At 70.3% G+C, this 55,610-nt stretch carries 65 protein-coding genes and 1 pseudogene (1 of these 66 only partly in view); 56 read left to right on the forward strand and 10 right to left on the reverse strand.

Translation table 11 applies throughout. The annotated features are described in order from the left end of the window. The first annotated feature begins 248 nt into the window (after positions 1-248). From rpsJ to map, 23 genes are all read left to right on the forward strand, one after another. Entirely contained in the window at positions 249-557 is a 309-nt protein-coding gene (gene rpsJ, locus BJK06_RS09395; protein WP_022903286.1) for a 30S ribosomal protein S10, read from the forward strand. 13 nt (positions 558-570) lie between these two features. Next, entirely contained in the window at positions 571-1,224 is a 654-nt protein-coding gene (gene rplC / locus BJK06_RS09400) for a 50S ribosomal protein L3 (RefSeq protein ID WP_070417684.1), read from the forward strand. 2 nt (positions 1,225-1,226) lie between these two features. After that, a complete protein-coding gene (gene rplD, locus BJK06_RS09405) occupies positions 1,227-1,886 on the forward strand; it encodes a 50S ribosomal protein L4 (protein WP_070417685.1) in 660 nt (219 codons plus the stop codon). Then, on the forward strand, positions 1,883-2,182 hold the full coding sequence (gene rplW, locus BJK06_RS09410) for a 50S ribosomal protein L23 (RefSeq protein WP_022903283.1): 300 nt from the start codon (positions 1,883-1,885) through the stop codon (positions 2,180-2,182). The genes rplD and rplW overlap by 4 nt, the downstream gene beginning before the upstream one ends. Before the next feature lie 18 nt (positions 2,183-2,200). Beyond that, a complete protein-coding gene (gene rplB / locus BJK06_RS09415; protein ID WP_070417686.1) occupies positions 2,201-3,040 on the forward strand; it encodes a 50S ribosomal protein L2 in 840 nt (279 codons plus the stop codon). An 11-nt stretch (positions 3,041-3,051) separates the two neighbouring features. Then, positions 3,052-3,333: a 30S ribosomal protein S19 gene (gene rpsS / locus BJK06_RS09420; RefSeq protein WP_022906343.1), complete on the forward strand. Its 282-nt coding sequence runs from the start codon at positions 3,052-3,054 to the stop codon at positions 3,331-3,333. Positions 3,334-3,358: 25 nt separating this feature from the next. Then, positions 3,359-3,751 (forward strand): 50S ribosomal protein L22, encoded by a 393-nt coding sequence (gene rplV, locus BJK06_RS09425; RefSeq protein ID WP_022906344.1) that lies wholly within the window; start codon positions 3,359-3,361, stop codon positions 3,749-3,751. Beyond that, positions 3,751-4,548 carry a 30S ribosomal protein S3 gene (rpsC, locus tag BJK06_RS09430; protein ID WP_022906345.1) on the forward strand — a complete coding sequence of 266 codons (798 nt, stop codon included), beginning with the start codon at positions 3,751-3,753 and terminating at the stop codon, positions 4,546-4,548. The genes rplV and rpsC overlap by 1 nt, the downstream gene beginning before the upstream one ends. A 2-nt stretch (positions 4,549-4,550) precedes the next feature. Then, positions 4,551-4,970, forward strand: a complete 420-nt coding sequence (rplP, locus tag BJK06_RS09435) for a 50S ribosomal protein L16 (RefSeq protein ID WP_022906346.1) — start codon at positions 4,551-4,553, stop codon at positions 4,968-4,970. Then, positions 4,970-5,290 carry a 50S ribosomal protein L29 gene (gene rpmC / locus BJK06_RS09440; protein ID WP_022906347.1) on the forward strand — a complete coding sequence of 107 codons (321 nt, stop codon included), beginning with the start codon at positions 4,970-4,972 and terminating at the stop codon, positions 5,288-5,290. Before rplP ends, rpmC begins: the two co-directional genes overlap by 1 nt. Then, positions 5,290-5,574, forward strand: a complete 285-nt coding sequence (gene rpsQ / locus BJK06_RS09445; RefSeq protein WP_022906348.1) for a 30S ribosomal protein S17 — start codon at positions 5,290-5,292, stop codon at positions 5,572-5,574. Before rpmC ends, rpsQ begins: the two co-directional genes overlap by 1 nt. A 31-nt stretch (positions 5,575-5,605) precedes the next feature. After that, positions 5,606-5,974: a 50S ribosomal protein L14 gene (gene rplN / locus BJK06_RS09450; RefSeq protein ID WP_017885523.1), complete on the forward strand. Its 369-nt coding sequence runs from the start codon at positions 5,606-5,608 to the stop codon at positions 5,972-5,974. Between the two features lie 3 nt (positions 5,975-5,977). Beyond that, positions 5,978-6,337, forward strand: coding sequence for a 50S ribosomal protein L24 (gene rplX, locus BJK06_RS09455; protein ID WP_022906349.1), 360 nt, complete (start codon positions 5,978-5,980; stop codon positions 6,335-6,337). Beyond that, a complete protein-coding gene (rplE, locus tag BJK06_RS09460; RefSeq protein ID WP_022906350.1) occupies positions 6,337-6,927 on the forward strand; it encodes a 50S ribosomal protein L5 in 591 nt (196 codons plus the stop codon). The genes rplX and rplE overlap by 1 nt, the downstream gene beginning before the upstream one ends. 153 nt (positions 6,928-7,080) lie before the next feature. Next, the gene (gene rpsH, locus BJK06_RS09465; RefSeq protein ID WP_022906351.1) at positions 7,081-7,479 is read left to right on the forward strand and encodes a 30S ribosomal protein S8; all 399 of its coding nucleotides are present in this window, start codon (positions 7,081-7,083) and stop codon (positions 7,477-7,479) included. Between the two features lie 6 nt (positions 7,480-7,485). Next, positions 7,486-8,022 (forward strand): 50S ribosomal protein L6, encoded by a 537-nt coding sequence (gene rplF / locus BJK06_RS09470; protein ID WP_031261772.1) that lies wholly within the window; start codon positions 7,486-7,488, stop codon positions 8,020-8,022. 2 nt (positions 8,023-8,024) lie between these two features. Beyond that, a complete protein-coding gene (gene rplR, locus BJK06_RS09475; RefSeq protein ID WP_031261773.1) occupies positions 8,025-8,399 on the forward strand; it encodes a 50S ribosomal protein L18 in 375 nt (124 codons plus the stop codon). After that, positions 8,396-9,196: a 30S ribosomal protein S5 gene (rpsE, locus tag BJK06_RS09480; protein ID WP_070417687.1), complete on the forward strand. Its 801-nt coding sequence runs from the start codon at positions 8,396-8,398 to the stop codon at positions 9,194-9,196. Before rplR ends, rpsE begins: the two co-directional genes overlap by 4 nt. Further along, the gene (rpmD, locus tag BJK06_RS09485; protein ID WP_022906355.1) at positions 9,196-9,381 is read left to right on the forward strand and encodes a 50S ribosomal protein L30; all 186 of its coding nucleotides are present in this window, start codon (positions 9,196-9,198) and stop codon (positions 9,379-9,381) included. The genes rpsE and rpmD overlap by 1 nt, the downstream gene beginning before the upstream one ends. Next, positions 9,378-9,842 carry a 50S ribosomal protein L15 gene (gene rplO / locus BJK06_RS09490; protein ID WP_022906356.1) on the forward strand — a complete coding sequence of 155 codons (465 nt, stop codon included), beginning with the start codon at positions 9,378-9,380 and terminating at the stop codon, positions 9,840-9,842. Before rpmD ends, rplO begins: the two co-directional genes overlap by 4 nt. 146 nt (positions 9,843-9,988) lie before the next feature. After that, positions 9,989-11,311, forward strand: a complete 1,323-nt coding sequence (secY, locus tag BJK06_RS09495) for a preprotein translocase subunit SecY (protein WP_070417688.1) — start codon at positions 9,989-9,991, stop codon at positions 11,309-11,311. Then, positions 11,308-11,898, forward strand: coding sequence for an adenylate kinase (locus BJK06_RS09500; RefSeq protein ID WP_070417689.1), 591 nt, complete (start codon positions 11,308-11,310; stop codon positions 11,896-11,898). The genes secY and BJK06_RS09500 overlap by 4 nt, the downstream gene beginning before the upstream one ends. 61 nt (positions 11,899-11,959) lie before the next feature. Next, positions 11,960-12,739, forward strand: a complete 780-nt coding sequence (gene map, locus BJK06_RS09505) for a type I methionyl aminopeptidase (protein WP_070419353.1) — start codon at positions 11,960-11,962, stop codon at positions 12,737-12,739. Positions 12,740-12,981: 242 nt separating this feature from the next. Here the strand turns inward: map and BJK06_RS09510 are convergent, their stop codons facing one another. After that, positions 12,982-14,298 (reverse strand): LCP family protein, encoded by a 1,317-nt coding sequence (locus BJK06_RS09510; protein ID WP_070417690.1) that lies wholly within the window; start codon positions 14,296-14,298, stop codon positions 12,982-12,984. A 289-nt stretch (positions 14,299-14,587) separates the two neighbouring features. Here BJK06_RS09510 and infA point away from each other — a divergent pair, with 289 nt between their 5' ends. The 8 genes from infA to BJK06_RS09545 all read left to right on the forward strand — a co-directional run bounded on the left by infA (position 14,588) and on the right by BJK06_RS09545 (position 22,342). Further along, positions 14,588-14,809, forward strand: coding sequence for a translation initiation factor IF-1 (infA, locus tag BJK06_RS09515; protein WP_017885509.1), 222 nt, complete (start codon positions 14,588-14,590; stop codon positions 14,807-14,809). Between the two features lie 70 nt (positions 14,810-14,879). Further along, positions 14,880-14,996 carry a 50S ribosomal protein L36 gene (gene rpmJ / locus BJK06_RS18245; protein ID WP_022903266.1) on the forward strand — a complete coding sequence of 39 codons (117 nt, stop codon included), beginning with the start codon at positions 14,880-14,882 and terminating at the stop codon, positions 14,994-14,996. Positions 14,997-15,158: 162 nt separating this feature from the next. Then, complete coding sequence (rpsM, locus tag BJK06_RS09520) at positions 15,159-15,533, forward strand: 30S ribosomal protein S13 (RefSeq protein WP_058728274.1); 375 nt, start codon at positions 15,159-15,161, stop codon at positions 15,531-15,533. A 9-nt stretch (positions 15,534-15,542) separates the two neighbouring features. Then, positions 15,543-15,941, forward strand: coding sequence for a 30S ribosomal protein S11 (rpsK, locus tag BJK06_RS09525; protein WP_017885507.1), 399 nt, complete (start codon positions 15,543-15,545; stop codon positions 15,939-15,941). A gap of 208 nt (positions 15,942-16,149) precedes the next feature. Beyond that, positions 16,150-17,145, forward strand: coding sequence for a DNA-directed RNA polymerase subunit alpha (locus BJK06_RS09530; protein WP_022906362.1), 996 nt, complete (start codon positions 16,150-16,152; stop codon positions 17,143-17,145). 66 nt (positions 17,146-17,211) lie between these two features. After that, the gene (gene rplQ / locus BJK06_RS09535) at positions 17,212-17,778 is read left to right on the forward strand and encodes a 50S ribosomal protein L17 (RefSeq protein ID WP_070417691.1); all 567 of its coding nucleotides are present in this window, start codon (positions 17,212-17,214) and stop codon (positions 17,776-17,778) included. Positions 17,779-17,985: 207 nt separating this feature from the next. Next, complete coding sequence (locus tag BJK06_RS09540; RefSeq protein WP_070417692.1) at positions 17,986-19,104, forward strand: aromatic acid exporter family protein; 1,119 nt, start codon at positions 17,986-17,988, stop codon at positions 19,102-19,104. 28 nt (positions 19,105-19,132) lie between these two features. Continuing rightward, positions 19,133-22,342 carry a BTAD domain-containing putative transcriptional regulator gene (locus tag BJK06_RS09545; RefSeq protein ID WP_070417693.1) on the forward strand — a complete coding sequence of 1,070 codons (3,210 nt, stop codon included), beginning with the start codon at positions 19,133-19,135 and terminating at the stop codon, positions 22,340-22,342. Here BJK06_RS09545 and BJK06_RS09550 read toward each other — a convergent pair. After that, complete coding sequence (locus BJK06_RS09550) at positions 22,324-23,154, reverse strand: ABC transporter permease (protein WP_070417694.1); 831 nt, start codon at positions 23,152-23,154, stop codon at positions 22,324-22,326. The genes BJK06_RS09545 and BJK06_RS09550 overlap by 19 nt on opposite strands. Continuing rightward, a complete protein-coding gene (locus BJK06_RS09555) occupies positions 23,151-24,134 on the reverse strand; it encodes an ATP-binding cassette domain-containing protein (protein WP_070417695.1) in 984 nt (327 codons plus the stop codon). Before BJK06_RS09555 ends, BJK06_RS09550 begins: the two co-directional genes overlap by 4 nt. Positions 24,135-24,295: 161 nt before the next feature. On the opposite strand from BJK06_RS09555, the gene BJK06_RS09560 reads away from it, so the two are divergent. From BJK06_RS09560 to glmM, 6 genes are all read left to right on the forward strand, one after another. Next, a complete protein-coding gene (locus tag BJK06_RS09560) occupies positions 24,296-25,213 on the forward strand; it encodes a tRNA pseudouridine(38-40) synthase TruA (RefSeq protein ID WP_258027610.1) in 918 nt (305 codons plus the stop codon). Further along, positions 25,210-25,956 carry an MBL fold metallo-hydrolase gene (locus BJK06_RS09565; RefSeq protein WP_070417696.1) on the forward strand — a complete coding sequence of 249 codons (747 nt, stop codon included), beginning with the start codon at positions 25,210-25,212 and terminating at the stop codon, positions 25,954-25,956. Before BJK06_RS09560 ends, BJK06_RS09565 begins: the two co-directional genes overlap by 4 nt. Positions 25,957-26,062: 106 nt before the next feature. After that, on the forward strand, positions 26,063-28,759 hold the full coding sequence (locus BJK06_RS09570) for an ExeM/NucH family extracellular endonuclease (RefSeq protein WP_070417697.1): 2,697 nt from the start codon (positions 26,063-26,065) through the stop codon (positions 28,757-28,759). 236 nt (positions 28,760-28,995) lie between these two features. After that, a complete protein-coding gene (rplM, locus tag BJK06_RS09575; RefSeq protein ID WP_022906970.1) occupies positions 28,996-29,442 on the forward strand; it encodes a 50S ribosomal protein L13 in 447 nt (148 codons plus the stop codon). Between the two features lie 38 nt (positions 29,443-29,480). Then, on the forward strand, positions 29,481-29,966 hold the full coding sequence (gene rpsI, locus BJK06_RS09580) for a 30S ribosomal protein S9 (RefSeq protein WP_022906971.1): 486 nt from the start codon (positions 29,481-29,483) through the stop codon (positions 29,964-29,966). A 22-nt stretch (positions 29,967-29,988) separates the two neighbouring features. Beyond that, positions 29,989-31,362, forward strand: coding sequence for a phosphoglucosamine mutase (glmM, locus tag BJK06_RS09585; protein WP_070417698.1), 1,374 nt, complete (start codon positions 29,989-29,991; stop codon positions 31,360-31,362). Between the two features lie 257 nt (positions 31,363-31,619). On the opposite strand, the gene coaA is transcribed toward glmM, so the two are convergent. Together coaA and BJK06_RS09595 are read right to left on the reverse strand one after the other, a co-directional pair. Then, positions 31,620-32,564, reverse strand: coding sequence for a type I pantothenate kinase (gene coaA, locus BJK06_RS09590; RefSeq protein WP_070417699.1), 945 nt, complete (start codon positions 32,562-32,564; stop codon positions 31,620-31,622). Between the two features lie 102 nt (positions 32,565-32,666). Continuing rightward, positions 32,667-33,152 carry a glutathione peroxidase gene (locus tag BJK06_RS09595; RefSeq protein WP_070417700.1) on the reverse strand — a complete coding sequence of 162 codons (486 nt, stop codon included), beginning with the start codon at positions 33,150-33,152 and terminating at the stop codon, positions 32,667-32,669. A 70-nt stretch (positions 33,153-33,222) separates the two neighbouring features. Here BJK06_RS09595 and glmS point away from each other — a divergent pair, with 70 nt between their 5' ends. The 10 genes from glmS (at position 33,223) to BJK06_RS09645 (ending at position 42,010) form a co-directional block, all read left to right on the forward strand. Further along, entirely contained in the window at positions 33,223-35,070 is a 1,848-nt protein-coding gene (glmS, locus tag BJK06_RS09600) for a glutamine--fructose-6-phosphate transaminase (isomerizing) (protein ID WP_070417701.1), read from the forward strand. A 7-nt stretch (positions 35,071-35,077) separates the two neighbouring features. Further along, positions 35,078-35,458: a holo-ACP synthase gene (locus tag BJK06_RS09605; protein WP_070417702.1), complete on the forward strand. Its 381-nt coding sequence runs from the start codon at positions 35,078-35,080 to the stop codon at positions 35,456-35,458. Beyond that, entirely contained in the window at positions 35,455-36,558 is a 1,104-nt protein-coding gene (gene alr, locus BJK06_RS09610) for an alanine racemase (RefSeq protein WP_258027611.1), read from the forward strand. The genes BJK06_RS09605 and alr (BJK06_RS09610) overlap by 4 nt, the downstream gene beginning before the upstream one ends. Continuing rightward, entirely contained in the window at positions 36,555-37,715 is a 1,161-nt protein-coding gene (gene alr / locus BJK06_RS09615) for an alanine racemase (RefSeq protein WP_070417704.1), read from the forward strand. Before alr (BJK06_RS09610) ends, alr (BJK06_RS09615) begins: the two co-directional genes overlap by 4 nt. Continuing rightward, positions 37,712-38,236, forward strand: coding sequence for a tRNA (adenosine(37)-N6)-threonylcarbamoyltransferase complex ATPase subunit type 1 TsaE (tsaE, locus tag BJK06_RS09620; protein ID WP_374930681.1), 525 nt, complete (start codon positions 37,712-37,714; stop codon positions 38,234-38,236). Before alr (BJK06_RS09615) ends, tsaE begins: the two co-directional genes overlap by 4 nt. Before the next feature lie 44 nt (positions 38,237-38,280). Continuing rightward, positions 38,281-38,880, forward strand: coding sequence for an NAD(P)H-dependent oxidoreductase (locus tag BJK06_RS09625; protein WP_070417705.1), 600 nt, complete (start codon positions 38,281-38,283; stop codon positions 38,878-38,880). Between the two features lie 67 nt (positions 38,881-38,947). Beyond that, positions 38,948-39,574 carry a tRNA (adenosine(37)-N6)-threonylcarbamoyltransferase complex dimerization subunit type 1 TsaB gene (gene tsaB / locus BJK06_RS09630; RefSeq protein WP_070419356.1) on the forward strand — a complete coding sequence of 209 codons (627 nt, stop codon included), beginning with the start codon at positions 38,948-38,950 and terminating at the stop codon, positions 39,572-39,574. Next, the gene (gene rimI, locus BJK06_RS09635) at positions 39,571-40,122 is read left to right on the forward strand and encodes a ribosomal protein S18-alanine N-acetyltransferase (RefSeq protein WP_070417706.1); all 552 of its coding nucleotides are present in this window, start codon (positions 39,571-39,573) and stop codon (positions 40,120-40,122) included. The genes tsaB and rimI overlap by 4 nt, the downstream gene beginning before the upstream one ends. Next, positions 40,115-41,164, forward strand: a complete 1,050-nt coding sequence (gene tsaD / locus BJK06_RS09640; RefSeq protein WP_070417707.1) for a tRNA (adenosine(37)-N6)-threonylcarbamoyltransferase complex transferase subunit TsaD — start codon at positions 40,115-40,117, stop codon at positions 41,162-41,164. Before rimI ends, tsaD begins: the two co-directional genes overlap by 8 nt. Before the next feature lie 123 nt (positions 41,165-41,287). Further along, positions 41,288-42,010: a DUF4190 domain-containing protein gene (locus BJK06_RS09645; protein ID WP_181015086.1), complete on the forward strand. Its 723-nt coding sequence runs from the start codon at positions 41,288-41,290 to the stop codon at positions 42,008-42,010. A gap of 125 nt (positions 42,011-42,135) precedes the next feature. On the opposite strand, the gene BJK06_RS09650 is transcribed toward BJK06_RS09645, so the two are convergent. Further along, the gene (locus BJK06_RS09650) at positions 42,136-43,338 is read right to left on the reverse strand and encodes an SAM-dependent methyltransferase (RefSeq protein ID WP_070417708.1); all 1,203 of its coding nucleotides are present in this window, start codon (positions 43,336-43,338) and stop codon (positions 42,136-42,138) included. Positions 43,339-43,501: 163 nt separating this feature from the next. On the opposite strand from BJK06_RS09650, the gene groES reads away from it, so the two are divergent. Beyond that, positions 43,502-43,798 carry a co-chaperone GroES gene (gene groES, locus BJK06_RS09655; RefSeq protein WP_017885484.1) on the forward strand — a complete coding sequence of 99 codons (297 nt, stop codon included), beginning with the start codon at positions 43,502-43,504 and terminating at the stop codon, positions 43,796-43,798. Positions 43,799-43,930: 132 nt separating this feature from the next. Further along, positions 43,931-44,893, forward strand: a complete 963-nt coding sequence (gene rarD, locus BJK06_RS09660) for an EamA family transporter RarD (protein ID WP_070417709.1) — start codon at positions 43,931-43,933, stop codon at positions 44,891-44,893. Between the two features lie 232 nt (positions 44,894-45,125). Here rarD and BJK06_RS19120 read toward each other — a convergent pair whose 3' ends face one another. The 4 genes and pseudogenes from BJK06_RS19120 to guaB form a co-directional block, all read right to left on the reverse strand. Next, a complete protein-coding gene (locus BJK06_RS19120) occupies positions 45,126-45,917 on the reverse strand; it encodes an ABC transporter substrate-binding protein (RefSeq protein WP_308447475.1) in 792 nt (263 codons plus the stop codon). A gap of 128 nt (positions 45,918-46,045) precedes the next feature. After that, positions 46,046-46,459, reverse strand: a pseudogene (locus tag BJK06_RS19125) (ABC transporter substrate-binding protein); the annotation flags it as partial. 233 nt (positions 46,460-46,692) lie between these two features. Beyond that, complete coding sequence (locus BJK06_RS09670) at positions 46,693-47,076, reverse strand: VOC family protein (protein WP_070417710.1); 384 nt, start codon at positions 47,074-47,076, stop codon at positions 46,693-46,695. Between the two features lie 78 nt (positions 47,077-47,154). Beyond that, a complete protein-coding gene (guaB, locus tag BJK06_RS09675; RefSeq protein WP_070417711.1) occupies positions 47,155-48,657 on the reverse strand; it encodes an IMP dehydrogenase in 1,503 nt (500 codons plus the stop codon). A gap of 355 nt (positions 48,658-49,012) precedes the next feature. Here guaB and BJK06_RS09680 point away from each other — a divergent pair, with 355 nt between their 5' ends. The 7 genes from BJK06_RS09680 to BJK06_RS09705 all read left to right on the forward strand — a co-directional run. Further along, entirely contained in the window at positions 49,013-50,365 is a 1,353-nt protein-coding gene (locus BJK06_RS09680; protein ID WP_070417712.1) for a branched-chain amino acid ABC transporter permease, read from the forward strand. An 11-nt stretch (positions 50,366-50,376) separates the two neighbouring features. Then, positions 50,377-51,363, forward strand: a complete 987-nt coding sequence (locus BJK06_RS09685; RefSeq protein ID WP_070417713.1) for a branched-chain amino acid ABC transporter permease — start codon at positions 50,377-50,379, stop codon at positions 51,361-51,363. Continuing rightward, positions 51,356-52,243 (forward strand): ABC transporter ATP-binding protein, encoded by an 888-nt coding sequence (locus BJK06_RS09690; RefSeq protein WP_070417714.1) that lies wholly within the window; start codon positions 51,356-51,358, stop codon positions 52,241-52,243. Before BJK06_RS09685 ends, BJK06_RS09690 begins: the two co-directional genes overlap by 8 nt. Further along, complete coding sequence (locus BJK06_RS09695; protein WP_070417715.1) at positions 52,240-53,061, forward strand: ABC transporter ATP-binding protein; 822 nt, start codon at positions 52,240-52,242, stop codon at positions 53,059-53,061. The genes BJK06_RS09690 and BJK06_RS09695 overlap by 4 nt, the downstream gene beginning before the upstream one ends. A gap of 203 nt (positions 53,062-53,264) precedes the next feature. Next, the gene (locus tag BJK06_RS18595) at positions 53,265-53,450 is read left to right on the forward strand and encodes a hypothetical protein (RefSeq protein ID WP_139199221.1); all 186 of its coding nucleotides are present in this window, start codon (positions 53,265-53,267) and stop codon (positions 53,448-53,450) included. Between the two features lie 66 nt (positions 53,451-53,516). Then, entirely contained in the window at positions 53,517-54,638 is a 1,122-nt protein-coding gene (locus BJK06_RS09700) for a GuaB3 family IMP dehydrogenase-related protein (protein WP_070417716.1), read from the forward strand. 60 nt (positions 54,639-54,698) lie between these two features. Then, positions 54,699-55,610, forward strand: partial view of a glycerol-3-phosphate dehydrogenase/oxidase gene (locus tag BJK06_RS09705; protein WP_070417717.1) — the start only. The gene runs 978 nt beyond the window's last position; only the first 912 of its 1,890 coding nucleotides appear in the window; the start codon lies at positions 54,699-54,701; its stop codon lies off the right edge, out of view.

Raw genomic sequence — 55,610 nt, forward strand, 5'->3', positions numbered from 1 at the left:
CAGGCAGCAGAACACGATCGACTCCCCACCAAGCGTGACGGGCACTGCTGTGCCCAGAGCGTGCGGGAGACGACATGCCCACGCTGAACGGCCCAGGTCGCTCCGCGCGGTTGACACGAGAACAGCGGTCATCCCCAGCGGATGCGGCCGGTTGGTTCACAGAAAACAGCCAAGCCCTGCAGGAATGCACGGTGGCGGCGGCGTCAGGCGGCCCGAGGGTGCGCGGCGCAGAGAGGACAAAGAGACACATGGCGGGACAGAAGATCCGCATCCGGCTCAAGTCGTACGACCACGAGGTCATCGACACGTCGGCCCGGAAGATCGTCGACACGGTGACCCGTGCCGGTGCGACCGTGGTCGGCCCGGTGCCGCTCCCCACCGAGAAGAACGTGGTCACCGTGATCCGTTCTCCCCACAAGTACAAGGACTCGCGCGAGCACTTCGAGAAGCGCACGCACAAGCGGGTCATCGACATCGTCGACCCGACGCCGAAGGCCGTCGACTCGCTCATGCGACTCGACCTCCCGGCCGACGTCAACATCGAGATCAAGCTGTAAGGGGGCTGGACTGATGGCGAACTCAACCAAGACCGTCAAGGGCCTCCTCGGCAAGAAGCTCGGGATGACCCAGGTGTGGGACGAGAACAACAAGTTCATCCCCGTCACCGTGATCGAGGTCGGCCCGAACGTGGTCACCCAGATCCGCAACGTCGAGCGCGACGGCTACGAGGCGATCCAGATCGCCGCCGGCGCCATCGACCCGCGCAAGGTCAACAAGCCGGCCGCCGGCCACTTCGAGGCAGCCGGGGTCACCCCGCGCCGCACCCTCACGGAGATCCGCACCAACGACTCCGCTGAGTACACGCTCGGCCAGGAGCTCACCGTCGACACGTTCGAGGCGGGCCAGAAGGTCGACGTCGTCGGCACCTCCAAGGGCAAGGGCTTCGCCGGTGTCATGAAGCGCCACGGCTTCGCCGGTGTGTCCGCTTCGCACGGTGCCCACCGCAACCACCGCAAGCCCGGTTCGATCGGTGCTTCGTCGACCCCGTCGCGTGTCTTCAAGGGCATGCGCATGGCGGGTCGCATGGGTGGCGAGCGTGTGACCGTCCTCAACCTCACGGTGCACGCCGTCGACGCCGAGAAGGGTCTGCTGCTCGTCAAGGGCGCGATCCCCGGTGCTCGCGGTCGCTCCGTCTTCGTCCGCACCGCCGTGAAGGGTAAGTGATCATGGCCACCACGACCGCAACCACGATCGACGTCCTCGACGCATCGGGCGTCAAGTCCGGCACCGTCGAGCTCCCCGCCGAGCTCTTCGATGTCGAGACCAACGTCCCGCTGATCCACCAGGTCGTCACCGCGCAGCTCGCAGCCGCGCGTCAGGGCACCCACAAGACCAAGAACCGCGGCGAGGTCCGCGGTGCTGGTCGCAAGCCGTTCAAGCAGAAGGGCACCGGCCGCTCCCGTCAGGGTTCGGTCCGCGCTCCGGAGCACACCGGTGGTGGCGTCGTCCACGGACCGACCCCGCGCGACTACTCGCAGCGCACCCCGAAGAAGATGATCGCCGCTGCTCTGCTCGGCTCGCTCTCGGACCGCGCCCGCGGTGGCCGCATCTCCGCTGTGGAGGGCTTCGTCGCGGCCGAGGTGCCGTCGACCAAGACCGCCCGCACGCTCATCGAGAAGGTCGCGCCCGTCAAGCACGTGCTCGTCGTGCTCGAGCAGGACGACGAGCTCACGCTCAAGTCGATCCGCAACCTGCCGAACGTCCACGCGCTCTCGTACGGCCAGCTCAACGCCTACGACGTGCTCAAGGCCGACGCGCTCGTCTTCAGCAAGAGCGCACTCGACGCCTTCATCGCGTCGAAGACCGCGAAGGAGATCTCCGCATGAGCGGCTTCAACAAGGACCCGCGCGACATCATCATCTCGCCGGTCGTCTCGGAGAAGAGCTACGGCCTGATCGACCAGGGCAAGTACACGTTCATCGTGGACCCCCGTTCGAACAAGACCGAGATCAAGCTCGCCATCGAGAAGATCTTCGACGTCAAGGTCGCGAGCATCAACACGCTGAACCGTCCGGGCAAGACCCGTCGCACGCGCTTCGGCATGGGCAAGCGCAAGGACACCAAGCGTGCCATCGTGACGCTCAAGTCCGGTTCGATCGACATCTTCACGGCTGTCGGCTGAGGACCAGAGGGATAAATCATGGCTATTCGTAACTACAAGCCGACGACCCCCGGTCGTCGCGGCTCGTCGGTCGCCGACTTCGCTGAGATCACCCGTTCGACGCCGGAGAAGTCGCTGCTTCGTCCGCTGCCGAAGACCGGTGGCCGCAACAGCTCCGGCCGCATCACCACCCGTCACATCGGTGGTGGCCACAAGCGTCAGTACCGCGTGATCGACTTCCGTCGTCACGACAAGGACGGCATCGACGCCAAGGTCGCGCACATCGAGTACGACCCGAACCGCACGGCGCGCATCGCGCTCCTGCACTACGTGGACGGCACGAAGCGCTACATCATCGCGCCGAACAAGCTCAAGCAGGGCGACGTCATCGAGCAGGGCGCCGGTGCGGACATCAAGCCGGGCAACAACCTGCCGCTGCGCAACATCCCCGTGGGTACCGTCGTGCACGCGATCGAGCTCCGCCCCGGTGGCGGCGCCAAGCTCGCGCGTTCGGCCGGCGCCTCGGTGCGTCTCGTCGCCAAGGACGGCCCCTACGCGCAGCTCCGTCTGCCGTCGGGCGAGGTCCGCAACGTCGACGCACGCTGCCGCGCCACGATCGGCGAGGTCGGCAACGCCGAGCAGTCGAACATCAACTGGGGCAAGGCCGGCCGCATGCGCTGGAAGGGCGTCCGCCCGACCGTGCGTGGTGTCGCGATGAACCCGGTCGACCACCCGCACGGTGGTGGCGAGGGCAAGACCTCCGGTGGCCGTCACCCGGTCAGCCCGTGGGGTCAGGCCGAGGGTCGCACGCGCAAGCCGAACAAGCCGAGCGACAAGCTCATCGTCCGTCGCCGTAACGCCGGCAAGAAGCGCAAGTAGGAGTTCAGAAGATGCCACGCAGTCTGAAGAAGGGCCCCTTCGTCGACGAGCACCTGCTCCGCAAGGTCGTCACGCAGAACGAGGCCAACACCAAGAACGTGATCCGCACCTGGTCGCGTCGCTCGATGATCATCCCGAACATGCTCGGGCACACGATCGCCGTGCACGACGGCCGCAAGCACATCCCGGTGTTCGTCACCGAGTCGATGGTCGGTCACAAGCTCGGCGAGTTCGCGCCGACCCGCACCTTCCGTGGTCACGTGAAGGACGACAAGAAGGGCCGTCGCCGCTAAGGCGGCGACGCAGAGGAGGAACGAAATGGTGGAGTCGATCGCACGCGTGCGACACATCCGCGTCACGCCTCAGAAGGCCCGTCGCGTCATCGAGCTGATCCGCGGCAAGCAGGCCCACGAGGCCCTCGCCATCCTGAAGTTCGCCCCCCAGGGCGCTTCGGAGCCCGTGTACAAGCTGGTCGCCTCGGCGATCGCGAATGCACGGGTCAAGGCGGACTCGACGAACAGCTTCCTCGACGAGCGCGACCTCTACGTGAGCCGCGTCTTCGTCGACGAAGGTACGACCCTGAAGCGGTTCCAGCCGCGCGCCCAGGGCCGCGCCTTCCGCATCAACAAGCGCACCAGCCACATCACGGTCGTCCTCGCGACGCCGGATGAGGTCGAGGCTGCCGCGACGAGCAAGAAGGCGAGCAAGTAATGGGCCAGAAGGTCAACCCGTACGGCTTCCGTCTCGGGATCACGACGGACCACGTCTCGCACTGGTTCACCGACAGCACGAAGCCGGGTCAGCGCTACGCCGACTACGTGGCCGAGGACATCAAGGTGCGCGAGTACCTGAAGAAGACCCTCGACCGCGCCGGCGTCGCCCGCATCGAGCTCGAGCGCACCCGTGACCGCGTCCGCGTGGACATCCACACCGCGCGTCCGGGCATCGTCATCGGTCGCCGGGGCGCCGAGGCGGAGCGCGTCCGTGGCGAGCTCGAGAAGCTCACCAAGAAGCAGATCCAGCTCAACATCCTCGAGGTCAAGAACCCCGAGACCGAGGCCCAGCTCGTCGCGCAGGGCATCGCCGAGCAGCTCTCCGCTCGTGTCGCGTTCCGTCGCGCCATGCGCAAGGGCCTGCAGGGTGCACAGCGCGCCGGCGCCAAGGGTGTCCGCATCCAGGTGTCGGGTCGTCTCGGCGGCGCCGAGATGTCGCGCTCGGAGTTCTACCGCGAGGGCCGCGTGCCCCTGCACACGCTCCGCGCGAACATCGACTACGGCTTCTACGAGGCCCGGACCACGTTCGGCCGCATCGGCGTGAAGGTCTGGATCTACAAGGGCGACATCACGAACAAGGAGCTCGCTCGCGAGCAGGCGAACCAGCGTTCGTCGCGCCCGGAGCGTCGTGGCGGCCCCCGTGGCGAGCGCGGCGACCGCCGTGGCGGCGACCGTGGCGGCCGTCAGCAGCAGGCCCCGCAGGACGCGCCGGCCGGCGCAGGAGTTGAGGCGTAACCATGCTTATTCCCCGTCGAGTCAAGCACCGCAAGCAGCACCACCCGAAGCGTTCGGGCCAGGCCACCGGTGGCACCAAGGTGTCGTTCGGTGACTACGGCATCCAGGCGCTGACGCCCGCTTACGTGACCAACCGTCAGATCGAGTCCGCTCGTATCGCCATGACGCGTCACATCAAGCGTGGCGGCAAGGTGTGGATCAACATCTACCCGGACCGTCCGCTCACGAAGAAGCCCGCCGAGACCCGCATGGGTTCCGGTAAGGGTTCCCCCGAGTGGTGGGTCGCCAACGTCAAGCCGGGCCGTGTGCTCTTCGAGCTCTCCGGCGTCAACGAGGACATCGCCCGTGAGGCGCTGACCCGTGCAATCCACAAGCTGCCCCTCAAGGCACGCATCATCAAGCGCGAGGAGGGCGACGCATAATGGCGATCGGTTCCAAGGAGCTCCGTCCGACGGAGCTCGACACGTTCGAGAACGAGCGTCTTGCTGACGAACTGAAGAAGGCCAAGGAGGAGCTCTTCAACCTCCGCTTCCAGTCGGCCACCGGCCAGCTGGAGAGCCACGGTCGTCTCCGTGCCGTCAAGCGCGACATCGCTCGCATCTACACCGTCCTCCGCGAGCGCGAGCTCGGCATCCGTGCCACTCCCGCGCCCGTCGAGACCGCCCCCAAGGCCAAGAAGACGACCAAGAAGGCTGAGAAGCCGGCTGAGTCGGCCGAGGCCGAGACCGCCGAGGAGAAGTAATGGCGAACGAAGAGAAGACCTCCGCCGCCTCCGCTCGCGGCTACCGCAAGACGCGTCGTGGCTACGTCACGAGCGACAAGATGGACAAGACCATCGTGGTCGAGGTCGAGGACCGCGTGAAGCACGCGCTCTACGGCAAGATCATCCGTCGCACGTCCAAGGTGAAGGCCCACGACGAGCTCGGCACCGCTGGTGTCGGCGACCTCGTCGTGATCAGCGAGACCCGTCCCCTCAGCGCTTCCAAGCGCTGGCGCCTGGTCGAGATCCTCGAGAAGGCCAAGTAGGCCCCGGCCTGCTTCGGAATAGGAGACAGCAGTGATTCAGCAGGAATCCCGCCTCAAGGTCGCCGACAACACGGGTGCCAAGGAGATCTTGACCATCCGCGTGCTCGGTGGCTCGGGTCGTCGCTACGCCGGTCTCGGTGACGTCATCGTCGCCACGGTGAAGGACGCCATCCCCGGCGGCAACGTGAAGAAGGGTGACGTCGTCAAGGCGGTCATCGTTCGCACCAAGAAGGAGACCCGTCGTCAGGACGGCTCCTACATCAAGTTCGACGAGAACGCGGCAGTGATCCTCAAGGCTGACGGCGACCCGCGCGGCACGCGCATCTTCGGTCCGGTCGGTCGCGAGCTCCGTGACAAGAAGTTCATGAAGATCATCTCGCTCGCGCCGGAGGTGCTGTAAGCCATGGCGAACATCAAGAAGGGTGACCTGGTCCAGGTCATCACGGGTGCCAAGCAGGAGCGCGGCGGTGACCGTGGCAAGCAGGGCAAGGTCATCGAGGTCCTCAAGGACAAGAACCGCGTCGTCGTCGAGGGCGTGAACTTCGTCACGAAGCACGTCCGCGTCGGCCAGACGCAGCGCGGCTCGAAGACCGGTGGCATCGAGCAGCACGAGGCTCCGATCCACGTGTCGAACGTCGCCATCGTCGACCCGAAGACCAAGAAGCCGACCCGCGTCGGTTTCCGCAACGAAGAGGTGGAGAAGGACGGCGTCAAGAAGACCGTCCGAGTCCGCTACGCCAAGAAGTCGGGTGAGAAGCTCTGATGACCGACACGACTGCCGCGCCGGCGACCAAGGTCGAGCCGCGCCTCAAGCAGAAGTACAAGAACGAGATCAAGGCTGCCCTCACCGAGCAGTTCGGGTACGCGAACGTCAACCAGGTCCCCGGTCTGGTCAAGGTCGTCGTGAACACCGGTGTCGGCGAGGCCGCTCGCGACTCGAAGATCATCGAGGGGGCCATCAAGGACCTCACGGCGATCACGGGTCAGAAGCCCCAGGTCACGAAGGCCCGCAAGTCCATCGCGCAGTTCAAGCTGCGTGAGGGCCAGGCCATCGGCGCGCACGTCACCCTCCGTGGTGACCGCGCGTGGGAGTTCATCGACCGTCTCGTGACCCTCGCACTGCCCCGCATCCGCGACTTCCGCGGTCTCAGCGACAAGCAGTTCGACGGCAACGGCAACTACACGTTCGGTCTCACGGAGCAGTCCGTGTTCCACGAGATCGACCAGGACCGCATCGACCGCGTGCGTGGCTTCGACATCACCGTCGTGACCACCGCGAAGTCGGACGACGAGGGCCGCGCGCTGCTCCGCCAGCTCGGGTTCCCGTTCCGTTCTGCCGAGCAGACGGTCTAAGATACTTCGGGCGGTGCGGGCCGGAGGATTCACGTCCTCCGGCCCGCACGCACGAACACACCGATCCAGGGGAATCGCCCCAGGATCACCCGATCGCTCAGGTCGGCATTCGTGGAACGGGTGTCGAAACCAGGCGAAGAATGGACGACCATCATGACGATGACCGATCCGGTCGCAGACATGCTGACCAGATTGCGGAACGCGAACTCGGCGCACCACGACGCCGTCTCGCTTCCCAGCTCCAAGCTGAAGAAGAACATCGCTGAGATCCTCAAGCGCGAGGGCTACATCAGCGAGTGGAAGATCGAGGACGCCCGCGTGGGCGAGACCCTCACGATCGACCTGAAGTACGGCCCCGAGCGCGAGCGTTCGATCGCCGGCATCAAGCGCGTCTCGAAGCCCGGTCTCCGGGTCTACGCGAAGTCGACGGAGATCCCCCAGGTCCTCGGTGGCCTCGGCGTGGCGATCCTCTCGACCTCGTCGGGACTGCTCACCGACCGTGAAGCCGAGCAGAAGGGCGTGGGTGGGGAAGTCCTCGCCTACGTGTGGTGATCGACAATGTCTCGTATCGGACGTCTTCCCATTGACATCCCCGCTGGCGTGACCGTCTCCATCGATGGTCAGAACGTCGCGGTCAAGGGCCCGAAGGGCGAGCTCGCGCTCGTCGTCGCCGAGCCCATCCAGGCCAAGGTCGAGGAGAACCAGGTCCTCGTCACCCGTCCGGACGACGAGCGCAGCTCGCGTGCGCTGCACGGCCTGACCCGCACCCTCATCGCGAACAACATCGTCGGCGTGACCCAGGGCTACTCCAAGGGCCTCGAGGTCGTCGGCACCGGTTACCGCGTGCAGGCGAAGGGCAACAACGTCGAGTTCGCGCTCGGCTACTCCCACCCGATCACGGTCGAGCCGCCCGCGGGCATCAGCTTCGCCGTCGAGGGCAACAACAAGCTGACCGTCAACGGCATCGACAAGCAGTCCGTCGGCGAGGTCGCTGCAAACATCCGCAAGCTGCGCAAGCCCGAGCCCTACAAGGGCAAGGGTGTCCGCTACGCCGGCGAGATCGTGCGCCGCAAGGCCGGAAAGTCAGGTAAGTGATCATGGGTCTCCTCAAGACACGAGGCAAGAGCAAGTCGGCCGCCAAGGCGCGCCGTCACAACCGCCTCCGCAAGAAGATCACCGGCACCGAGGCCCGTCCGCGTCTCGCTGTCACCCGTTCGGCGCGTCACGTGTTCGTCCAGGTCATCGACGACGCCAAGGGCCACACGCTGGCCAGCGCGTCGACGATGGAGGCCGACCTCCGTACGTTCGACGGCGACAAGACCGCCAAGGCCCGTCGTGTCGGCGAACTCCTCGCCGAGCGCGCGAAGGCCGCTGGCGTCGAGGCCGTGGTCTTCGACCGCGGTGGTAGCAAGTACGCCGGTCGCGTCGCCGCGATCGCCGATGGTGCCCGTGAAGGAGGGCTGAACCTGTGAGCGACATCGCGAACACGAACGAAGACGCCAACGTCGAAACGACCGAGGCCGCTGAGGCGACCGAGGCCGAGGCCACGAGCACCACGGCCCCCGCGGCCAAGGAGCCCGAGGTCCCCGTCGTCGAGCGCCCCGTCGAGACCGCAGCCGGTTCGGCATCGAACAACCGCGACTCCGCCGACAACCGTGGCCGCCGTGGTGGCGGTCGCGACCGTCAGCAGGGTGGCGGCCGTGGCAACGACCGCAACGGTCGGGGTGGCGACAGCCAGTTCCTCGAGCGCGTCGTGACCATCAACCGCGTCTCCAAGGTCGTCAAGGGTGGTCGTCGCTTCAGCTTCACCGCGCTCGTCGTCGTCGGTGACGGCAACGGTCTCGTGGGTGTCGGCTACGGCAAGGCCCGCGAGGTCCCGACCGCCATCTCGAAGGGCGTCGAGGAAGCGAAGAAGAACTTCTTCCGCGTCCCGCGCGTCGGCAACACGATCCCGCACCCGGTGCAGGGCGAGGCCGCTGCCGGCGTCGTGCTCCTCCGTCCGGCCGCTGCCGGTACCGGTGTCATCGCCGGTGGTCCGGTCCGCGCCGTCCTCGAGTGCGCCGGTATCCACGACGTCCTGAGCAAGTCGCTCGGTTCGTCGAACACCATCAACATCGTGCACGCGACCGTCACGGCGCTGCAGCAGCTCGAGGAGCCCCGTGCGGTCGCAAGCCGTCGCGGTCTCCCCGTCGACCGGGTCGTCCCGGACCGTCTGCTCCAGGCCGAGGCCGCTGCTCTGCGTGCCGCGTCCGAGAAGGCAGGTGCGTGATGGCGATGCTGAAGATCACGCAGACGAAGTCCGTTATCAGCGAGAAGCAGTACCAGCGCGACACGCTCCGCAGCCTGGGTCTCAAGCGCATCGGCCGTACGGTCCTGCGTGAGGACAACGCCCAGAACCGCGGGTACGTCGCGACGGTCGCGCACCTCGTGAAGGTCGAGGAGGTCGACGCATGAGCGACGAGAAGAACGAGCGCGTGCAGGTCCTGAAGCTGCACCACCTCCGTCCGGCAGAGGGCGCCAAGAAGGCTCGCACCCGCGTCGGTCGTGGTGAGGGCTCCAAGGGCAAGACCGCCGGCCGTGGTACCAAGGGCCAGAAGGCTCGTTACCAGGTCAAGGTCGGCTTCGAGGGTGGGCAGATGCCGCTGCACATGCGCACCCCGAAGCTCCGCGGGTTCAAGAACCCGTTCCGCGTCGAGTACCAGGTCGTGAACCTGGACAAGATCGCGGAGCTCTACCCCAACGGTGGCGACGTCACCGTCGCGGACCTGGTCGCCAAGGGCGCCGTCCGCAAGAACGAGAAGGTCAAGGTTCTCGGTCAGGGTGACATCAGCGTGAAGCTCACGGTCTCGGTCGACAAGGTCTCGGCGTCCGCCGCCGAGAAGATCGCGGCTGCTGGCGGCACCGTCTCCCAGTAACCCCGTCGGCGGCCCGTGCGTTTGCGCACGGGCCGCCGTTACGGTTTCCTTGACAGTGGTCGGCGTCCGCCGGCCAGGTCGGTCCTGCCGACCACACCGGTGACGGCCCCTCGACGGGCCGCCGGTCCCAGAAGTTCGGAGTCCTCGTGTTCAGAGCGGTCGCGCGCATCATGCGCACCCCAGATCTTCGCAAGAAGATCGGCTTCACCCTCGCGATCATCGCGCTGTTCCGCCTGGGGTCGTACATCCCCGCGCCGTTCGTCGACTACGCATCCGTGCAGACCTGTCTCGCCAGCGCATCGTCGCAGCAGGGTCTGTACGACCTGATCAACCTCTTCTCCGGCGGCGCGCTGCTGAAGCTCTCGGTCTTCGCGCTCGGCATCATGCCGTACATCACGTCGTCGATCATCGTGCAGCTGCTCCGCGTGGTCATCCCGCACTTCGACGCCCTCTACAAGGAGGGGCAGTCCGGTCAGGCGAAGCTGACGCAGTACACGCGCTACCTCACCATCGCGCTCGGCGTGCTGCAGTCCACCACGCTGATCACGGTCGCCCGCTCCGGTGCCCTGTTCGGCACCAACGCCTCGGCCTCCTGCTCGTCGATCATCTCGAACGACAGCTGGTACGCGATCATGCTCATGGTCGTCACCCTGACCGCCGGTACCGGCCTCATCATGTGGATGGGCGAGCTCGTCACCGAGCGCGGCATCGGCAACGGCATGTCGCTCCTCATCTTCACGTCCATCGCGGCGCAGTTCCCCTCGGCGCTCTGGGCGATCGAGCAGTCGAACGGCTTCGAGCTGTTCCTGTTCGTCATCCTCGTCGGCCTGGTGATCATGATGGCCGTCGTGTTCGTCGAGCAGTCGCAGCGGCGCATCCCCGTGCAGTACGCCAAGCGCATGGTCGGTCGCCGCACGTACGGCGGCAACAACACGTACATCCCGATCAAGGTGAACATGGCCGGCGTCGTGCCCGTCATCTTCGCCTCGTCGTTGCTGTACCTGCCGGCCCTGGTCGCGCAGTTCAACCAGCCCTCCGACGGCAGCGAGGCGGCGGCGTGGGTGACCTGGATCCAGAACAACCTGACCTCGGGTGACAACTGGTTCTACATGGTCCTGTACTTCCTGCTCATCGTCGGCTTCACGTACTTCTACGTCGCGATCACCTTCAACCCCGAAGAGGTCGCCGACAACATGAAGAAGTACGGCGGCTTCATCCCGGGCATCCGGGCCGGTCGTCCGACGGCCGAGTACCTCGACTACGTTCTCACCCGGGTGACGTTGCCCGGCTCCCTGTACCTCGGTCTCATCGCCCTGATCCCGCTGGCGGCGCTGGCGTTCTTCGGTGCGAACCAGAACTTCCCGTTCGGCGGCGCGAGCATCCTCATCATCGTGGGTGTCGGCCTCGAGACCGTGAAGCAGATCGACTCGCAGCTGCAGCAGCGTCACTACGAAGGGCTTCTCCGTTGAGCGCACGTCTCATCATCGTCGGACCTCCCGGAGCCGGGAAGGGCACCCAGGCCGGTCGCATCGCCGACGCGTTCGGGATCCCCGCCGTCTCGACGGGTGACATCTTCCGCAAGAACGTCGCAGAGGGCACCCCGCTCGGCGTTCAGGCGAAGGCGATCATGGACGCGGGCGACTACGTCCCCGACTCGCTCACGAACGAGCTCGTGAAGTCGCGCCTGCACGAGGCCGACGCCGAGAACGGCTTCCTGCTCGACGGCTACCCCCGCACGGTCGGGCAGGTCGAGTACCTCGACGCGCTCCTCGCCGAGCAGGGCACCGGCATCGACGCGGTCGTGCAGCTCGTCGCCGACCAGGACGAGCTCGTCGGCCGCCTCCTGAAGCGCGCCGAGGAACAGGGCCGCAGCGACGACAACGAGGAGACCATCCGTCGTCGGCAGCAGGTCTACACCGAGCAGACCGCTCCGATCGTGGCGGCGTACGGCGAGCGTGGGCTCGTCGTCGACGTCGACGGCCTCGGCGGCATCGACGAGGTCGGCGACCGGATCCAGGCCGCGCTGTCCTCGCGTGGGCTGACCGCGGGCGTCTGACGCCAGCGTGGTGCGGTTCCGCAAGCCCTCGATCTACAAGACGCCGGACGAGCTCCACGCCATGGTGCGTCCGGGTCTGCTGACCCACGACGCACTGGCGGCGGTCCGCGACGCGATCCGTCCGGGCATCACCACGGGCGAGCTCGACGCCATCGCCGAGCGGGTCATCCGTGACGGCGGCGGCATCCCGAACTTCCAGCTCGTCCCGGGCTACCGGCACACGCTCTGCGTGTCGGTGAACGACGAGATCGTGCACGGGATCCCGGGGGAGCGTGTGCTCCAGCCCGGTGACGTCGTGTCGGTCGACGCCGGTGCCGAGGTCGACGGCTGGAACGGTGACAGTGCCTTCACGGTCGTCGTCCCGGGTGGTGACGCCGGTGTCAGTGCGGCCCGGCAGACGCTCTCGGACACCACCGAGCGCGCGCTCTGGCACGGCATCGCGGCGCTCGCGCACGCGAAGCACCTGCACGAGGTCGGCGCCGTCATCGAGGACGCCATCGACGAGACCGGCGCGTGGGGCATCGTCGAGGACTACACCGGCCACGGCATCGGCCGCTCGATGCACGAGGACCCGCCCGTCTTCAACTACCGCGTCCGCGGCGCCGGTCCGGCGGTCAAGCCCGGACTCGTGGTCGCGATCGAGCCGATGGTCACGGCCGGCACGATCGACAGCTCGACGGACGACGACGACTGGACCGTCCGCACGCTCGACGGTTCCGACGCGGCGCACTGGGAGCACAGCATCGCGGTGCACGCCGACGGCATCTGGGTGCTGACGGCGGCCGACGGCGGTGCTGCGGGCCTCGCCCCGCTGGGTGTGACGCCGGTCCCGATCCCGTAGGTCGCGCCTTCCCGTCGGTCGCGTCTCCCGCAGGCGGCACTGCCTGACCCGGCGCGTGAGCGCCGTCGCGTCCGGTCCCGTCGGACGGCCAGGAGGCGCGGTGCGGCCCCGCCACGCGCCTCCGGTCCGTCCCTGCGCACGTCCACGACGTCTGCACCGTGTGGACCACGTGCACTCGTCGTCAGCGTGCGCACCCGCGCGCGGCGCGCGACGCGCACCGCGCGACGGGCGCCGCGCCGGGCTCAGTCGTTGCCGACCGAGCAGGTCTCCTCGGACGCGCTCTGTCCGGTGATCGACGAGGGCAGCGGCGTCGCCGAACCGGTCGCGGCGCTCGTGGCGGTGCCGGATGCCGATCCGGACGCCGTGCCGGTGCCGGCCGCGGTACCCGAGGACGTCCCGGCCGAGGACCCACCGGCCGACGAGGTGCCGGTCGAGGTCCCCGTGGACGGAGCAGCGGTCGCCGTCCCGCTCGACCCGGAGGACTCCTCCGACGCGCGCCCCGTGCTCGAGTCGCTCAGCGAGGTCTTCTGGTCGTTCTGCAGCGCGACGTTGAGGGTGTGGGCAGCGTCCTGGTCGACGATCACGCGCGCGCTGTCCTCGGGGTCGTCCGCGACCGGGTACTGCACGAAGAGCATGTTCGCCGTGCTCATCCCGCGCAGGGCCCCGGCCAGTCCGACGAGCGTGCGTGCCTGGGCGAGGCCGTCGGACAGCGTCATGTTCGACAGCGCGGCGCCGGCGAGCTTGTAGAGGGTGATCGGGTTCGAGAGCGTCCCGTCCGAGGTGACCTTGCGCAGCAGGGCCGACAGGAACACCTGCTGCGAGCTGATGCGCGCGAGGTCGCTCCCGTCGCCGACGCCGTGCCGGGTGCGGAGGAACGCGAGCGCGTCCGTGCCCTCGAGCTTGTGCGAGCCGGCCGTCAGGTGCAGGTTCGTGTAGGAGTCGTTGATCGGGTCCGCGACGCACACGTCCACGCCGCCGAGGGCGTTCGACATCTCGATGACGCCGTCGAACGTGATGAGCCCGGCGTACGGGATGCTCAGGCCGGTGAGGTTCTCGACGGTGTCGACGACGCACGAGACCCCGCCGTTCCCGAGTGCCGTGTTGAACTGCGCGGACGTGGCCGCCGGGTACGTGGTCCCGCTCTCGGGGTTCGTGCACGCCGGGATCGGCACCATGAGGTCGCGCGGGAAGCTCACCGCGGTCAGTTGGGTGTGGTCCTGCGAGATGTGGATGAGCATCGTGACGTCGTTGCGGGCGCCCTCGACGTCCTCGTCCGAGTCGAACTGTCCGATGCGGGTGTCGCTGCCGATGAGCAGGATGTTCGCACCGCCCTTGATGGCCGTGATGTCGGCCGTCTGCGCGGTGCTCTGGTCGTCCGTGCTGAGCTTGACCGTCCTCGGCGCCGTGGCGAGCTGCGCACCCGCGATGGCGGCGACGCTCGTCCCGCTCACGAGGACGACGGCGAGGGTGGACGCCACGATCGACGCGAGCGTGCCCCATCCGCGGCGGCGCGGGAGGCGGCCGTGGCGGGCGAACGGGCGTCGGGTGGCGTCGGGCACGTGGTCTCCGTTCGGTGGTCCGTGCGGCGCGGTCTGCACGGGCGGGGGGCGACGGCCACGCTAGGGGCCGGTGACCAACGGGACCCCGGAGCGCGCCGTCAAACCACTGTGGAACGCTCAGACACCGCTGTGAAGCCCCAGACGTGGGGACTTCGCCGTCTCCACTTGGCAATCCTGGGTTTACCACATAGGATCGATCTTTGGTGTGTCATGCCTACTGGGCGTGGCGCCCGACCCGCAGACCGGCTCGGGGATCACACCGGTAATCCAACCAAGCGACAGTGAGGCTATGGCCAAGAAAGACGGCGTCATCGAGATCGAGGGCTCGGTGCTCGAAGCTCTGCCCAACGCGATGTTCCGCGTTGAGCTGACCAACGGACACAAGGTCCTTGCGCACATCTCCGGGAAGATGCGCCAGCACTACATCCGCATCCTCCCCGAGGACCGCGTGATCGTGGAGCTGAGCCCGTACGACCTGACCCGCGGCCGGATCGTCTACCGCTACAAGTGATCCGCGAGCTGGAAAGGAACGGCCCGGCAACCCTGCCGAGCACGAAGCCAGCGAGCACGAGGAAAGAACAATGAAGGTCAACCCCAGCGTCAAGCCCATCTGCGAGCACTGCCGTGTCATTCGCCGCAAGGGCCGCGTCATGGTGATCTGCAAGAGCAACCCGCGTCACAAGCAGCGCCAGGGCTAGTCCCGGCTGCCTGACGCGATCGCCCTCGGGCGGCTGCGAGCAGGATCCACAACTCAACATCGAACGCAGTACCAAGATCCGCGCGAGCGGGGACACCTCGGGTCGGAGGCCCGAGCACCGGTACTGCTCCACACCTCCATCGACAACAGGAGCAGCCATCACATGGCACGTCTAGCAGGCGTCGACATCCCGCGCGAGAAGCGCGTGGAGATCGCACTCACGTACATCTACGGCGTCGGCCGTACCCGCGCGGTCCAGGCACTCGCCGAGACCGGTATCTCCGGTGACATCCGCGTCAAGGACCTGACCGACGACCAGCTCGTCGCCCTCCGTGACTTCATCGAGGGCAACTTCAAGGTGGAGGGTGACCTCCGCCGTGAGGTCGCAGCCGACATCCGCCGCAAGGTCGAGATCGGTAGCTACGAGGGTCTTCGCCACCGTCGTGGTCTCCCGGTGCGCGGTCAGCGCACCAAGACCAACGCGCGTACCCGCAAGGGACCGAAGCGCACCGTGGCAGGCAAGAAGAAGGCTCGATAGGAGACCCCGATGGCTACCCCCAAGACTGCCGCGCGCAAGCCGCGCCGCAAGGAGAAGAAGAACGTCGCCGTGGGCCAGGCCCACATCAAGAGCACGTTCAACAACACGATCGTCAGCATCACCGACCCGTCGGGTGCCGTCCTCAGCTGGGCGTCCTCGGGTGCCGTGGGCTTCAAGGGTTCGCGCAAGTCGACGCCGTTCGCGGCGCAGCTCGCCGCCGAGTCCGCTGCGCGTCAGGCGCAGGAGCACGGCGTCAAGAAGGTCGACGTCTTCGTGAAGGGTCCGGGTTCGGGCCGCGAGACCGCGATCCGCTCGCTCCAGGCCGCTGGCCTCGAGGTGGGTTCGATCAACGACGTCACGCCGCAGGCGCACAACGGGTGCCGCCCGCCCAAGCGCCGTCGCGTCTGACGCGAGGAGCAACCGGCCGCGCCCTGCTCGTCCCCTGACGGGAGCGAGCAGGGCCCGCGGCCATTCCTGGTCGTTCGATCGCGCAGGCCGTGCCGTCCTGGCAAGCGCGTGCGCGTGATCACAACTCAACAGACCCGTCGGGGCCCGGTCGGCCCCGTCGTACCGCCGAGTGTCATATAGCGGACACTCCGCCGAAAGGAATCCCACAGTGCTCATTGCACAGCGCCCCACCCTGACCGAGGAGACGATCTCCGAGTTCCGCTCGCGCTTCGTCATCGAGCCGCTCGAGCCGGGCTTCGGTTACACCCTCGGCAACTCGCTGCGCCGCACGCTCCTCTCCTCGATCCCCGGCGCGGCTGTCACCAGCATCCGCATCGACGGCGTCCTCCACGAGTTCAGCACCGTGCCCGGTGTCAAGGAAGACGTCACCGAGATCATCCTCAACATCAAGAGCCTGGTCGTCTCCAGCGAGCACGACGAGCCGATCACGGCGTACCTGCGCAAGCAGGGTGCCGGTCAGGTCACCGCAGCGGACATCTCCGCTCCGGCCGGCGTCGAGATCCACAACCCGGACCTCGTCATCGCGACCCTGAACGACACCGCGCGCTTCGAGCTCGAGCTGACGATCGAGCGTGGCCGTGGCTACGTCTCGGCGACGCAGAACCGTTCGGAGTTCAGCGAGGCCGGTCAGATCCCGATCGACTCGATCTACTCGCCGGTCCTCAAGGTCACCTACCGCGTCGAGGCGACGCGTGCCGGTGAGCGCACGGACTTCGACCGCCTGGTCGTCGACGTCGAGTCGAAGCCGGCCATCACGCCGCGCGACGCCATCGCGTCGGCAGGTCGGACGCTCGTCGAGCTGTTCGGGCTCGCCCGCGAGCTCAACACCGCGGCCGAGGGCATCGAGATCGGCCCCGCGCCGGTCGACGCCGTGCTCTCGAACGAGCTGCAGACCCCGATCGAGGACCTGGACCTGTCGGTCCGCAGCTACAACTGCCTCAAGCGGGAGGGCATCAACACGGTGTCCGAGCTCGTCGCCCTGTCGGAGACGCAGCTCATGAACATCCGCAACTTCGGTCAGAAGTCGGTGGACGAGGTCAAGGACAAGCTCACCGAGCTCGGCCTGTCCCTCAAGGACACCGTCCCCGGATTCGACGGCGCCCACTTCTACAGCGGGTACGACGAGGACGAGTCCAACAACTGACCTCGCGCTGACGCGCACGCGCGCCGCTGACGCAGCGCGCAACACTTTCACCACTGGAGAACTGACATGCCGAAGCCCACCAAGGGCCCCCGCCTCGGTGGCGGCCCCGCCCACGAGCGCCTGCTCCTGAGCAACCTCGCCAACGCCCTCTTCACGCACGGTCGCATCACGACCACCGAGACGAAGGCCAAGCGCCTCCGTCCCGTCGCCGAGCGTCTCATCACGTTCGCGAAGCGTGGCGACCTGCACGCGCGTCGTCGCGTGATCAGCATCCTGCGCGACAAGTCCGTCGTGCACACGCTGTTCACCGAGATCGCCCCGCAGGTCGAGGACCGTCAGGGCGGCTACACCCGCATCACGAAGCTCGGTTTCCGCAAGGGCGACAACGCTCCCCTCGCGTCGATCGAGCTCGTCCTCGAGCCGGTGTCGAGCACGCCGGCCCCGGTCAAGCGCGACGCGGCCCCGGCCGCTGCTGCTCCGGTCGAGGAGCCTGCCGCCGAGGACACCACCGACGAGGCCCCGGTCGAGGAGACCGAGACCACCGAGGAGTCCGCTCCCGTCGCCGAGGAGACCGAGACCGAGGCAGCTGCCGAGGTCGAGGCCGACGCCGCCGAGAAGTCGGACGACAAGTAGTCACAGCCCACCACGACGAAGCCCCCGCAACACGCGTTGCGGGGGCTTCGTCGCGTCCTGGGGGTGACCGGACGGCGGCCTGGAGGCGCGGTGCGGGCCCCCCCCGTCCCTCCTGGCCCACAGGCGGCCGAGCCGCAGAACGCGGACCGGCTCCGTCTCACAGGCGCGGCACCGTATCGTGACCGGCCGACACGACGAGAGGGACCGATGCAGTTCGAGCACATCGCGGGTGTGGGGACCCGGGTCTGGCGGTGGAGCCGGACCTCCGGGACGCAACCGCGCCTGCTCCACGCCGCGAAGGCCGCCGTCGCGGCGGTCCTCGCGTGGTTCATCGCGCGACACATGCCCGGGGTCGCGGCGGAGTACCCGTACTACGCACCGCTCGGTGCCGTCGTGGCGATGCAGACGACGGTGTTCGCGGGCATCCGGAGCGGGGTCCAGACGCTCGTCGGCATCGCGCTCGGCATCGTCATCGCCGGGTTCACGATGTGGGTCGGTGACCCGGGCTTCCTGGCGATCGCGCTGGCGGTGGGCATCGGGGTGCTCGTGGGCGGGTTCCGCGTCCTCGGCGAGGGCAGCTCCTGGGTGTCCACCGCCGCGCTCTTCGTCCTGCTCGTCGGTGGCGCCCACGCCGAGGGGTACTCGCTCGGGTACCTCGTGCAGATGGCCGTCGGGGTCGTGGTGGGCCTCCTGGTGAACTTCCTCGTCTTCCCGCCCCTGCGATTCTGGGACGCCGAGCACCGGATCGACGCGGTCAACCAGGTGCTCGCGGACCACCTGGACGGGCTCGCCGAGGTCCTCGCAGGGGGCGAGCGCGACGAGAGGGCCTGGGACCGTCAGCAGGACCGACTGGACCGTGCCATCGCCGACGTCCGCTCCCGGGTGTCGATCGCGCACGAGAGCCGCCGGCTGAACCCGCGCGGAGCACTCCGTGGGTCCCAGGCACGGCTCGAGCAGGACGGTGCCCGCTTCCGTGCCCTCGAGCGGGTCGCCTGGTACACGACGGACCTCACCGAGCTCGTCGCCCGGTCGGGTCCGGTGTCGGAGGGGCTCGGGCGACCGGACCCCGAGTTCGCCGAGCCGCTCGCGACGGCCCTCCGTGAGCTCGCGTGCATGGTCCGCGGCGAGCGCCCCGAAGAGGCGGGCGACGACGCGATCGCCGAGGTCGAGCGGGCGCTGGACGCATCGCGCGAGAACCCGTCGCACGTCGCGGTCACGTCCGCCGCACTCGTGGCGATGCGCGGCATCGTGGAGTCCGAGCGCCGGGCGACGAACGACCTGGACACCCGCACGGGGCCGTCCGCCTTCCGGAACGCCCGCGGCTGACGTCCGACGCTCGACCTAGACTCGGGACGTGTCCGAACCGCCACGCGTCGCCGTCCTCGGGGCCGTCACCGTCGCGGACCCGACGGGAGCGCCGACGGCGGTGCCCGGTGCCCTTTCGCGGTCGTTCCTCGTCGCGCTGGTGCTCGCGCGCGGACACGCCGTGACGACCGAGGCGCTCATCGACGAGCTCTGGGGCGACGACCAGCCGCGGGGTGCCCGGGCAGCGCTGCAGACCCTCGTCTCCCGGCTCCGGCGCAGCACGGCCGACGGCGTCGTCGTGTCGACCAGCACCGGGTACGCACTCGGGGTCGACCCCGGCTCGGTCGACCTGACGTCCGCCGAGCGCGCGGCTGCCAGCGAGGACGTCGCGGTGGTCCGGGCAGTACTCGACGGCTGGCGGGGCGACCCCGGCGCGGACGTCGACGGGGACCTCGGCGCCGCGCTCGCCGACAGCGCGGCCACTGCCCGCCGTGCGCTCCGACGCCGGCTGGGCGAACTCCTCCTCGACCGCGGGGACGCGGCCGAGGCGGCAGCGCTGTGGCTCGCCGAGTCCGAGGCGAACCCGTTCGACGAGGTCGCCGTCGCCGGGTGCATGCGCGCGCTGGTCGCCGCCGGCCGGAACGCCGAGGCGCTCGCCGCGTTCGCGACGCACCGCGACCGCCTCGCGGACGAGCTCGGCGCGGACCCCTCGGCCGACCTGGTGCGGCTGAACGCCGACCTGCTCCGCCGGTCCGCCGCCGACTCCGGTCGCGCTCGTCGGGTCGGGCTGCGGGCCGCGCCGAACACGCTCGTCGGGCGGCAGGAGGACCTCGCCGCCGTCACGGACCTCCTGTCCCGCAACCGGCTGGTCACGATCCTCGGTGCGGGTGGGCTCGGCAAGACCCGCCTCGCGCAGGCGGTCGCCGCCGGTGTGCCGCCGACCACCGGCGTGGTGGTGTTCGAGCTCGCGCCGATCGCCACCGCCGAGGACGTCGTCCCCGCGCTCGGTGCCCTGCTCGGGGTGGCCGAGTTCCGGTCCGCCCGGGCGCTGCGGGAGGTCGTCGTCGCCGACCTGCGTGCGCGGGTGGGGCGGGCGCTCGGGGAGGCCCCGACGGTCCTCGTCCTGGACAACTGCGAGCACCTCGTCGGCGACGTCGCCGGGTTCGCCGCCGACCTGCTCGCGAGCATCCCCGACCTCCGGATCCTCACGACCTCGCGCGCACCGCTCGCGATCGCGGGCGAGGTCGTGGCGCCCCTCGCGCCCCTCCCGGTCGAGGCCGACGGCGCCGCGGTCCGGCTGTTCACCGAGCGCGCCCGGGCCGCCCGACCCGGGGCCGTGCTGCCCGTGGACACCGTCCGCCGCATCTGCACGCGGCTCGACGGGTCGCCGCTCGCGATCGAGCTGGCCGCGGCGCGGATCCGGGGGATGAGCATCGACGAGATCGAGCGCCGGCTCGACGACCGGTTCGCGCTGCTCCGCGGCGGCGACCGCAGCGCGCCGGAGCGGCACCGCACGCTCCTGGCGGTCATCGAGTGGAGCTGGCGCCTGCTCGACGCGGGCGCGCAGGACCTCCTGACCCGCCTGGCACTGTTCCCCGACGGCCTGGCGGTCGACGCCGTCGAGGCCGTGGCCGCGCCGGACCGCCGGGACGATGCGCTCGACGACCTCGCCGAGCTCGTCGAGCAGTCCCTCGTGCAGCTCGTCGAGGTCGAGGGGGAGCCGGTCCGCTACCGCCTGCTCGAGACCGTCCGCGAGTTCGGGGCCGCACGGCTCGACGAACGTGGTGCCACCGAGGCCGTGCGCACGGCGATGATCCGCTGGGGGCGGGACTTCGCCGCCGCCAGGAACCTCTTCACGCTCACCGGCCCGGAGCAGCTCGACCGCTTCCACGAGGTCCAGCGCGAGGCCGACAACCTCGTGACCCTGCTCCGCTGGAGCCTCCGCGCCGACGACGCCTCGGCGACCGCGCACGTCTTCGCCGCCCTCGGGGCCTACTGGACGCTCCGGGGTGCCCACGGCGAGGTCACCGCGATCGCGTCCGACGTGGTCGCGGTGCTGCGCTCGGGTCCGCCCGCGGCCGAGGACGTCGCCGCGGTGCACGTCGGACTCGTCGTCGCCGGGGCGTCCTCGGCGTTCGACGACCGTCGGACCGCCGCCTGGGCGATCTCCACGCTCCGGCACCTCCGCCGCGTCGGGACGACGGGGTTCCCGGTGCTCGACGCACAGGTGGCCCTGCTCCTGACGCTCGGGCGTCCGGCGGCGGGCACCGCGCTCCTCGCGCGCCTCCGCGACGACCCCGACGAGGGCGTGGCCGGCACCGCCAACATGCTCAGCGCGCCCCTCGCCGAGAACGACGGCGAGTTCGCGGCGGCCCTCCGGTACGCCACCCGGGCGCAGACGCTCGCGGAGCGCACCGCCGACGCGTGGACGATCGGCACCGTGGCCGTCACCATGACGCAACTCCTCGCCCAGACCGGCCGGTACGCGGACGCCCTCGCGAACGCCGACCGAGCCCGTGAGCAGCTCGAGCGCTTCGGCGCCGAGGACGACCTGTACGAGATCGGCTGGACCGTCGGGCTCTGCTCGGCCGCGACCGGCGCCGTGGACACCGCCCGGTCGATCGCCGCCGAGCTGGAGCACCGACCGGTCGCGGGGCGCGGCGGCTTCGACGGCGACCGCTCCCAGATCGGCGTGCTCGCGGTCGCGATCGGCGCGGAGTGCCTCCGGTTCGAGGGCGACCTCGACGCTGCCGCCGCGCAGTACACGGCCGCGTGGGACTGGGTGCTGCCGCACCGGAAGGCGACACCGCACTGGACCGTGATGGCGGGCGCGGCGCGGATCGCAGCGGTCGACGAGGCGGCGCTCGGCGCGCCCGACGGAGCCGCACCGCGCCTCCAGGCCGACGAGCGCGCGGTCGCTCGCCGCATCCGGAAGGCCGCACTCGTGATGATCCGCGTCCACCCGTGGTGGCTCGACCTGCCCGTCATCGGCACGACGCTGGCGGGACTCGCGGTCGCGGCGGCGCGCAGCGACCGTCCGGCCGAGGCGGCCCGGTGCTGGGGCGCCGCGATGCGGTTCGGCACCCGGCAGGACTTCGCGGTGCTCGCCCACGGACGGCTCCGGCCGCTCCTCGTCGACGCGCTCGGCGCGGCCCGCGTCGCGGACGCCGAGACGGCCTCGGCCGGATGGGACCGGACCGAGGCCGTCGCGCGGGCGAGGACGCTGCTGGAGGACCTCCGCTACGCCTTCCGCATGTAGGCGCGGACCGTCAGCGGCGCGAACACGGCGACCACCACGGCGGCACCGAGCAGGCTGATCCAGAGGTCACCGGTGACGGCGCCGTGGTTGATCAGCTCGCGGACCGCGGTGATGAGGTGCGAGATCGGGTTGACCTCGGTGAACCAGCGCAGCCAGCCGGGCAGGGTGTCCGTGGGGACGAACGCGTTCGACAGGAACGTCAGCGGGAAGAGCACCAGGTTGGCGATGCCGGAGACGCTCGACGCGGTGCGGGCGACCACGCCGAAGTAGGCGAAGATCCAGCTGATCGACCAGGCGACGACGATCACGAGCACGCCGGCCAGCACGACCGCCGCGGCACCGCCCTCGGGACGCAGGCCCATGATGATCCCGACCGTGAACGTGATGGCGGTGGCGATCGCGTACCGGACCGTGTCGGCGAGCAGCGCACCGGCGAGCGGCGCGATGCGGGCGATCGGCAGGGACTTGAAGCGGTCGAACACGCCCTTGTCCATGTCCTCGCGGAGCTGGACACCGGTGACGATCGAGGACGTGATGTTCGTCTGCACGAGGATGCCGGGGATGATGACGGGCAGGTAGCTGGACACGTCGCCGGCGATCGCGCCGCCGAAGATGTACGTGAACATCACGGTGAAGACGATCGGCATGAGCGTCACGTCGAACAGCTGCTCGGGCGTGCGACGGACCTTCACCAGGCCGCGGTACGCCATCGTGAAGGACTGTCGGACGGTCGCGCCGAGTCCGGAGCCGCCGATGCCGGGGCGCGGGGCGACCCGCGGCGCCGAGGTGGGGGTGGGGGCGATGGTGGTCATGCGATGCTCCATTCGGCGGCGGCGGACGCGTCAGCGACCACCGCTTCGCCGGTAATTTGCAGGAACACCTCGTCGAGCGTGGGCTTCTGCACGCTCATCTCGGCGAGGGAGATGCCGGCGTCGCGGAACGACACGAGCAGGTCGGTCACGCGGTCCGGGTCGGACATCGGCGCGGTGAGGCGCGAGCCCTCGGGGCTGGCCACCGCGTCGACGCCGAGGCTGTTCCGCACGATGGTGCGCGCGGCGTCGAGCCGGAGCGGGTCGGCCAGCCGGAGCTGGAGCGAGCTCGACCCGATGGACGCCTTCAGCTCGTCGCCCGTGCCCTCGGCGACGACGCGGCCGTGGTCGATCACGGCGATGCGGTCGGCCAGCTGGTCGGCCTCGTCGAGGTACTGCGTCGTCAGCAGGACGGTGGAGCCGGTCGCGACGAGCTCCCGGATCGTGTCCCACATCTGGGCGCGGGTGCGGGGGTCGAGACCCGTCGTGGGCTCGTCGAGGAACAGCAGCGGGGGCTGTGCGATGAGGCTCGCGGCGAGGTCGAGACGACGACGCATGCCCCCGGAGAAGTTCTTCAACGGACGCGATGCCGCCTCGGTCAGCCCGAAGCGCTCGAGCAGCTCGGCGGCCTTCCGCTTCGACTCGGCGCGGCCCAGGCCGAGCAGGCGCGAGAAGATGACGAGGTTCTCGGTCGCGCTGAGCGTCTCGTCGACGCTCGCGTACTGGCCGGTCACGCCGATGAGGGAGCGGACGGCCTGCGCCTCACGGCGGACGTCCCGCCCGAAGATGCGGGCCTCGCCGGCGTCCGCCTTGAGCAGCGTCGCGAGCATGGAGATGGTGGTGGTCTTGCCGGCGCCGTTGGGGCCGAGCACGCCGTAGACCGTGCCGGCCTCCACGCGGAGGTCGACACCGTCCACTGCGCGGTTCGTCCCGAAGGTCTTCACGAGGCCGGCGGCCTCGACCGCGAGCGGTGTGGTGGTCATTCGCGCAGGTCCTTTCGTGGTGACTCGACGTGGTTCGTCGATGTCGAGCACGATGGTGCCGCGGCCCGCTCACGCGGCACTGACGTGGCACTGACACCGGGGCGGGGCGCGTGTCAGCACGGGGGCCAGGAGGCGCGGTCCGGCCCCGGTACGGTGGCCTGGTGGACGAGACGGCGGGCCCGCAGGGCGGCGGTGACGGTGGCGGCGTGCGGCTGCGGCTGGACATCGCGTACGACGGTGCGGCGTTCTCCGGGTGGGCCCGGCAGCCGGGTCTCCGGACCGTGCAGGGCGCGCTCGAGGCCGCGCTCGCCACCGTCTTCACCCGGTGGGGCGAGCCGCCGCTGCTCACCGTGGCCGGGCGCACCGACGCGGGCGTCCACGCCACGGGGCAGGTCGCCCACCTCGACCTCACACCGGCGCAGTGGGACGCGCTGGCCGCCAAGCGGGGGTCGGGGCGCTCGCCGCTGGACGGGCTCGTCAAGCGCGTGAACGGCATCGCGGCGCCGGAGGGGGACGTCGTCGTCACCCGGGCCTCGGTCGCGCCGGAGGGGTTCGACGCCCGGTTCTCGCCGCTGTGGCGCCGCTACTCGTACCGGATCGCGGACGCCGACGCCTGGCGCGATCCACGTCGACGGGGGCACACGGTCTGGCACCCGACGCGGTTGGACCCGGCGGCGATGGAGCGCGGTGCGCTGCGGCTGCTGGGGCTGCACGACTTCGCGACGTTCTGCAAGCCGCGCGAGGGGGCGACGACCATCCGGACGTTGCAGGAGTTCCGCTGGGACCGCGAGCCGGACGGCGTGCTGGTGGCGCGCCTCCAGGCCGACGCCTTCTGCCACTCGATGGTGCGCGCGATGGTGGGGGCGACGATCGCCGTCGGCGAGGGCCGGTTCGGTGCCGACCGGCTCGAGGAGCTGCGGATCGCCGAGGCCCGGACGAGCGAGTTCAAGGTCGCGCCGGCGAAGGGCCTCACCCTGACCGAGGTCGGGTACCCGGCGGACGACGACCTCGCGGCGCGGGCGGCGCAGACCCGTGCGCGACGCGAAGCGCCCGACGACGGCGGTACCGTCGGGGGATGACCTCCCGCGAACCCCGCTCCGTCGTGTCCGTCGCACCCGGGGTGGTGTTCGTCGAGGGGCCCGTCTCGAACTGGGTGGTCCTCGCCGAGGAGGACGGTGTCGCACTGATCGACGCCGGCTACCCGGCCGACACCGACCTCGTGCTCGACACCGTGCGGTACGCCGGCCACGAGCTCGACGACCTGCGCCGGGTGTACGTCACGCACGGGCACGTCGACCACGTCGGCGGCATCCCCGGCATCCTCGAGCGGTACCCGCACGTCGAGGTGCTCGCCCACGCCGACGAGCTCGACAACGTGCGCGGGCCCGCGCGGCAGCAGGTGACGCCGGCCGAGATCGGCGGACGACTGGCCGCGCCCCGGGTCCTCCGGTGGCTCGCCCGCGCAGTGCGCTCCGACGCGCTGCGACCCACCGCGGTGCCGACCGCCCGCGCGCTCACGGGTGCGGACTTCGTCGGCCGGGCGATCGCGCCGCTGCCGGCCACCGGGCACACCGACGGGTCCACGGCCTACCTGCTGCCCGCCGCGAACGCGATCGTCACCGGGGACGCCGTCGTCAGCCGGCACGACACGCAGCCGTCGTCGTGGGAGCCGCGGCCGCGCATGATCACGTCGTTCTTCACGGCCGACCAGGAACGAGCGCTCGAGTCCGCGCGGGCGCTGCCGATCCCGGACGTCCTGCTCCCCGGACACGGGCCGGCCGTGCACCGCGTCGGGTCCACCTGGCGGCCGATCGGGTCCTGATCCCCGGGCATCGCCCACCGCCGCCGCCTGCACCCCGATCAGGGGTGGAACGGATCGTTCACCCGCCGGAAACCTGAGGGGCCCCGCAGGTCGGTACCGTGCGACCATGCACAGATCCGTCGGGCGCACTCTGCTGTGCGCCACCGCTGCAGCCGCGCTCGTCGCCGCTCCGCTCGTCTCCGTCTCCACGGCCACCGCGAACCCCCAGGGCACCGGGCTCGTCATCGCCGAGGCCTACCTCAAGGGCGGCAGCGCGAACCAGCCCTTCACGAACAAGTTCGTCGAACTCGGCAACCCCACCGACAGCCCCGTCAGCGTCGACGGCTGGTCGGTGCAGTACCGCGCGGCGACCGGTACCGGAGCGCCCTCGGTCGGCAAGCTCGCCGGCTCCGTGCCCGCACACGGCACCTACCTCGTGCAGATGGGCTCGAACGGCACGAACGGCGAGGCGCTGCCCGAGCCGGACGCCGTCACCGGGCTGAACCCCTCCGGGTCGACCGGCACCCTCGTCCTCGCCGACCAGGCGACGGCGCTGACACTCCCCGCCGGCGCCGTGACGACGGGCACACCCGGCGTCGTCGACCTGCTCGGCTACGGCACGTCGAACACCTTCGAGACCGCGGTCGCACCGACCGGCACGGCGAACGCCGTCCCGGACGCGCTCACCCGTCAGGGCACGACCGACACCGACTCGAACGCCGCCGACTTCCGGGTGACGACGACCGTCACGCCGGAGAACGCCGCGGGCGAGACCACGCAGCCGACGGACCCGACCGACCCCACCGACCCCGGTGACGGCGGCACGACCCCGGCCGAACGGGTCACGATCGCGCAGCTGCAGGGCACCGGCGATGCCTCGCCGTTCGCCGGGAAGACCGTCACGACCGACGGCGTCGTCACCGCGGTGTACGCCACCGGCGGCTTCAACGGCTACACGGTCCAGACCGCCGGCACCGGCGGCGCGCTCGACCTCGGGATGCACACCGCCTCCGACGCCGTCTTCGTCTACTCGTCGGCGACCGTCGGCAGCGTGGCGATCGGGGACGCGGTTCGCCTCACCGGCACGGTGTCCGAGTTCAACGGCCTGACCGAGCTGACCGTGCCCACCGCGGCCGGCCTGACGAAGCTCCCCGCCGCGGGGGTCGTCCAGCCGGTCCCGGCCACGCTGACGTTCCCGCGCACCGACGCACAGCGCGAGTCGCTCGAGAGCATGCTCGTGGCGCCGCAGGGCGACTACACCGTCGCGGACAACTACACGACGAACCAGTACGGCGAGGTCGTGCTGGCATCGGGGAAGCAGCGCCTGCTCCAGCCGACCGAGGTCGCTCGTCCGGGCAGTGCCGAGGCCGCCGCCGTGACCGCGGACAACGCGGCGCGCAAGGTCGTCCTCGACGACGGTGCGAGCACGAACTTCCTCAGCGCGGCGAACCAGTCGATCCCGGTGTCGTGGCTCACGCAGGGTCCGGTCACGGTCGGTGCCGCTGCGACCTTCCGCGAGCCGGTCGTCCTCGACTACCGGAACGACTCGTGGAAGTTCCAGCCGACGTCGCCGATCACCGGCGCCACCCCGGCTGCCGACCTGCCGGCGTCGTTCTCGGACGTCCGCACCGCGGCGCCCGAGAACGTCGGCGGTGACATCCGCCTCGCCGGGTTCAACGTCCTGAACTACTTCCCGACGACCGGCGACCAGCTCACCGGTTGCACGTACTACACCGACCGCGACGGCGACCCCGTGACCGTCCGGGGCGGCTGCGACGCCCGCGGTGCCGCGAACGCCGACGACCTCGCCCGCCAGCAGGTGAAGATCGTCAAGGCGATCAACGGCCTCGGCGCCGACGTCGTCTCCCTCGAGGAGATCGAGAACTCGGCGCGCTTCGGCCAGGACCGTGACGCGGCCGTGGCGACCCTCGTGGCCGCGCTCAACGCTGCGACCGGCAAGGACACCTGGGCGTACGCGAAGTCCCCGTCGAAGCTCCCGTCGAGCGAGGACGTCATCCGCCTCGCGCTCATCTACAAGAAGGACCGCGTGCAGCCGGTCGGCTCGTCGACGATCCTCACCGACTCGACGGCGTTCACGAACGCCCGCCAGCCGCTCGCGCAGGCCTTCGCCCCGGTCGTCGCGAAGCCCGGCAAGGGCAAGGGCGCGCAGAAGCCGTCGGCGAAGGACACCTTCCTGGTCATCGCCAACCACTTCAAGTCGAAGGGCTCCGGCGAGGGCGTCGACGCCGACCAGGGCGACGGGCAGGGTGCGTCGAACCACTCGCGCGTCGAGCAGGCGAAGGCGCTCGTGACGTTCTCGACCGCGATGCAGCGCCAGGCGCGGACCGACAAGGTGTTCATGCTCGGCGACTTCAACGCCTACAGCGAGGAGGACCCGGTCGTCGCCCTCGAGGACGCCGGCTACACGGACCTCGGCCCGACCGAGGACGCGTCCGAGTGGTCGTACGTCTTCAGTGGACTGAGCGGCTCGCTCGACCACGTGTTCGCGTCCCCTGCTGCGCTGGAGACCGTCACCGGCGTGGACATCTGGAACATCAACTCGGTTGAGTCTGTGGGCCTCGAGTACAGCCGGTACGACTACAACGTCACGGACCTGTACCAGGACGACGTGTACCGGGCGAGTGACCACGACCCGGTCGTGGTGGGTATCGACCTGCCGGGCGTCGGCACCCCGGGAGGCGGGAACCCCGGCCCCGGCGGCGACCCCGGACACGGCGGCAACCCGGGCCACGGCGGTCCGATCGCGGACGCGCTGGCGGCGCTCGCCGCCCTGCTCGCGTGGTTGCGGAGCCTCTTCGGCTGACGTTCCACCCACGGACGGGAGGCGCGGTGCCAGCCGGCACCGCGCCTCCCGTCCGTCCTGTCTCCGTTTGACCGCCATCACGTGCGTCGGGTAGACTCTCACCTTGGTCTGCGCGCTCTGTGCGCCGGACAGTCAGATGAGCCCTCCACCGGGCCGTTCACACGGGTTCTCCCACGTGAACACCCACCGGAGCGGGATTCACGGACTCCTCACCTCGACACGAAAGCAGCACCACTGTGACTCGTACGTTCTCCCCGAAGCCGGCAGACGTCCAGCACGACTGGATCGTCATCGACGCGACCGACGTCGTCCTCGGCCGCCTCGCCACCCACGCCGCGGCGCTCCTGCGCGGCAAGCACAAGGCCACCTTCGCCCAGCACATGGACATGGGTGACTACGTCATCATCGTGAACGCCGACAAGGTCGCCCTGACCGGTTCGAAGCTCGCGAAGAAGGTCTACTACCGCCACTCGGGCTACCCGGGCGGCCTCACGGCGACCTCCTACCCGGAGATGCTCGAGAAGCACCCGACCCGCGCCGTCGAGAAGGCGATCCGCGGCATGCTCCCGAAGAACACCCTCGGTCGCGAGCAGCTCAAGAAGCTGAAGGTCTACGCCGGCGCGGAGCACCCGCACTCGGCGCAGCAGCCCAAGGCGTACACCTTCGACCAGGTCGCACAGTAGTTCCGGCCACGACGACTTCCAAGGACTAGGTAAAACTCATGGCTCAGATCGCTGACTCCCTCGACCAGACCCCGGAGAGCTTCACCACGGAGAGCGCACCCGCCGCTTCCGAGGCCGCTCCCCGTCAGATCCTCAACGTCTCGGGCGGTGCCGTCGGGCGCCGCAAGGAGGCCATCGCACGCGTCCGTCTCGTCCCGGGCTCCGGCTCGTTCGTCGTGAACGGCCGCTCGCTCGAGGACTACTTCCCGAACAAGCTGCACCAGCAGCTCATCAACGACCCGTTCAAGGTGCTCGAGCTGCTCGGCGCCTACGACGTCGTCGCTCGCATCACCGGTGGTGGCCCCTCGGGTCAGGCTGGTGCGCTCCGTCTCGCAATCGCCCGTTCGCTGAACGAGATCGACCGCGAGAACAACCGCGCCACCCTCAAGAAGGCCGGCTTCCTCACCCGCGACGCCCGCGTCATCGAGCGCAAGAAGGCCGGTCTCAAGAAGGCCCGCAAGGCTTCGCAGTTCTCGAAGCGCTAGTCGTCACCGGCTGAAGATCGCAATGCCGCGTCTGTTCGGTACCGACGGGGTTCGTGGTCTCGCCAACGGCGAGCTGACGGCCGCGCTCGCACTGGGTCTTGCCCAGGCGAGCGCGGCCGTCCTCACACACGGACACCACGCGGACGCCCGCCGGGCGTCCGGTCGACCGCGCCCTCGTGCGGTCCTCGCGCGCGACCCGCGCGTCTCCGGCGAGTTCCTCGGTGCCGCGGTCGCGGCCGGGCTCGCCTCCGCCGGCGTCGACGTACTCGACGCCGGGGTCATCCCCACCCCCGCTGCGGCGTTCCTCGTCGCGGACATCGACGCCGACTTCGGCGTGATGATCTCCGCGTCGCACAACCCCGCTCCCGACAACGGGATCAAGTTCTTCGCCACGGGCGGCCGGAAGCTCCCGGACGAGGTCGAGGACCGCATCGAAGCGGCCATGCACGACCACTCCGCACCGACCCCCACCGGTGGCGACGTCGGCCGGATCACCCGGTTCGCCGACGCCGAGGACCGCTACGTCGTCCACCTGCTCGGCACGCTGCCGCACCGGCTCGACGGCATCCACGTCGTGCTCGACTGCGCGAACGGCGCCGCCGCGGGTGTCTCGCCCGAGGTGTTCGTCAACGCCGGGGCCCGCGTGACCCTGATCGGTGCCGACCCGGACGGCATGAACATCAACGACGGTGTCGGTTCCACCCACATCGACAACCTCGCCCGCGCGGTGCTCTCGCACGGTGCGGACGTCGGCATCGCCCACGACGGTGACGCGGACCGCTGTCTCGCGGTCGACGCCGCCGGCAACGCGATCGACGGCGACCAGATCATGGCGATCCTCGCGCTGTCGCTGCAGGAGCGCGGGCGCCTGGCGTCCGACACCCTCGTCGCGACGGTGATGTCGAACCTCGGGCTGAAGCGGGCCATGGCGGACGCGGGCATCACGATGCTCGAGACCGGTGTCGGCGACCGCTACGTCCTCGAGAAGATGACCGAGGGCGGGTACTCGCTCGGCGGCGAGCAGTCCGGCCACATCATCTTCAACGAGTTCGCGACCACCGGCGACGGCATCCTCACCGGGTTGCACCTCGTCGCCGAGATGGCCCGGACGGGCAAGACGCTCGAGCAGCTCGCGTCGTGCATGACGGTGTTCCCGCAGGTGCTCGTGAACGTGCGCGGGGTGGACCGGCACGGCCTGGCCGACCAGGGCGTGCAGGACGCCGTCGCCGCTGCGACCGCCGCACTCGGCGACGCGGGGCGCGTGCTGCTCCGGCCGTCCGGCACCGAGCCCGTCGTGCGGGTCATGGTCGAGGCGGCCTCCCAGGCCGATGCCGAGCGGATCGCCGAGGAGCTCGCGGCCGTGGTGCGCGAGCGCCTGGCGCTCGACGCGGCGTAGGCGCGCGGCGCGCGCTGGCGCGCGCTCGCCCAACCAAAGCCCGTCGGAACCTCGCAGATGCGTGGTTCCGACGGACTTCGCTTGTGCGGCGGCAGCTCGAGCCGCCCCGCGGCGGCGGCGCGCGGCGCCGGCCGCACCGGCCGAGCCGCGTCGAACCACGGATGCGACATCGCACCAGCCCCCGCGCCCGGTTCCACGTCGGATTCGTGGTTCGGCGCAGCGCCCCGCGGCGCCCGCGCCGCCCCCACCCGCGCGCGTCAGATCTTGCGGAGCAACACCGACGACACCTTGTGGTCCGCCGCCTTCTTCAACACGAGGGTCGCCCGGGAGCGCGTCGGCAACACGTTCTCGATCAGGTTCGGCTCGTTGATCGCCCGCCACACCTCGGTCGCCGTCTGCACGGCATCCGACCGGGAGAGCGAGGCGAACCGGTGGAAGAACGAGTCGGGGCTCGCGAAGGCCTCTTCCTGCAGCGCGAGGAACCGGTCGACGTACCAGGCCTCGATGTCCTTCGTCTTCGCGTCGACGTAGATCGTGAAGTCGAAGAGGTCGGACAACGCCAGCCGCCCGTGCACCGGCGGCGCGAGCACGTTCAGGCCCTCGACGATGAGGATGTCCGGCTGTCGCACCACGATCTCGGCGTCCGGCACGATGTCGTACACGAGGTGCGAGTAGTACGGCGCACGGACCTCGGTTGCCCCGCTCTTCACCTGGCTCACGAAGCGCAGCAGGGCCCGGCGGTCGTAGGACTCCGGGAAGCCCTTGCGGTCCATGATCCCGCGCCGCTCGAGCTCGGCGTTGGAGTAGAGGAACCCGTCGGTGGTCACGAGCTCCACGCGCGGGGTGTCCGGCCAGCGCTTCGTCAGCTCGCGCAGCAGTCGTGCGACGGTCGACTTGCCGACGGCGACCGACCCGGCGACACCGATCACGAACGGCGTCCGCCCGGCTCGGTCACCCAGGAAGGCCGACGTCGACGCGTGCAGGTTCCGTGCGCCCGCCGCGTAGAGCGTCAGCAGGCGGGACAGCGGCAGGTAGACCTCCTGCACCTCCTGCATGTCGAGGCGGTCACCGAGACCGCGCAGCTGCACGATCTCCGTCTCGGTGAGGGACAGGTGCTCCTTCGGAGCGAGCTGCGCCCACTCGCCACGCGGGATCTCCACGAAGGGGGTCGGGTGCGCGACGGTGGTCTCCGGGATCGGCATGGGAACGAGCGTACAGACGGGAGGCGCGGATCACGTGAGCCGACCGGCTCGCGTGATCCGCGCCTCCAGTCCGACGTCCGCGCCCCGGCCCGGCGTGCCCGATCAGGCGGGCAGCGCCGCCTCGATCGCGGCGATCACCTGCGGTGCATCCGGCTTCGTCGTCGGGCGGAACCGCGTGACCGTGCCGTCCGGGGCGACCAGGAACTTCTCGAAGTTCCACGTGACCCGTCCGGCCTTGCCGTCGGCGTCCGGGGTCTCCTTGAGCGCCTGGTAGAGCGGGTGGGCGCTCTTGCCGTTCACCTTGACCTTCTCGGACATCGGGAAGGTGACGCCCCACGTGGTGGAGCAGTACTCGTCGATCGCCTCGGACGAGCCGAGCTCCTGCAGGAATTGGTTGCTCGGGAAGCCCAGGACCGTGAAGCCGCGGGGCCCGTACTCCTTCTGGAGCGCCTCGAGCTGCTCGTACTGCGGAGCGAGGCCACAGCGCGACGCGACGTTCACGACGAGCACCGCCTTGTCCGCGAACGCCCCGAACGTGGTGTCCTCACCGTGCAGCGTCGTGATCGCGATGTCGTCGAAGCGTCCCATGTCCCAAACGTTATCCCCAGCCCTGCTGGTTCGCAGGGTCGTCGTCCAGCCAGACCGTAGGATCGTCCCCATGTGTGGAATCGTCGGCTACGTCGGCAGCAACAGCAGCCAGGACGTCCTCCTCGGTGGTCTCCGTCGGCTCGAGTACCGCGGCTACGACTCGGCGGGCATCGCCGTCGTGGACGGGTCGCACGAGCTCGCATCGGCGAAGAAGGCGGGCAAGCTCCAGGCCCTCGTGGACGAGCTGGAATCGCACCCCATCGCCGACGGCGGGACGGGCATCGGCCACACCCGCTGGGCGACCCACGGTGGCCCGACCGACGGCAACGCGCACCCGCACCTGGCCGACGGCGGCAAGCTCGCCCTCATCCACAACGGCATCATCGAGAACTTCTCCGAGCTCCGCGCCGGGCTCGAGGCCGAGGGCGTCGCGTTCCTCAGCGAAACCGACTCCGAGGTCGCGGCACACCTCGTCGCCCGGTCGTTCCGCGCGACGGGTGACCTGACCGCCGCCATGCAGCAGGCCGTGCAGCGGCTCGAAGGGGCGTTCACGCTCCTCGTCGTGCACGCCGACCAGCCCGGTGTCGTCGTCGGCGCCCGTCGCAACTCCCCCCTCGTGGTCGGCCTCGGCGACGGCGAGAACTTCATGGGCTCGGACGTGGCCGCGTTCGTCGCCTACACGCAGCGCGCCCTCGCCATCGGGCAGGACGAGATCGCCACGATCCGCCCCGACGGCGTCGACGTCATCCACTTCGACGGCACCCCGGCATCACCGAGCGAGTTCGAGGTGAACTGGGACGCCTCGGCGGCCGACAAGGGCGGCTGGACCTCGTTCATGGCGAAGGAGATCAGCGAGGAGCCCGAGGCCGTCGCCAAGACGATCCTCGGCCGCGTGCACGACGGCGCCGTGACGCTGACGGACCTCGACCCGATCGCCGACCGCCTCGCGCAGGTCGACCGGGTCATCGTAATCGCCTGCGGCACCGCGGCCTACGCCGGCATCCTCGGCAAGTACGCGATCGAGCAGTGGGCCCGCGTCCCGGTCGAGGTCGAGCTCGCGCACGAGTTCCGCTACCGCGACCCGGTGCTGAACGACCGCACGCTGGTCGTCTCGATCAGCCAGTCCGGCGAGACCATGGACACGCTCATGGCCGTGAAGTACGCCCGCGAGCAGGGCGCCCAGGTCCTGTCGATCTGCAACACCCAGGGCGCCACGATCCCCCGCGAGTCCGACGCCGTGATCTACACGCACGCCGGGCCCGAGGTCGCCGTCGCGTCGACCAAGGCGTTCATCGCGCAGGGCGTCGCGCTCTACCTGCTCGGGCTGCACCTCGCCACGCTGCGGGGCACGCTCACGGCCGAGCAGATCGCCGAGCAGGTCGCCGAGCTCGAGGGCCTCGCACCGAAGCTGCAGCAGACCATCGACGACGCGTCCGGCATCAAGGACCTCGCCCGCTGGATGGCCGACACCCGGAGCGTCCTCTTCCTCGGCCGCCACGTCGGCTACCCGATCGCGCTCGAGGGTGCCCTCAAGCTCAAGGAACTCGCGTACATCCACGCCGAGGGCTTCGCCGCCGGTGAGCTCAAGCACGGCCCGATCGCCCTGATCGAGCCGGGGCAGATCGTCTTCGTGATCGTCCCGTCGCCGCGCGACCCACGGTCGCTGCACCCCAAGGTCGTCTCGAACATCCAGGAGATCCGCGCCCGCGGCGCCCGGGTGATCGCGATCGCGGAAGAGGGCGACGCCGCCGTGCTGCCCTTCGCCGACGAGGTGCTGCGCATCCCGCTCGCGACGCCGCTGTTCGAGCCGCTGCTCGCGGTCGCACCGCTGCACATGTTCGGTATGGAGCTCGCCGCGGCCAAGGGCCTCGACGTCGACCAGCCGCGCAACCTCGCGAAGTCGGTCACCGTCGAGTAGTCGCACGATGATCATCGGCATCGGTGTCGACGTGGTCGACCTGGAACGGTTCGAGCGGGTGCTCGACCGGACGCCCGCGATGCGCACGCGCCTCTTCACCTCGTCGGAGCTCGTCCGCGACGGGGAACCCCGGCCGATCGCGTCGCTGGCCGCGCGGTTCGCGGCGAAGGAAGCGCTGATCAAGGCGTTCGGGTCGAGCGCCGGGCTGAGCTGGCAGGACCTCGAGGTCGTCTCCGACGACCAGCGGAACCCGTCGCTGACGCTGCGCCAGGGGGCGCGCCAGGTGGCGGACGGGCGCGGGGTGACGAGCGTGCACCTCTCGCTCTCGCACGACGGAGGGATCGCGACGGCGTTCGTGGTCCTCGAAGGAACAGGGGAATCTGCGTGAGCGCGTTCACCGGCATCACGGTCGATCGGGAGGCGCTGATCGCCAACTACGCGACCGTCGCCGAACAGGTGGCTCCGTCCGGCGTCATCGCGGTCGTCAAGGCCAACGGCTACGGCCACGGCGCAGCGGAGTCCGCGCAGGCCTTCGTGGACGCCGGCGCGGAGTGGCTCGGCGTCGCGGACATCGACGAGGGGATCGCCCTCCGTCACGCCGGCATCGACGAGGGCGTCCGGATCCTGGCGTGGCTGCACGCCCCCGACGAGGACTTCCGACGCGCCGCGCAGTACGGCATCACCCCGGCGGTCTCGAGCGTCGACCAGCTCTCCGCCGCCGCCGACTCCGAGGTCCCCGCGGTGCACATCTGCGTCGACACCGGCCTGAGCCGCAACGGCGCGGTCGAGTCCGAGTGGTCCGAGCTCTTCGCCACCGCCGGTCGCCTGGCCCGCAGCGGCAACCGCACCCGCATCGAAGGCCTCATGTCGCACCTGGCGAACGCCTCCCGTGCCGACGACCTCGACCAGGACGCTGCCCTCAAGCGGGCGCTCGACGGTCTCGCTGCGAACGGCATCGTTCCCGACATGGTGCACCTCGCCGCCAGCGCCGCGAGCCTCGCCGTCGCGGAGACCCGGCACGACGTCGCCCGGGTCGGCCTCGCGCTGTACGGCCTCAGCCCGTTCCCCGACCGCACCTCGGCCGACCTCGGGCTCCGCCCCGCGATGCGCGTGACCGCCGCGGTCCTCCGGACGGTCCCGGTCCGCGCGGGCGAGGGCGTCAGCTACGGCTACACCTGGCGTGCGACGACGGACACCCGGCTCGCCGTGATCGGGCTCGGGTACGCGGATGGCTTCGACCGCGACTTCGGCAACCGCGTCTCGGTACGGATCGGCGACCGCACCTTCCCGGTCGTCGGTCGCGTGGCGATGAACGCCATGCACGTCGACATCGGCGACGCCGACGTCCGGATCGGCGACGAGGCCGTGCTCTGGGGCGACCCGGCGAACGGCGACCCCGCGGTCGAGGACTGGGCCGCCGCAGTCGGCACGATCAACTACGAGGTGGTCGCCCGGGTCGGCCGCAGCGTCGAACGGAGGACCTCGTGAACGCGCCGCTGCGCCGAGCCCAGATCGACCTCGACGCCTACCGCGCCAACCTCGACCTGGTCCGCGAGTGGATGGACCCGGTCGAGCTGATGGCGATCATGAAGGCCGACGCCTACGGGCACGGCCTCGAGCCGATCGCCCTCGCCGCGGTGGACGCGGGCATCCGGTGGATCGGCGTGCTCACGGTCCCCGCGGCCCTGCGTCTGCGGTCGATCGGCGTCGGCGAGGACGTCCACCTCTTCACGTGGCAGCACGACCCCGCGCTGGACTTCCGCGACGCGATCGACTCCGCCGTCGACCTCGGCGTCTCGAACGTGCCGGAGCTGCAGCGGGTGATCGACGCCGTCGACCAGCGTCCCGCCCGGGTGCACCTCGGCTTCGACTCCGGCCTGCACCGCGACGGTTCGACGCCGGACCACTGGCCCGCCCTCGTGACCCTCGCCCGTGACGCCCAGCGTGACGGACGCATCGAGGTCGTGGCCGCCTACACGCACCTCGCCGAGTCCTCCGACGACGAGGACGCCTCCGCCGTGGCGCTCTTCGACGACGCGGTCGAGCAGGCCGACGACCTCGGGCTCGACATCCCGACGGAGCACGTCGCCGCCTCGCTCGCCGGGCTCGAGCGCAAGGAGTTCCGCAAGGACATGGTCCGGATGGGCGCGAACCTGTTCGGCATCCCCGGTGCCGACGGCGTCTCGGCGGCCGACCTCGGCCTCGAGCCCGTGATGACCCTGACCGCGTCGGTCGCGAAGACGAAGCGCGTGCCCGTCGACACCGGTGTCTCGTACGACTACACGTACCGCACCACCGCCGAGACCACCCTCGCGCTCGTCCCGGTCGGCTACGCGGACGGCGTCCCGCGGCTCGCACAGGGCCGCATCGAGGTCGCGATCGGCGGCACGCGCTACCCGATCGCCGGTCGCGTCGCGATGGACCAGTTCCTCGTGGACGTCGGCGACGACGACGTCCGGGTCGGTGACACCGTCGTGCTGTTCGGCACGGGTGAGCACGACGAGATGACGGTCCTCGAGTGGGGCGACGCGCTCGGCACCATCGGTGAGGAGATCGTCTGCCGGATCGGCACCCGGGTGCCCCGCGTCTACGAAGGGCACCGGGTCGAGGGCCACGTCGCCGAGTACCTCCGGGGCGAACGGTGACCGACTCCCACGTGCTGCTCGACACCACCGCCCGGACCACCGAGGAGATGGGTGCACTCGGTGCTCGGCTCGCGGCCGTCCTCCGTGCCGGTGACCTCGTCGTCCTGACCGGTCCGCTCGGCGCCGGCAAGACCACCCTGACCCGAGGGCTCGGCGCAGCGCTCGGCGCCCGCGGGCAGGTCTCGAGCCCGACGTTCGTCCTCGCCCGGACACACCCGACCTCGGTCGGGCCGGACCTGGTGCACGTGGACGCCTACCGGCTGTCCGACCCGGTGGAGCTCGACGACCTCGACCTCGACTGGGACGCCTCGATCGTCGTCGTCGAGTGGGGGCGTGGGTTCGTCGACGGCATCTCGGACAGCGTCCTCGACGTCGAGATCGTCCGCGCGACCGGTGCCGACGACGCGGTTGCCGGTGACGACAGCACCCCGGACGACCTCGACCCGGACGACGTCCCCGACGAGCCGCGCCGTGTGGTCGTCACCGCCTCCGGCCCACGCTGGGCGGACGCCGTCCTCTGACCCTGCGGTCTGCCGCCGTCCAGCCGCCCTCGCGAAGATGCAGTGTGCCGACGCTCATCGTGACCGCCCACCCCGACCCCGACTCGTTGACCCACCACGTCGCGCAACGACTGCGGGGCGCGTTGCCCGAGGGGACGGCGGAGATCGCCGACCTCGCCGCCGAGGGCTTCGACCCGCGCTTCACCCTCGCCGACCGCCACACCTACCGGACCGGCGAGGACGCCCCGACGGACGTCGTCACCGAACAGCGGCGCATCGACCGGGCCACCGACCTCGTCCTGGTGTTCCCGGTCTGGTGGTGGTCGCTGCCGGCGCTGCTGAAGGGGTGGATCGACCGTGTCTTCGTGAACGGGTGGGCGTTCGACGTCGGCGGCGACGCGGGCATGCGCCGGAACCTCGGTCGGCTCACCGTCCACCTCGTGCCCGTCGCCGGGGACGATGCCGGTGTCTACGACCGGCACGGGTACCGCGAGGCGCTGCGGACCCAGATCGAGCACGGCGTCATCGACTTCTGCGGAGCGCGCCGCGGTGCCACCGTCTTCGTGCACGAGTCCGAGCACGAGGACCCGGCGGTCCGCGAACGAGGAGTCGCCGCTGCCGTCGAGGATGTCCGGCGCGCGGTCGTCCGGGACGACGAGCACTGACCGGGACCGCCACCAGAGCGGCGCTCGATCGGCATCGAGCAACCGCGCCGCCGCTTACGATGGGACCGTGCTGCTCGCGATCGACACCTCCGCCGGAACCTCGGTCGCCGTCGTCGACCTGGGCAGTGGGCGGGCCCTCGCGACCCGCAGCACCGAGGACAGCCGCCGCCACGCCGAGGTCATCGGCCCGTTCCTCGCCGAGGTCCTCGACGAGGCCGGCATCACCCCCGCCGATGTCTCGGGCGTCATCGCCGGCATGGGGCCGGGGCCGTTCACCGGCCTGCGCGTCGGCATCGCCGCAGCCCGCACCTTCGCCGCTGCACGCGGCGTCCCCGTCCTCCCGCTGGTCAGCCACGACGCGGTCGCGGCCGACCAGGACGGACCCGGTCCGTTCGTCGTCCTGACGGACGCGCGTCGGCGCGAGGTCTACTGGAGCGCCTACGACCAGACCGGCACGCGCGTCGCGGGTCCCGGACTCGCCAAGCCGGCGGACCTCGACGAGGCGATCCGCGCCTCCTGGCCCGACGCCGTGGGCTGGGACCGCGTGACGGCCCTGTCCATCCCGTCCTGGAGGCTCGGCGCGCTCGCCGCAGACCGGCTCACCTCCGGCGCGCCCTTCGCCGAGGACGCGCCCCTCTACCTCCGCGATCCGGACGTCACGATGCCGGGTGCGCCCAAGCGGGTGAAGCAGTGACGCTGCCCGACGGGCTGCGCCTGCGGCGCGCCCACCCGCAGGACCTCGACGACGTGATGTGGCTGGAGCACGCGTCGTTCCCGACCGATGCCTGGTCGGCGTCGCAGATGTCCGGCGAGCTGTACTCGCCGCACGGGTACTACGTCGTCGTCGAGACGACCGAGGGTGGGGCGCCGACGATCGTCGGGTACGCCGGGCTCTCCTCGTTGGCGGGCAACCCCGTGGCGGACATCCAGACGATCGCAGTCGCGGCGGACCAGCGGGGGAAGGGCCTCGGTCGGGTGCTCTTCACCGAGCTCCTCGACGAGGCACGGCGGCGTGGCGTGCACGAGGTCTTCCTCGAGGTGCGCGCCGACAACCCCGTGGCTCAGGCGATGTACACGGCGTTCGGGTTCGAGCGGATCGCCGTCCGCCCCCGCTACTACCAGCCCGACGGTGTGGACGCGTGGGTGATGCGGGCGGAGCTCGCGACGGCTCCCAGCGTCGGGCCGTCCGGCGTCGGCCCGTCCGGCGTCGGCCCCATCGGACAGGAGGCCCTCGATGGCTGAACCACTCGTGCTCGGCATCGAGACGAGCTGCGACGAGACCGGTGTCGGGATCGTGCGCGGCAACACCCTGCTCGCGAACGTCATCGCGTCGAGCATGGAGGAGCACGCGCGGTACGGCGGGGTCGTCCCCGAGGTCGCCGCACGGGCCCACCTCGAGGCGATGACCCCGACGCTGACTGCTGCGCTCGAACAGGCCGGCGTCACCCTCGACGAGCTCGACGCCGTGGCGGTGACCGCCGGGCCGGGCCTCGCCGGGGCGCTCATGGTCGGGGTCGGCGCTGCGAAGGCCCTCGCGGTGGCGACGGGCAAGCCGTTGTACGGCGTGAACCACCTGGTCGGGCACGTCGGCGCCGACGTCCTCCGGTCGGACGGGTCCGAGATCGACCTGCCGACGGTGGCGCTCCTGGTGTCCGGCGGGCACACGTCGCTGCTGCTCGTGGAGGACCTCGTCGGCGACGTGAAACTGCTCGGCGAGACGATCGACGACGCCGCGGGCGAGGCGTTCGACAAGGTCGCGCGGCTCCTGGGGCTGCCGTACCCCGGCGGCCCGCAGATCGACAAGGCCGCGGCGGACGGCGACCCCACCGCGATCCGTTTCCCCCGCGGCTTGACGCTGCCGAAGGACATGGCCGCGCACCGCTACGACTTCTCCTTCTCCGGACTGAAGACCGCCGTCGCCCGGTGGGTCGAGCGCTGCCGTGACGAGGGGCGCGAGGTCCCCGTGGCCGACGTCGCCGCCAGCTTCCGCGAGGCCGTGGTCGACGTGCTCCTGACGAAGGCGCTGCGTGCGTGCGAGGACACCGGCGTGCACCGGCTCCTGCTCGGAGGCGGCGTCGTGGCGAACGCCCGGCTGCGGGCCGTCGCCGAGGAGCGCTGTGCTGCGGCCGGTGTCGAGCTCCGCATCCCGCCGTTCGACCTCTGCACGGACAACGGGGCGATGATCGCGGCGATCGGCGCCCGGCTCGTCGCCGAGGGGCACGCGCCGAGCGACCTCGGGATCGCGGCGGACTCGACGCTGCCGGTGACGACCGTCCAGGTCTGACGCTCGCGGGCCGACGCCGTTCCGCGTCCGGTCTGCGCCGTGCTCGCGTCCGGCCCGCAGGGGAGTGTCTGTGGGAGGATTCACATGAGGCGCCGACGACCGTGGCGCCGAGAGGGGTGGACGGTGTCCGATCAGAACCAGTGGCCGAAGCCGGGCGAGACGCCGGACAGCAACGCATCGTCGGTGCCGTCGAGTGCGGCCCAGCCCGAGTCCGGGCAGCCGCAGCAGTACGGCGCGTCCGCTCCCGAGGCACCGTCGGCAGCGCCGAACGACCCGTGGGGGCAGTCCGGACAGCAGGCGCACCCGGGCTACGGCGCCCCGCAGGGTTCGAACCCCTACGCCGCACCGCAGAACCCGTACGCGGCGCCGCAGCAGCCGCAGAACCCGTACGCCGCGCAGCAGCCGCAGAACCCCTACGGCGCTCCGCAGCAGCAGAACCCGTACGCCGCGCCGCAGAACCCGTACGCGGCCCCCGGCCAGCAGCACCCGTACGCCGCCCCGGGCCAGCAGAACCCCTACGCGGCCGCGGGCTACCAGCCCTACGCGCAGCGTCCGAAGACCAACACGCTGGCGATCCTGTCCATCGTGTTCGGCCTCGGGGCCATCCCGCTGTTCTTCATGGCGATCCTGCTGGGTCCCGCCGGCGCGATCCTCGGCCACCTCGCCCTCGGCCGCATCAAGCAGACCGGTGAGAGCGGGCGCGCTCTGGCGCTCACCGGTGTCATCGCCGGCTGGGTGATGACCGGTGTGTGGATCCTCTGGATCATCGGGCTGTTCGCGTTCGCCTCGATGGGGAGCTCGTACTCGAACTACGACGACTACGGGTCCGGCGCCTTCATCGGCTGACCAGGACCCCGGCGACCCGCTCGCACAACGAGGGTCACCCCGAACCACGGATCGCCGCGGTTCGGGGTGACTTTCGTTGTGCAGAGCGCGAGCGCGCCCGCGCGCCCGCGCCGCCGCCCCGCGGCCTAGCCGGCCACGTCCCCCAGCCGCTCGCACAGGATCGCGGTGTGCCGTCCCTCCAGGCGGGTGAGCACGAGCGTGACGCGCCCCCGTCCGCGCAACCGCAACCGCTTCCGGAACTGCGCCGGGTCCACGTCGACGCCGCGCTTCTTGATCTCGACGGTCCCGATGTCCTCCGCCGCGAGCCGCGCGGCGAGCTGCTTCACGTCGAGCGGCATCGTGTCGAGCACCCGGAAGCCCTGCGCGAACGGTGTCGTGACGGCCCGGTCCGAGGTGACGTACGCGATGCCGTCGGAGAGCATCCGGCCGTCGAGCGACCGGGCGAGGTCGCCGATGAGCCGCGCACGGATGACCGCCCCGTCCGGCTCGTACAGGTACGCGCCGAGCGCGCCGACCTCGACGTCCGCGGCGTCGGCGTCGCCCGTGAGCTCAGCGATCCCGTGCGCCCCGATGACGGTCGCGGCACGGCGGACACCGGGGCGGGCGAGGGGGCCGAACCAGAGGGCGAGCTCGACGACCTCGCGGTCCACGGAGGTCCACTGCGCCTCGGCCGTGTCCGGGATGAGGTCGCGGTCGACGCCCGGCCCGAGCTTCACGCCCGTCGGGGTGGTCGTGGCGGCAGCGAACACGGTGTCGAGCGAGGGGGACCAGTCGTCCGGGTCGGCGAGGCGCTTCGTGTTCGCGTGGCCGGAGGTCCGGCGCGCCGGGTCCATCCAGACCCCGTCGACGCGGGACAGGTCGAACGAAGCGGCGTCGCCGAGCTCCACCCGGGCGGAGTCCCAGAGCGAGAGGTTGTGCGTCGCGACGGCCGCGGTGACCTCGTCACGGTCGACCGCGGTGACCTCGAGGTCGAGCGCCGCCATCGCCATCGCATCCCCGCCGATGCCGCACCCGAGGTCGGCGACCCGGGTGAGCCCCGCGGCGGCGAAGCGTCCGGCGTGCTGGGCGGCGACCTGCAGCCGGGTCGCCTGCTCGAGGCCGGCCTCGGTGAAGAGCATGCGGGAGGCGAAGTCCCCGAACTTCCCACGGGCCTTCTGCCGGAGCTTCGCCTGCGTCAGGACCGCCGCGACGAGGCCCGGATCGTGTCCTTCGGAGCGCAGTCGTGAGACGACCCGGACGATCTCACCACCGTCGGACACGGCCGGGGTACGGTCGAGCAGGGCCATCCCCTCGGGGGTCAGCAACTGGGCGAGATCGGCGGCTTCCACCCGACGATCCTCCCAGGTCGCCGAGAGCCCGGTCGGACGTTGGCACTCGGATTGACCGAGTGCCAACGACGCCCTAGAGTTGGGGCGGTTGGCACTCTCCTGTGCGTAGTGCCAACACGGTTTTCATCTGTACCGAGTCAGTACCGAGAAAGAAGAGGTCACCGTGGCCGTCAGCATCAAGCCGCTCGAGGATCGCATCGTCATCCGCCAGGTCGAGGCGGAGCAGACCACCGCTTCCGGTCTGGTCATCCCGGACACCGCGAAGGAGAAGCCCCAGGAGGGCGAGGTCGTCGCCGTGGGCCCGGGTCGTATCGACGACAACGGCAACCGCGTCCCGCTGGACGTCGCCGTGGGTGACAAGGTCATCTACTCGAAGTACGGCGGCACCGAGGTCAAGTACTCGGGCGAGGACCTCCTCGTCCTCTCGGCGCGCGATGTCCTCGCGGTCATCGTGCACTGAGTCCAGTACACATCGCGAACGCCCCGTTCGGCTCCGGCCGGGCGGGGCGTTCTCGCGTTCCGCGCCGGGTCGGCGGGTCCAGGAGGCGCGGCTCGGCCCCGCGCCGTCGGTGCCCGTTCCTAGGATGGTTCCGTGAGTGAACCGTCCCCGGCGCGCCCGGCCCGCAGCGAGGCATCCGTCGGCGTCGTGCAGGCGATCATCGCGTACGGGCTGTGGGGACTCATGCCGCTGCTCTTCGCGGCGATGGCCCCCGCCGGCGCGTTCGAGATCGTCGCCTGGCGGATCGTCTTCGGGCTGGTGTTCTGCGCGATCGCGATCGCCGTCACCCGCTCCTGGCTCCGGACCCGCACCCTGATGGCCCAGCGTCGGGTGATGCTCGTGATGGGCCTCGCGGCCGTGCTCATCCTGGTGAACTGGACCGTGTACGTCGCGGCGACGACCACGGGCCACACGGTCGAGGCGGCGCTCGGGTACTTCATCAACCCGCTCGTGACGATCGCGCTCGGTGTCGTGGTGCTCCGCGAACGCCTGCGTCCGCTGCAGTGGACCGCCGTCGGCATCAGCATCGTGGCCGTCGTCGTGATCGCGGTGGGCTACGGACAGATGCCGTGGATCTCCCTCGTGCTGGCGTTCTCGTTCGGCCTGTACGGGCTCGTGAAGAAGCGGGTCGGTGGAACGGTGGACGCCCTGAGCGGCCTGACGATCGAGACCGTGTGGCTGCTGCCGATCGCCGTGGTCGCCCTCGTGGTGCTCGGCGCGACCGGCCTCGGCGGCGGGGTGACGTTCACGAGCGAGGGCTGGGTGCACGTCCTCGTGACAGTGCTGACCGGGCCCGCGACGGCCGTGCCGCTGCTGCTGTTCGCGTCGTCCGCCCGTCGGGTGAGCCTGTCCACGCTCGGGCTGACGCAGTACCTCGCGCCGGTGATGCAGCTGCTCGTCGGGGTGGTCGTGCAGCACGAGCCCATGTCGGGTGCCCGGTGGTTCGGCTTCGGGATCGTCTGGCTCGCCCTGGTCATCCTGACGGCCGACTCGTTCCTGGCCGCTCGGGCATCGCGGCGCCGGGCGGTAGCGCCCACCGCGGCCGAGCCGGTCTGACGGGGCCGAGCCGCGCCTCCAGGGCCCGTGTCCTGTCCGCCTGCCTGTCCGCCCGTCAGGCCCCGAGTCTCGGCCCGGCGGACAGTTTCGCGCCGTGTCCGCCACGGAACTGTCCGCGCAGCCGAGTCTCGGCCCGCCGCCGCCGGCCCGCCGCCGCCGGCCCGCCGCCGCCGCCGCACGCGACAGCGCCCCGCGGCCGGGCCGCGAGGCGCTGTCGATCTGGTGCTGCCGACTACTTCTTGACCGAGCCCTGGATCGCGCTCTGGTAGACGGGCTTGTTGTCGCCGTCGAACTTGTAGATGCCGATGTAGGCGCTCGACGGGTCGTTGTTGTCGTCGAACGGACCGATGCCCGACGGACCCGTGTAGTGGATGTCCTCACCCTTGTCGAGCAGGGCGACGCAGTTCTTGAACGTCGAGCACTCCGTGCCGCCGTCGGCACCGGACACCGCGGCCATGTTGGCCTGGATGGTGCCGGAGTCCGTGCCCTTGCCCTTCACCGCGGCCAGGGCGGCGAGGACGGTGGCGTCGTACGACTCGGCCGCGTACGAGTAGTCGGCGAGGTCCTTGCCCGACGACTTCTTGTAGTAGGCGGAGAGCTGGGCCTTGAACTCGTCCTTCGGTGAGGCACCGGGGATGGTGCCCTGCGCGCCGGTGAGCGTGCCCTTGTCGAAGTCCTTCGAGTAGTCGGCGGTGTTGCCGTCGGACATGTAGATCTTCGACATGTCGGCGTCCTGCGACTTCAGCTCCGGGATGATCGACTTCGTCTCGTCGAAGGCCAGGACGACGATGGCGTCCGGCTTCGTGGCGAGCGCCGCGGTCACCTCGGAGGAGAAGGTCGTCTGGCCGGGCGGGAACTCCTGGCCCTTGCCCTTGCCGCCGTAGACGACGGATCCGCCCGAGTCCTCGATCGCCTTCTGCACGGTGTTGCGGAGGCCGGTGCCGTAGGTGTCGTTGAAGACGAGGAACGCGACCTTGGCGTTGCCGTCACCCGTGACGAGCTGGCCGAGCGCCGAACCCTGCACCGAGTCCGGCGGAGCGGTCCGGTAGTAGTACGACGAGTAGCCGGACAGGTCCGACGCGGTGTTCGCGGGGAGATCTCCACGATGCAGTTGCTCGTGAGCTGGTCGATGACGTTGAGCGTGACGCTGGAGGACTCGGCGCCGATCGCGACCGGGACCTTCGCGTTCACGAGCTTCGTCGCCGCGGAGCTCGACACCGTCATGTCGTTGCTGTCACCGGAGTCGGTGGCGGGGTCGATGGTGACGTCCTTGTCGAGCACACCGCCGGCCGCGTTGATGTCCTGCACCGCGAGTCCCACACCGGACTCCGCGGGCGGGTTCAGGTAGGCGAGCGAACCGGTGAGCGGGAGGATCGTGCCGATCTTCAGCGCGTCGGTGCCCGGGGTGTCGGGGGCCTTGCAGCTCGCGGCGGGGTCCTTCTTCGCGCCTCCCGACGCGGAGGAGGACGGTGAGGTGCCGCCGCTGGTGGTGGAACAGGCGGCGAGGAGGAGCGCCGCCGCTCCTGCCACTGCCAGTGCCGTGGTGGCACGGGTGGTTCTGATCATCCGTGGAGCCCTTTCTCTGCGCGGAACCTCAGGTCCCGCTGGGGATGTGAGAGAACGTAGGGTCACGGTGTTTCAGCCGCGTGACGGGGCGGTACGCAAAGTGTTTCGTTACCCAGCCGTGACGCGAGGTCTGCGGAAACCCGCGGGTCTCGAGCCCATGGCCCGGGCGCGGTCGACCGGACCCGCGCAGTCCGGACAGGGACGCCGGCCGCCCGGGTGGGGGCTGGCCGGAGTCAGGCGTCGAGCTCGGCCTGGGACCGGAGGACGCAGAACTCGTTCCCCTCGGGATCGGCGAACACCACCCAGCCGCCGCTCGCCGTGCGTCGGTCGGCCAGTTCGAGCGCACCGATGCCCCGCAGCCGCACGACCTCTTCGTCGCGGGTCCGGTCGGTCGGCCGCAGGTCGAAGTGGATGCGGTTCTTCACGGCCTTCGCTTCCGGCACCTCGATGAAGAGCACGTGGTGCGACCCGTCGGGAGCGACGATCATGCACTCCTCGTGCCCGGGCGCGTTCGGGTCGTCGGCGACGTCGACGTAGCCGAGGACCTGCTTCCACCACTCGGAGAGCGTGTAGGCATCACGGCAGTCGATCGAGGTGTGGGACACGGCGCTGACCATGCCGCGACCCTACTGCCGACCGACGACGAACGCCCCCGCTCCGTCCGGGAGCAGGGGCGTTCGAGGGTGCTGGTCGGGTCAGCGGCTGTAGTTCGGCGCCTCGACGACCATCTGCACGTCGTGCGGGTGCGACTCCTTGAGCCCGGCCGGGGTGATCCGGACGAACTTGCCGCGGGCCTTGAGCTCCGGGACGGTCCGGCCGCCGACGTAGAACATCGACTGCCGCAGGCCGCCGACGAGCTGGTAGACGACGTTCGCCACCGAGCCGCGGTACGGGACCTGGCCCTCGATGCCCTCCGGCACGAGCTTGTCGTCCGAGGGGACGTCGGCCTGGAAGTAGCGGTCCTTCGAGTACGAGGTCTTCTTGCCGCGGGTCTGCAGGGCGCCGAGGGAGCCCATCCCGCGGTAGGCCTTGAACTGCTTGCCGTTGACGAACACCAGGTCACCGGGCGACTCGTCGGTGCCGGCGAGGAGCGAGCCGAGCATCACGGTGTCGGCGCCGGCCACGAGGGCCTTCGCGATGTCGCCCGAGTACTGCAGCCCGCCGTCGGCGATGACCGGCACGCCGGCCTCACGCGCGGCGAGGGAGGCCTCGTACACGGCGGTGACCTGCGGGACGCCGACACCCGCGACGACGCGCGTCGTGCAGATCGATCCCGGGCCGACGCCGACCTTCACGGCGTCGACACCCGCGTCGATGAGCGCCTGGGCGCCCTCGCGCGTGGCTGCCTGCCCGCCGATGACGTCCACCGCGGCGAACGCCGGGTCGGCCTTGAGGCGACGGACCATGTCGAGCACGCCGGCGCTGTGGCCGTTGGCGGTGTCGACGACGAGGACGTCCACGCCGGCCTCGCGCAGCGCGGTCGCGCGCTCCCAGGCGTCGCCGAAGAAGCCGATCGCGGCGCCGACGCGCAGGCGCCCGGCGTCGTCCTTCGTGGCGTCCGGGTACTTCTCGCTCTTGTCGAAGTCCTTGACGGTGATGAGACCGCGGAGCTTGCCGTCCTCGTCGACGAGGGGGAGCTTCTCGATCTTGTGCTCGGCGAAGATCGCGACGGCGTCGTCCGGGTCGATGCCGACCGGGGCAGTGATGAGCGGGGCCTTCGTCATGACGTCGCGCACGAGCGTGGTCTGCTGCTCGAACGGCGCCACGAACCGCATGTCGCGGTTGGTGATGATGCCGACGAGGGTGCCGTCACCCTCGACCACCGGCAGGCCGGAGACGCGGAACTGTCCGCAGAGCGCGTCGACCTCGGCCACGGTGGCGTCCGGGCTGGTGGTCACCGGGTTGGTGATCATGCCCGACTCGCTGCGCTTGACCTTGTCGACCGCGGCCGCCTGGTCGGCGATCGACATGTTGCGGTGCAGGATCCCGATGCCGCCCTGTCGGGCCATGGCGATCGCCATGCGGGCCTCGGTCACGGTGTCCATCGCCGCGGAGAGCAGCGGGACGTTGACCGTGATGCGCTTGGTGAGCCGGGACGCGGTCGACGCCTCGCTCGGGATGACGTCGGTGTACCCCGGCAGGAGCATGACGTCGTCGTACGTGAGTCCGATGAATCCGAACGGATCCGGCTGGTCCATGGGTCCCCTTCGTGGGCGAGGTGAAGTGGTCGAGACACCGGGAACGCTGCGGCGGGTTCCGGATAGACCATGGTAACGCGCAGGCGCTCTTCCGCATTCCGCCCCGTGGACACCCGTGGGCGGCCAGGAGGCGGGGTGCGGCCCCGTCCCAGGACCTCCGTCCGCCCTTCCTCCACAACGTCACAGTTGCGGCACGAATCACACAGGGAACGTGATGGAAACACGGGTGTCACACAATCCCCCTAGCGTCCTCGTCATCCGAACGAGAGGCTCTTCCGTGGGATCCATCACTCCGCCGGGACCTGCACTGCTGCGCAGGTTCCGCCTCCGCCCTGGACGAAAGCGACCGGTCATCATGGCCGTCCTCGTGCTCGCGTTCCTGGCGACCTTCCTGATCGACTGGGCGGTGACGCTGCCGGCGATCGGCGCCACCTCGGCCCCGACCGCGAGCGCATCGTCGTCCGCGAGCACCGCACCCGCCAGCACCCAGCCGTGCACGGTCAGCCCGACGAACGGCTGCATCCAGGGCACGATCACCGACTCGGACCGCGAACCGGTCCCGGGCGTCGACGTCGACGTCGCCGGGCCGGGTGGCTTCGCGCAGACCGCGACGACGTCCGACGCCGGGCGCTGGTCGGTGAGCGTGACTGAGGCGGGCAGCTACACCGTGAGCGTAGACCAGGACACGTTGCCCAAGGGCCAGTACCTGACGAACGCGGCGGACGCGAAGCGCACCGTGTCGGCGAGCCTCAACGCGAACGTCGGGCAGATCTTCCAGCTGTCCGACCAGCAGGGCGTCGTCACGAACGACGACGCCACGAGCGTCACGCCCCAGCGCGCCTGGCAGCAGTTCGCGTCCGGCATCCGGCTCGGGCTCCTCATCGCGCTGGCGTCGGTGGGCCTCTCGCTCATCTACGGCACGACCGGCCTGTCGAGCTTCTCGCACGGTGAGCAGGTCACCCTCGGCGGGTTGCTCGCCTACCTCTTCGCGAACCAGCTCGGGTGGAACATCTGGCTGACGGGGGTGGTGGTCACGCTGCTGTGCGCGGCGACCGGGTACCTGCAGGACGCCGGCATCTGGCGGCCGTTGCGGCGCAAGCGCATCAGCCTGACGCAGCTCATGATCGTGACGATCGGGTTGTCGATCGCCGCGCAGTACGCGTTCCAGTACTTCTTCGGCGCCTCGACCGTCCGCATCCAGCAGGGCAACCCCGAGACGGTCCGCTTCGCCGGGGTCACGCTCACGGTGCAGTCGTACGTGGCGATGGGCATCGCGCTCGTCGTCCTCGTCGCGACCGGTCTGTTCCTCGCGAAGACGCGCTTCGGCCGCGCGACCCGTGCGGTGTCGGACAACCCGGCACTGGCCAGCGCGTCCGGCATCGACGTCGACCGGGTGATCCGGTTCGTGTGGACGCTCGCCGCCGGCCTCGCGGGGCTCTCCGGCGTGATGCTCGGCCTCGTGCTCAACGGCGTGAACTGGCAGACCGGCCTGCAGCTGCTGCTGCTCATGTTCGCCTCGGTCACGCTCGGTGGCCTCGGGACCGCCTACGGCGCACTCGTCGGCTCGATGATCATCGGCGTCGTCGTGGAGCTCACGAACCTCGTGCTGCCCGGTGACTTCAAGTACGCCACCGCCCTCGTGATCCTCATCCTCATCCTGCTGTTCCGGCCGCAGGGCATCTTCGGCCGCGCCGAGCGGATCGGCTAAGGAGCGCCGCCATGGACTACATCCTCAACCTGCTGTCCTCCCTCACCCAGGAAGCACTCGCCCCGACCACGGCGGCGTTCGCGCTCGCCGCGATCGGCCTCAACGTCCACTTCGGACTCACCGGCCTGGTCAACATGGGCCAGGCGGCGTTCCTGCTGCTCGGCGCCTACGGCTTCGCGATCTCGATCACCAACGGGTTGCCGTTCGTGATGGCCGTCCTGGTCGCGTTGCTCGTGTCGATCGTGTTCGCGATCATCCTCGGCATCCCGACCCTGCGGCTTCGCGGCGACTACCTGGCGATCGTGACGATCTCCGGCGCCGAGATCATCCGCATGGTGGGACGGTCGAGCCTGCTCACCACGACGACCGGCGGCTCGAACGGCATCACCGGGTCGAGCTACCGCGACCCGTTCAACGCCCTCAGCCCGCTCCCCGACGGCACCACCACGATCCTGTGGTTCACGTACTCGAACAACGGCGTCAACGGCTGGTGGATCCGGATCGCGGCGTGGGGGCTCGTCGCCCTGTTCACGCTCGTGCTGTTCCTGCTCATGCGCAGCCCCTGGGGCCGTGTCGTGAAGGCCATCCGCGAGGACGAGGACGCCGTCCGCTCCCTCGGCAAGAACGTCTACTCGTACAAGATGCAGGCGCTCGTGTTCGGCGGTGCGCTCGGGGCCCTGGCCGGGATCATCTACGTCCTGCCGAGTTCGGTGCAACCGGACGCGATGGGTCGCTCGATGACGTTCTTCATCTGGACGGCGCTCATCCTCGGCGGTGCGGCGACGGTGTTCGGACCGGTGCTCGGCGCCGTGCTCTTCTTCGTCGTCCGACTCGCGATCCGCACCCTCGCCGGTGACTTCATCCCGAACTCGATCATGAACGCGCAGCAGGCCGAGCAGTTCTCCTACGTGCTCGTCGGCGTCGCGCTCATGCTCCTCATCGTGTTCCGTCCACAGGGCCTCCTGGGCAACAAGAAGGAGTTGACGTTCAGTGTCTGAGTCGTACGCCCACCCCAAGAACGACCCGATCCTGGTCGTCGACGACGTCACCCGTCGCTTCGGCGGCATGACCGCGGTCGACGTCGACCACCTCGAGGTCCAGCGCGGCTCGATCACCGCCCTCATCGGCCCGAACGGCGCCGGCAAGACGACGTTCTTCAACCTGCTCACCGGGTTCGACAAGCCGAGCCCCGGCGCGACGACCCGGTTCGACGGCAACACCCTGCAGAAGACCAGCGCCACCCACATCGCGAACAAGGGCATGGTCCGCACGTTCCAGCTCACGAAGGCGCTCAGCCGCCTCACCGTGATGCAGAACATGCTCCTCGGCGCCCGCGACCAGCCCGGCGAGAACTTCTTCGTCGGCCTCGTCCCAGCGCTCTGGCGGAAGCGGGAGCGCGAGATCACGGCGAAGGCCGAGGACCTCCTCGCCCGCTTCAAGCTCGACACGAAGGCCGACGACTACGCGGGCTCGCTGTCCGGCGGGCAGCGCAAGCTCCTCGAGATGGCCCGGGCGCTCATGTCCGACCCGACGATGATCATGCTCGACGAGCCGATGGCCGGCGTGAACCCGGCGCTGACCCAGTCGCTGCTCGGGCACATCCAGTCCCTGCGCGACGACGGCATGACCGTGCTCTTCGTCGAGCACGACATGCACATGGTCCGCCACATCTCGGACTGGGTCGTCGTGATGGCCGAGGGCAAGGTCGTCGCCGAGGGCCCGGCCGACACGGTGATGGACGACCGTGCGGTCATCGACGCGTACCTCGGTGCGCACCACGACACCGACCTCGGTGACGACTCGCTCCTCAACGAGGAGACCTACGAGGAACTCGCCGAGGAAGTAGCGGAAGAAGACGAGCAGGAGGCGACCCGATGACCGACGCAAGCGAGCCCACGAACGCGAGCAGCGCCTCCAGTCCGTCGCCGGCGACCGCCGCCCCGGCGGCCACGCTGGAACGCGAGCCCGTGCTCAGCGCGAAGAACCTCGTCGCCGGCTACCTGCCGGGGGTGAACATCCTGAACGGCTGCGACCTAGACTGCTACCCGGGCGAGCTCATCGGCATCATCGGGCCGAACGGCGCCGGCAAGTCGACGCTCCTCAAGGCCCTGTTCGGCCTCGTGTCCATCCGCGAGGGCTCCGTCACCCTGCAGGGCGAGGACATCACCAACCTCAAGGCGAACAAGCTCGTGCAGGCCGGCGTGGGTTTCGTCCCGCAGACGAACAACGTCTTCCCCTCGCTCTCGATCGAGGAGAACCTGCAGATGGGCCTGTACCTGCGACCCCGGAAGTTCGCCGAGCGGCTCGAGGTCATCTACGACCTGTTCCCCGTCCTCGGACAGCGGAAGGGCCAGCGCGCCGGATCGCTGTCCGGCGGTGAGCGGCAGTCGGTCGCGATGGCCCGGGCGCTCATGATGGACCCGAAGGTGCTGCTGCTCGACGAACCCTCCGCGGGGCTGTCGCCCGTGCGCCAGGACGAGACGTTCATCCGCACACGCCGGATCAACAAGGCCGGTGTGTCGATCGTCATGGTGGAGCAGAACGCGCGACGCTGTCTGCAGATCTGCGATCGTGGGTACGTGCTCGACCAGGGGAAGAACGCGTACTCGGGCACCGGGAAGGAGCTCGCCGACGACCCGAAGGTCATCGAGCTGTACCTGGGGACGCTCGCCAAGGACGTCGACTCCGCGCGCTGAGCGAGCGGTGTCGACCGTGGGTGCCGCTGTGGGGGCGGTACCCGCACCGAGTGGGGTCGTGCGTGGACGCTCAGCGCCGCACGGCCCCGCTCCTCATGCGGACCGGTACGCGGCCCACGTCGCCGGGACGGCGCGTCATCGGGACGGCGCGTCGTCGGCCAGGAGGCGCGACCCGCCCCCGCCGGGTCGCTATCGTCGGTCGCGTGCGGACTCCCGGCCCCCTCGTGCTCGACGCCCTCGTGTGGCTGGTGTTCGCCGTGCTCTTCGTCGGGGCGGCGCTGCTCGTGAAGGTCGCCGCGGCGCTGGTCGGCGTGCTGGTGGTGCTCGCGCTGCTGCTCGGGCTCGTCCTGCGGACGCTCCGCAGGCGCCGCGCACGCCGGACGCGCTGACGTCCGCCGCGCGCCCTGCCCGTCGCGCCCGTGTCACCCGGGGGACACGACCGCTAGGCTTGCCGGGTGAGTGAAGTCGAGATCGGTGCTGGCAAGCGCGGACGTCGGGCGTACGCGTTCGACGACATCGCGGTGGTCCCCTCGCGGCGCACGCGTGACCCGCGTGACGTGAGCGTGCAGTGGTCGATCGACGCGTTCACGTTCGAGTCGCCGATCCTCTCGGCCCCGATGGACTCCGTCGCCTCGCCCGCGACGGTCATCCAGATGGGCCGGCTCGGCATGCTCGGCGTCCTCGACCTCGAGGGCCTCTGGACCCGCTACGAGGACCCGACGCCCTACTTCGACGAGATCAAGGCGCTCACCGACGGCAACGTCACGAAGCGCATGCAGGAGATCTACTCCGAGCCGGTCAAGGCCGAGCTGATCACCGCGCGCCTGGCCGAGATCCGCGCCGCCGGTGTCCCGGTCGCCGGGTCGCTCAGCCCCCAGCGCACGCAAGAGTTCTCGCAGACCGTCGTCGACGCCGGTGTCGACCTGTTCGTCATCCGCGGCACGACGGTCTCGGCCGAGCACGTCTCGCAGAGCACCGAGCCGCTCAACCTCAAGAAGTTCATCTACGAGCTCGACGTCCCGGTGATCGTGGGCGGCGCCTCGACCTACACGGCGGCCCTGCACCTCATGCGCACCGGTGCCGCTGGTGTGCTCGTCGGCTTCGGTGGCGGCGCGGCATCGACCACGCGGGCCGCCCTCGGCATCCACGCCCCGATGGCCACGGCCGTCGCGGACATCGCCGGCGCTCGCCGTGACTACATGGACGAGTCCGGCGGCCGCTACGTGCACGTCATCGCGGACGGCGGGCTCGACACCGCCGGCGACGTCGTCAAGGCCATCGCGATGGGCGCCGACGCCGTGATGCTCGGCACCGCACTGGCCCGCGCGACCGAGGCCCCCGGCGGTGGGTTCCACTGGGGTGCCGAGGCGCACCACCCGGAGCTGCCGCGCGGCCGCCGGGTCGAGGTCGGCACGATCGCCCCGCTCGAGAACGTCCTGAACGGCCCCACCCCGACGTGGGACGGCCGCGCGAACATCGTCGGCGCCCTGCGTCGATCAATGGCCACGACCGGATACTCCGACGTCAAGGAGTTCCAGCGAGTAGAAGTGGTCGTGGCGCCGTACCACCGGAACTGACGGTGGCACCCGCACTCCGGCGCGGGTGACGCCCGGCGTCACCGTGACACGGAGGCGACGATGGCGAAGACCAGCACGAGCACGTCCAGCGCGACCCGGCCCGCCCGGCCCGACACCGCCGCCCCGGGGGTGGGGTTCGACCCGTCGGCGAAGCTCGGCCCCGACGAACGCGCGGCCGCCATCGAGACCCTGAAGACCAAGGAGCTCGACGTCCTGGTCGTCGGCGGTGGCATCGTCGGCGGCGGCAGCGCACTCGACGCCGTCACCCGTGGCCTCAGCGTCGGCATCGTCGAGGCCCGCGACTGGGGATCGGGGACCTCGAGCCGCTCGTCGAAGCTCGTCCACGGCGGCATCCGCTACCTCGAGCAGCTCAACTTCGCGCTCGTCCGCGAGGCACTGATCGAACGCGGCCTCCTGCTGCAGCGCATCGCCCCGCACCTCGTGAAGCCCGTCCGCTTTCTCTACCCGCTCAACCACCGCGTGTGGGAACGCTTCTACATCGGCATCGGCATGGCGATGTACGACGTCTTCAGCTGGTCCGGTGGTCGGCCGCCGGGGGTCCCGCACCACCGGCACCTCAGCCGGAGCCAGGTCCTCAAGAACATGCCCGGCCTCAAGAAGGACGCCTTCGTCGGCGGCATGACGTACTACGACGCCCAGGTCGACGACGCCCGGTACGTCGCGTCGCTCGTGCGCACGGCGGCGTCGTACGGCGCCTCCGCCGCGAGCCGCGTGCGCATCGAGGGCTTCATCAAGGTCGGCGAGCGGGTCGTGGGCGCGCACGCGCACGACATCCAGACGGGCGAGAAGTTCGACATCCGGGCCAAGCAGGTCGTCAACGCGACGGGTGTCTGGACGGACGACACCCAGGCGATGGTCGGCACCCGCGGGCAGTTCAAGGTGCGGGCGTCGAAGGGCGTGCACCTGGTCATCCCGCGCGACCGCTTCCAGTCGAACACGGGCATGATCCTC

Origin of the sequence: Curtobacterium sp. BH-2-1-1 (assembly GCF_001806325.1) — a bacterium.
Taxonomy (GTDB): Bacteria; Actinomycetota; Actinomycetes; order Actinomycetales; family Microbacteriaceae; genus Curtobacterium.

Coding starts and splice junctions, on each gene's coding strand:
- rpsJ (WP_022903286.1), top strand. CDS start 249: ATGGCGGGACAGAAGATCCGCATCCGGCTCAAGTCGTACGACCACGAG.
- rplC (WP_070417684.1), top strand. CDS start 571: ATGGCGAACTCAACCAAGACCGTCAAGGGCCTCCTCGGCAAGAAGCTC.
- rplD (WP_070417685.1), top strand. CDS start 1,227: ATGGCCACCACGACCGCAACCACGATCGACGTCCTCGACGCATCGGGC.
- rplW (WP_022903283.1), top strand. CDS start 1,883: ATGAGCGGCTTCAACAAGGACCCGCGCGACATCATCATCTCGCCGGTC.
- rplB (WP_070417686.1), top strand. CDS start 2,201: ATGGCTATTCGTAACTACAAGCCGACGACCCCCGGTCGTCGCGGCTCG.
- rpsS (WP_022906343.1), top strand. CDS start 3,052: ATGCCACGCAGTCTGAAGAAGGGCCCCTTCGTCGACGAGCACCTGCTC.
- rplV (WP_022906344.1), top strand. CDS start 3,359: ATGGTGGAGTCGATCGCACGCGTGCGACACATCCGCGTCACGCCTCAG.
- rpsC (WP_022906345.1), top strand. CDS start 3,751: ATGGGCCAGAAGGTCAACCCGTACGGCTTCCGTCTCGGGATCACGACG.
- rplP (WP_022906346.1), top strand. CDS start 4,551: ATGCTTATTCCCCGTCGAGTCAAGCACCGCAAGCAGCACCACCCGAAG.
- rpmC (WP_022906347.1), top strand. CDS start 4,970: ATGGCGATCGGTTCCAAGGAGCTCCGTCCGACGGAGCTCGACACGTTC.
- rpsQ (WP_022906348.1), top strand. CDS start 5,290: ATGGCGAACGAAGAGAAGACCTCCGCCGCCTCCGCTCGCGGCTACCGC.
- rplX (WP_022906349.1), top strand. CDS start 5,978: ATGGCGAACATCAAGAAGGGTGACCTGGTCCAGGTCATCACGGGTGCC.
- rplE (WP_022906350.1), top strand. CDS start 6,337: ATGACCGACACGACTGCCGCGCCGGCGACCAAGGTCGAGCCGCGCCTC.
- rpsH (WP_022906351.1), top strand. CDS start 7,081: ATGACGATGACCGATCCGGTCGCAGACATGCTGACCAGATTGCGGAAC.
- rplF (WP_031261772.1), top strand. CDS start 7,486: ATGTCTCGTATCGGACGTCTTCCCATTGACATCCCCGCTGGCGTGACC.
- rplR (WP_031261773.1), top strand. CDS start 8,025: ATGGGTCTCCTCAAGACACGAGGCAAGAGCAAGTCGGCCGCCAAGGCG.
- rpmD (WP_022906355.1), top strand. CDS start 9,196: ATGGCGATGCTGAAGATCACGCAGACGAAGTCCGTTATCAGCGAGAAG.
- rplO (WP_022906356.1), top strand. CDS start 9,378: ATGAGCGACGAGAAGAACGAGCGCGTGCAGGTCCTGAAGCTGCACCAC.
- map (WP_070419353.1), top strand. CDS start 11,960: ATGGTGCGTCCGGGTCTGCTGACCCACGACGCACTGGCGGCGGTCCGC.
- infA (WP_017885509.1), top strand. CDS start 14,588: ATGGCCAAGAAAGACGGCGTCATCGAGATCGAGGGCTCGGTGCTCGAA.
- rpmJ (WP_022903266.1), top strand. CDS start 14,880: ATGAAGGTCAACCCCAGCGTCAAGCCCATCTGCGAGCACTGCCGTGTC.
- rpsM (WP_058728274.1), top strand. CDS start 15,159: ATGGCACGTCTAGCAGGCGTCGACATCCCGCGCGAGAAGCGCGTGGAG.
- rpsK (WP_017885507.1), top strand. CDS start 15,543: ATGGCTACCCCCAAGACTGCCGCGCGCAAGCCGCGCCGCAAGGAGAAG.
- rplQ (WP_070417691.1), top strand. CDS start 17,212: ATGCCGAAGCCCACCAAGGGCCCCCGCCTCGGTGGCGGCCCCGCCCAC.
- BJK06_RS09540 (WP_070417692.1), top strand. CDS start 17,986: ATGCAGTTCGAGCACATCGCGGGTGTGGGGACCCGGGTCTGGCGGTGG.
- BJK06_RS09550 (WP_070417694.1), bottom strand. CDS start 23,154: ATGACCACCATCGCCCCCACCCCCACCTCGGCGCCGCGGGTCGCCCCG.
- BJK06_RS09555 (WP_070417695.1), bottom strand. CDS start 24,134: ATGACCACCACACCGCTCGCGGTCGAGGCCGCCGGCCTCGTGAAGACC.
- BJK06_RS09565 (WP_070417696.1), top strand. CDS start 25,210: ATGACCTCCCGCGAACCCCGCTCCGTCGTGTCCGTCGCACCCGGGGTG.
- BJK06_RS09570 (WP_070417697.1), top strand. CDS start 26,063: ATGCACAGATCCGTCGGGCGCACTCTGCTGTGCGCCACCGCTGCAGCC.
- rpsI (WP_022906971.1), top strand. CDS start 29,481: ATGGCTCAGATCGCTGACTCCCTCGACCAGACCCCGGAGAGCTTCACC.
- glmM (WP_070417698.1), top strand. CDS start 29,989: ATGCCGCGTCTGTTCGGTACCGACGGGGTTCGTGGTCTCGCCAACGGC.
- coaA (WP_070417699.1), bottom strand. CDS start 32,564: ATGCCGATCCCGGAGACCACCGTCGCGCACCCGACCCCCTTCGTGGAG.
- BJK06_RS09595 (WP_070417700.1), bottom strand. CDS start 33,152: ATGGGACGCTTCGACGACATCGCGATCACGACGCTGCACGGTGAGGAC.
- glmS (WP_070417701.1), top strand. CDS start 33,223: ATGTGTGGAATCGTCGGCTACGTCGGCAGCAACAGCAGCCAGGACGTC.
- BJK06_RS09605 (WP_070417702.1), top strand. CDS start 35,078: ATGATCATCGGCATCGGTGTCGACGTGGTCGACCTGGAACGGTTCGAG.
- tsaD (WP_070417707.1), top strand. CDS start 40,115: ATGGCTGAACCACTCGTGCTCGGCATCGAGACGAGCTGCGACGAGACC.
- BJK06_RS09670 (WP_070417710.1), bottom strand. CDS start 47,076: ATGGTCAGCGCCGTGTCCCACACCTCGATCGACTGCCGTGATGCCTAC.
- guaB (WP_070417711.1), bottom strand. CDS start 48,657: ATGGACCAGCCGGATCCGTTCGGATTCATCGGACTCACGTACGACGAC.
- BJK06_RS09680 (WP_070417712.1), top strand. CDS start 49,013: ATGGCCGTCCTCGTGCTCGCGTTCCTGGCGACCTTCCTGATCGACTGG.
- BJK06_RS09685 (WP_070417713.1), top strand. CDS start 50,377: ATGGACTACATCCTCAACCTGCTGTCCTCCCTCACCCAGGAAGCACTC.
- BJK06_RS09695 (WP_070417715.1), top strand. CDS start 52,240: ATGACCGACGCAAGCGAGCCCACGAACGCGAGCAGCGCCTCCAGTCCG.